The 55,167-nt window shown below is 66.8% G+C and carries 54 protein-coding genes and 1 tRNA gene (2 of these 55 only partly in view); 26 read left to right on the plus strand and 29 right to left on the minus strand.

The genetic code is table 11. The annotated features are described in order from the left end of the window. The 7 genes in view from ygfZ to LJ725_RS06155 are tightly spaced (at most 58 nt apart) and all read left to right on the plus strand, a layout consistent with a single transcriptional unit that may run on beyond the window. Positions 1–382: the 3' end of a CAF17-like 4Fe-4S cluster assembly/insertion protein YgfZ gene (gene ygfZ, locus LJ725_RS06125; RefSeq protein ID WP_230549758.1), read on the plus strand. It extends 491 nt beyond the left edge of the window; the window shows 382 of its 873 coding nt (coding positions 492–873); the start codon falls outside the window, past its left edge; it ends in the stop codon at positions 380–382. A 58-nt stretch (positions 383–440) separates the two neighbouring features. Beyond that, positions 441–2,246: a gamma-glutamyltransferase family protein gene (locus tag LJ725_RS06130; protein ID WP_230549759.1), complete on the plus strand. Its 1,806-nt coding sequence runs from the start codon at positions 441–443 to the stop codon at positions 2,244–2,246. Positions 2,247–2,265: 19 nt separating this feature from the next. Next, a complete protein-coding gene (locus LJ725_RS06135) occupies positions 2,266–3,249 on the plus strand; it encodes an ABC transporter ATP-binding protein (protein ID WP_230549760.1) in 984 nt (327 codons plus the stop codon). Then, a complete protein-coding gene (locus LJ725_RS06140; RefSeq protein ID WP_230549761.1) occupies positions 3,246–4,325 on the plus strand; it encodes an ABC transporter ATP-binding protein in 1,080 nt (359 codons plus the stop codon). Before LJ725_RS06135 ends, LJ725_RS06140 begins: the two co-directional genes overlap by 4 nt. Beyond that, positions 4,322–5,839, plus strand: coding sequence for an ABC transporter substrate-binding protein (locus tag LJ725_RS06145; protein WP_408015723.1), 1,518 nt, complete (start codon positions 4,322–4,324; stop codon positions 5,837–5,839). Before LJ725_RS06140 ends, LJ725_RS06145 begins: the two co-directional genes overlap by 4 nt. A gap of 9 nt (positions 5,840–5,848) precedes the next feature. Beyond that, on the plus strand, positions 5,849–6,790 hold the full coding sequence (locus LJ725_RS06150) for an ABC transporter permease (protein WP_230549762.1): 942 nt from the start codon (positions 5,849–5,851) through the stop codon (positions 6,788–6,790). Positions 6,791–6,795: 5 nt separating this feature from the next. Next, positions 6,796–7,683, plus strand: a complete 888-nt coding sequence (locus LJ725_RS06155; RefSeq protein WP_230549763.1) for an ABC transporter permease — start codon at positions 6,796–6,798, stop codon at positions 7,681–7,683. A 12-nt stretch (positions 7,684–7,695) separates the two neighbouring features. Here LJ725_RS06155 and LJ725_RS06160 read toward each other — a convergent pair whose 3' ends face one another. The 4 genes from LJ725_RS06160 to LJ725_RS06175 form a co-directional block, all read right to left on the minus strand. After that, positions 7,696–7,959, minus strand: coding sequence for a hypothetical protein (locus LJ725_RS06160; protein ID WP_230549764.1), 264 nt, complete (start codon positions 7,957–7,959; stop codon positions 7,696–7,698). Positions 7,960–8,096: 137 nt separating this feature from the next. After that, on the minus strand, positions 8,097–8,660 hold the full coding sequence (locus tag LJ725_RS06165; RefSeq protein WP_230549765.1) for a GNAT family N-acetyltransferase: 564 nt from the start codon (positions 8,658–8,660) through the stop codon (positions 8,097–8,099). A gap of 13 nt (positions 8,661–8,673) precedes the next feature. Next, entirely contained in the window at positions 8,674–9,288 is a 615-nt protein-coding gene (locus LJ725_RS06170; protein ID WP_230549766.1) for a GNAT family N-acetyltransferase, read from the minus strand. A 1-nt stretch (position 9,289) separates the two neighbouring features. Continuing rightward, complete coding sequence (locus LJ725_RS06175; RefSeq protein WP_230549767.1) at positions 9,290–10,585, minus strand: hypothetical protein; 1,296 nt, start codon at positions 10,583–10,585, stop codon at positions 9,290–9,292. Between the two features lie 230 nt (positions 10,586–10,815). Between LJ725_RS06175 and LJ725_RS06180 the strand changes: the two genes are divergently transcribed. Further along, the gene (locus tag LJ725_RS06180) at positions 10,816–11,790 is read left to right on the plus strand and encodes a LysR family transcriptional regulator (RefSeq protein ID WP_230549768.1); all 975 of its coding nucleotides are present in this window, start codon (positions 10,816–10,818) and stop codon (positions 11,788–11,790) included. A 13-nt stretch (positions 11,791–11,803) separates the two neighbouring features. On the opposite strand, the gene LJ725_RS06185 is transcribed toward LJ725_RS06180, so the two are convergent. The 5 genes from LJ725_RS06185 to LJ725_RS06205 are packed head-to-tail and all read right to left on the minus strand — an operon-like array spanning position 11,804 to position 18,797. Then, positions 11,804–12,235, minus strand: a complete 432-nt coding sequence (locus LJ725_RS06185) for an HIT family protein (protein ID WP_230549769.1) — start codon at positions 12,233–12,235, stop codon at positions 11,804–11,806. Then, positions 12,232–13,164 carry an ArgK/MeaB family GTPase gene (locus LJ725_RS06190; RefSeq protein ID WP_230549770.1) on the minus strand — a complete coding sequence of 311 codons (933 nt, stop codon included), beginning with the start codon at positions 13,162–13,164 and terminating at the stop codon, positions 12,232–12,234. The genes LJ725_RS06185 and LJ725_RS06190 overlap by 4 nt, the downstream gene beginning before the upstream one ends. Next, positions 13,161–15,836 (minus strand): pyruvate, phosphate dikinase, encoded by a 2,676-nt coding sequence (gene ppdK / locus LJ725_RS06195; protein ID WP_230549771.1) that lies wholly within the window; start codon positions 15,834–15,836, stop codon positions 13,161–13,163. Before ppdK ends, LJ725_RS06190 begins: the two co-directional genes overlap by 4 nt. A 2-nt stretch (positions 15,837–15,838) precedes the next feature. After that, positions 15,839–17,890, minus strand: a complete 2,052-nt coding sequence (gene glyS / locus LJ725_RS06200; RefSeq protein ID WP_230549772.1) for a glycine--tRNA ligase subunit beta — start codon at positions 17,888–17,890, stop codon at positions 15,839–15,841. Position 17,891: 1 nt separating this feature from the next. Beyond that, on the minus strand, positions 17,892–18,797 hold the full coding sequence (locus LJ725_RS06205) for a glycine--tRNA ligase subunit alpha (protein ID WP_408015728.1): 906 nt from the start codon (positions 18,795–18,797) through the stop codon (positions 17,892–17,894). A gap of 446 nt (positions 18,798–19,243) precedes the next feature. Between LJ725_RS06205 and glpD the strand changes: the two genes are divergently transcribed. Both glpD and LJ725_RS06215 read left to right on the plus strand, forming a co-directional pair. After that, a complete protein-coding gene (gene glpD, locus LJ725_RS06210; RefSeq protein WP_230549774.1) occupies positions 19,244–20,773 on the plus strand; it encodes a glycerol-3-phosphate dehydrogenase in 1,530 nt (509 codons plus the stop codon). Between the two features lie 79 nt (positions 20,774–20,852). Continuing rightward, a complete protein-coding gene (locus tag LJ725_RS06215; protein WP_230549775.1) occupies positions 20,853–21,428 on the plus strand; it encodes a Spy/CpxP family protein refolding chaperone in 576 nt (191 codons plus the stop codon). A gap of 6 nt (positions 21,429–21,434) precedes the next feature. On the opposite strand, the gene LJ725_RS06220 is transcribed toward LJ725_RS06215, so the two are convergent. After that, complete coding sequence (locus LJ725_RS06220) at positions 21,435–22,259, minus strand: aspartate dehydrogenase (protein WP_230549776.1); 825 nt, start codon at positions 22,257–22,259, stop codon at positions 21,435–21,437. Between the two features lie 129 nt (positions 22,260–22,388). Between LJ725_RS06220 and LJ725_RS06225 the strand changes: the two genes are divergently transcribed. Further along, positions 22,389–22,465 (plus strand) — tRNA-Pro (locus LJ725_RS06225). 103 nt (positions 22,466–22,568) lie between these two features. On the opposite strand, the gene LJ725_RS06230 is transcribed toward LJ725_RS06225, so the two are convergent. After that, positions 22,569–23,345: a DUF4394 domain-containing protein gene (locus tag LJ725_RS06230; protein WP_230549777.1), complete on the minus strand. Its 777-nt coding sequence runs from the start codon at positions 23,343–23,345 to the stop codon at positions 22,569–22,571. 218 nt (positions 23,346–23,563) lie between these two features. On the opposite strand from LJ725_RS06230, the gene LJ725_RS06235 reads away from it, so the two are divergent. Continuing rightward, a complete protein-coding gene (locus LJ725_RS06235; RefSeq protein WP_230549778.1) occupies positions 23,564–24,118 on the plus strand; it encodes a sigma-70 family RNA polymerase sigma factor in 555 nt (184 codons plus the stop codon). Further along, entirely contained in the window at positions 24,115–24,840 is a 726-nt protein-coding gene (locus LJ725_RS06240; RefSeq protein ID WP_230549779.1) for an anti-sigma factor, read from the plus strand. The genes LJ725_RS06235 and LJ725_RS06240 overlap by 4 nt, the downstream gene beginning before the upstream one ends. Positions 24,841–24,846: 6 nt before the next feature. Here LJ725_RS06240 and LJ725_RS06245 read toward each other — a convergent pair whose 3' ends face one another. The 9 genes from LJ725_RS06245 to LJ725_RS06285 all read right to left on the minus strand — a co-directional run bounded on the left by LJ725_RS06245 (position 24,847) and on the right by LJ725_RS06285 (position 33,499). Further along, positions 24,847–25,806: an ABC transporter ATP-binding protein gene (locus tag LJ725_RS06245; protein WP_230549780.1), complete on the minus strand. Its 960-nt coding sequence runs from the start codon at positions 25,804–25,806 to the stop codon at positions 24,847–24,849. Then, positions 25,803–26,810: an ABC transporter ATP-binding protein gene (locus LJ725_RS06250; protein ID WP_408015724.1), complete on the minus strand. Its 1,008-nt coding sequence runs from the start codon at positions 26,808–26,810 to the stop codon at positions 25,803–25,805. The genes LJ725_RS06245 and LJ725_RS06250 overlap by 4 nt, the downstream gene beginning before the upstream one ends. Next, positions 26,807–27,670 carry an ABC transporter permease gene (locus LJ725_RS06255; protein WP_230549781.1) on the minus strand — a complete coding sequence of 288 codons (864 nt, stop codon included), beginning with the start codon at positions 27,668–27,670 and terminating at the stop codon, positions 26,807–26,809. The genes LJ725_RS06250 and LJ725_RS06255 overlap by 4 nt, the downstream gene beginning before the upstream one ends. Then, positions 27,651–28,604, minus strand: coding sequence for an ABC transporter permease (locus LJ725_RS06260; RefSeq protein ID WP_230549782.1), 954 nt, complete (start codon positions 28,602–28,604; stop codon positions 27,651–27,653). Before LJ725_RS06260 ends, LJ725_RS06255 begins: the two co-directional genes overlap by 20 nt. Before the next feature lie 37 nt (positions 28,605–28,641). After that, positions 28,642–30,177: an ABC transporter substrate-binding protein gene (locus LJ725_RS06265; RefSeq protein WP_230549783.1), complete on the minus strand. Its 1,536-nt coding sequence runs from the start codon at positions 30,175–30,177 to the stop codon at positions 28,642–28,644. 108 nt (positions 30,178–30,285) lie between these two features. After that, positions 30,286–30,576: a hypothetical protein gene (locus LJ725_RS06270; RefSeq protein ID WP_230549784.1), complete on the minus strand. Its 291-nt coding sequence runs from the start codon at positions 30,574–30,576 to the stop codon at positions 30,286–30,288. A 36-nt stretch (positions 30,577–30,612) separates the two neighbouring features. After that, positions 30,613–31,377, minus strand: a complete 765-nt coding sequence (locus LJ725_RS06275) for a sulfite exporter TauE/SafE family protein (RefSeq protein WP_230549785.1) — start codon at positions 31,375–31,377, stop codon at positions 30,613–30,615. Positions 31,378–31,436: 59 nt separating this feature from the next. Next, positions 31,437–32,213, minus strand: coding sequence for an SDR family oxidoreductase (locus tag LJ725_RS06280; protein WP_230549786.1), 777 nt, complete (start codon positions 32,211–32,213; stop codon positions 31,437–31,439). A gap of 137 nt (positions 32,214–32,350) precedes the next feature. Continuing rightward, positions 32,351–33,499, minus strand: coding sequence for an iron-containing alcohol dehydrogenase (locus LJ725_RS06285; RefSeq protein ID WP_230549787.1), 1,149 nt, complete (start codon positions 33,497–33,499; stop codon positions 32,351–32,353). Positions 33,500–33,546: 47 nt separating this feature from the next. Here LJ725_RS06285 and LJ725_RS06290 point away from each other — a divergent pair, with 47 nt between their 5' ends. Beyond that, positions 33,547–34,026, plus strand: a complete 480-nt coding sequence (locus tag LJ725_RS06290; protein WP_230549788.1) for a GNAT family N-acetyltransferase — start codon at positions 33,547–33,549, stop codon at positions 34,024–34,026. A 4-nt stretch (positions 34,027–34,030) separates the two neighbouring features. Here LJ725_RS06290 and LJ725_RS06295 read toward each other — a convergent pair whose 3' ends face one another. Continuing rightward, positions 34,031–35,164: a hypothetical protein gene (locus tag LJ725_RS06295; protein ID WP_230549789.1), complete on the minus strand. Its 1,134-nt coding sequence runs from the start codon at positions 35,162–35,164 to the stop codon at positions 34,031–34,033. An 83-nt stretch (positions 35,165–35,247) separates the two neighbouring features. Between LJ725_RS06295 and LJ725_RS06300 the strand changes: the two genes are divergently transcribed. The 3 genes from LJ725_RS06300 (at position 35,248) to LJ725_RS06310 (ending at position 37,283) form a co-directional block, all read left to right on the plus strand. Next, entirely contained in the window at positions 35,248–36,321 is a 1,074-nt protein-coding gene (locus LJ725_RS06300) for a TauD/TfdA family dioxygenase (RefSeq protein WP_230549790.1), read from the plus strand. A gap of 113 nt (positions 36,322–36,434) precedes the next feature. After that, positions 36,435–36,881: a MarR family winged helix-turn-helix transcriptional regulator gene (locus LJ725_RS06305; protein ID WP_230549791.1), complete on the plus strand. Its 447-nt coding sequence runs from the start codon at positions 36,435–36,437 to the stop codon at positions 36,879–36,881. A 9-nt stretch (positions 36,882–36,890) separates the two neighbouring features. Next, on the plus strand, positions 36,891–37,283 hold the full coding sequence (locus LJ725_RS06310) for a DUF1398 domain-containing protein (RefSeq protein WP_230549792.1): 393 nt from the start codon (positions 36,891–36,893) through the stop codon (positions 37,281–37,283). Positions 37,284–37,286: 3 nt separating this feature from the next. On the opposite strand, the gene LJ725_RS06315 is transcribed toward LJ725_RS06310, so the two are convergent. The 7 genes from LJ725_RS06315 to LJ725_RS06345 form a co-directional block, all read right to left on the minus strand. Then, positions 37,287–38,342 (minus strand): branched-chain amino acid ABC transporter permease, encoded by a 1,056-nt coding sequence (locus LJ725_RS06315; protein ID WP_230549793.1) that lies wholly within the window; start codon positions 38,340–38,342, stop codon positions 37,287–37,289. 4 nt (positions 38,343–38,346) lie between these two features. Continuing rightward, the gene (locus tag LJ725_RS06320) at positions 38,347–39,321 is read right to left on the minus strand and encodes a branched-chain amino acid ABC transporter permease (RefSeq protein WP_230549794.1); all 975 of its coding nucleotides are present in this window, start codon (positions 39,319–39,321) and stop codon (positions 38,347–38,349) included. Between the two features lie 10 nt (positions 39,322–39,331). Then, positions 39,332–40,057: an ABC transporter ATP-binding protein gene (locus LJ725_RS06325; protein WP_230549795.1), complete on the minus strand. Its 726-nt coding sequence runs from the start codon at positions 40,055–40,057 to the stop codon at positions 39,332–39,334. Next, positions 40,050–40,802, minus strand: coding sequence for an ABC transporter ATP-binding protein (locus LJ725_RS06330; RefSeq protein WP_230549796.1), 753 nt, complete (start codon positions 40,800–40,802; stop codon positions 40,050–40,052). Before LJ725_RS06330 ends, LJ725_RS06325 begins: the two co-directional genes overlap by 8 nt. 101 nt (positions 40,803–40,903) lie before the next feature. Continuing rightward, the gene (locus tag LJ725_RS06335; protein ID WP_230549797.1) at positions 40,904–42,094 is read right to left on the minus strand and encodes a substrate-binding domain-containing protein; all 1,191 of its coding nucleotides are present in this window, start codon (positions 42,092–42,094) and stop codon (positions 40,904–40,906) included. A gap of 26 nt (positions 42,095–42,120) precedes the next feature. Continuing rightward, on the minus strand, positions 42,121–43,398 hold the full coding sequence (locus LJ725_RS06340) for a serine hydrolase domain-containing protein (RefSeq protein WP_230549798.1): 1,278 nt from the start codon (positions 43,396–43,398) through the stop codon (positions 42,121–42,123). Positions 43,399–43,496: 98 nt separating this feature from the next. Then, positions 43,497–44,384 (minus strand): LysR family transcriptional regulator, encoded by an 888-nt coding sequence (locus LJ725_RS06345; RefSeq protein WP_230549799.1) that lies wholly within the window; start codon positions 44,382–44,384, stop codon positions 43,497–43,499. 71 nt (positions 44,385–44,455) lie between these two features. Here LJ725_RS06345 and LJ725_RS06350 point away from each other — a divergent pair, with 71 nt between their 5' ends. The 7 genes from LJ725_RS06350 (at position 44,456) to LJ725_RS06380 (ending at position 52,284) form a co-directional block, all read left to right on the plus strand. Continuing rightward, positions 44,456–48,037, plus strand: a complete 3,582-nt coding sequence (locus tag LJ725_RS06350; protein WP_230549800.1) for an ABC transporter ATP-binding protein — start codon at positions 44,456–44,458, stop codon at positions 48,035–48,037. A 4-nt stretch (positions 48,038–48,041) separates the two neighbouring features. Continuing rightward, on the plus strand, positions 48,042–49,364 hold the full coding sequence (locus tag LJ725_RS06355) for an LLM class flavin-dependent oxidoreductase (RefSeq protein WP_230549801.1): 1,323 nt from the start codon (positions 48,042–48,044) through the stop codon (positions 49,362–49,364). A gap of 32 nt (positions 49,365–49,396) precedes the next feature. Further along, a complete protein-coding gene (locus LJ725_RS06360; RefSeq protein ID WP_230549802.1) occupies positions 49,397–49,780 on the plus strand; it encodes a VOC family protein in 384 nt (127 codons plus the stop codon). 36 nt (positions 49,781–49,816) lie between these two features. Further along, positions 49,817–50,800, plus strand: a complete 984-nt coding sequence (locus LJ725_RS06365; RefSeq protein ID WP_230549803.1) for a tripartite tricarboxylate transporter substrate-binding protein — start codon at positions 49,817–49,819, stop codon at positions 50,798–50,800. A 67-nt stretch (positions 50,801–50,867) separates the two neighbouring features. Further along, positions 50,868–51,572, plus strand: a complete 705-nt coding sequence (locus LJ725_RS06370) for a glutaredoxin domain-containing protein (protein ID WP_268990531.1) — start codon at positions 50,868–50,870, stop codon at positions 51,570–51,572. Between the two features lie 69 nt (positions 51,573–51,641). Next, entirely contained in the window at positions 51,642–51,971 is a 330-nt protein-coding gene (locus LJ725_RS06375; protein WP_230549805.1) for a hypothetical protein, read from the plus strand. Positions 51,972–52,020: 49 nt separating this feature from the next. Continuing rightward, positions 52,021–52,284, plus strand: coding sequence for a hypothetical protein (locus LJ725_RS06380; protein WP_230549806.1), 264 nt, complete (start codon positions 52,021–52,023; stop codon positions 52,282–52,284). On the opposite strand, the gene LJ725_RS06385 is transcribed toward LJ725_RS06380, so the two are convergent. Further along, complete coding sequence (locus LJ725_RS06385; RefSeq protein ID WP_230549807.1) at positions 52,251–53,372, minus strand: AI-2E family transporter; 1,122 nt, start codon at positions 53,370–53,372, stop codon at positions 52,251–52,253. The two genes, LJ725_RS06380 and LJ725_RS06385, sit on opposite strands and share 34 nt — an antisense overlap. Positions 53,373–53,557: 185 nt before the next feature. Here LJ725_RS06385 and LJ725_RS06390 point away from each other — a divergent pair, with 185 nt between their 5' ends. Beyond that, complete coding sequence (locus LJ725_RS06390) at positions 53,558–54,610, plus strand: phosphotransferase (protein WP_230549808.1); 1,053 nt, start codon at positions 53,558–53,560, stop codon at positions 54,608–54,610. A gap of 25 nt (positions 54,611–54,635) precedes the next feature. Beyond that, positions 54,636–55,167: the 5' portion of a Bug family tripartite tricarboxylate transporter substrate binding protein gene (locus LJ725_RS06395; RefSeq protein ID WP_230549809.1), read on the plus strand. The gene runs 461 nt beyond the window's last position; 532 of the gene's 993 nt are visible here — the first part of the coding sequence; its start codon is at positions 54,636–54,638; the stop codon falls past the right edge of the window.

Below are 55,167 nucleotides of genomic sequence, written 5' to 3' on the forward strand. Positions count from 1 at the left end.
GCCGCTGGGCGTGCCCGACGGCAGCCGCGATCTGCAGGTCGAGAAGGCGCTGCTGCTCGAAAACGGCTTCGACGAGTTGAACGGAGTCGACTGGAAGAAGGGCTGCTACATGGGCCAGGAGTTGACGGCCCGCACCAAGTACCGCGCCCTGATCAAGAAGCGACTGTTCCCGGTAAGGGTCGAGGGCACGCTGCCGGAAGCCGGCACACCCGTCCATCAGAACGGCGAAGAAGTGGGTGAGGTTCGGTCCGGCATGGGCGACCGTGCGCTTGCGATGCTGAAGCTGGAAGCCGCCCGCACCGGTCCATTGACGGCCGGCGATGCGCGCATCGTGCCGGAAATCCCCACCTGGATGCGGTTGCCGGAAAACCCGTCCCCCTAGCGGCTAGGGCATACGGGCTCTAAGGTCTCCTCCGCGCCGGTCGCGCGAGGAGATTCCAGTGAACCGTATCAATCCCAATCCCTTCACCACGCGGCCGGAGATTGTAGGCACCTTCGGCGTCGTCACTTCCACGCACTGGATCGCGACCGCCGTCGGCATGGGCATCCTCGAGCGAGGCGGCAACGCCTTCGACGCGGCGGTTGCCACGGCCTTCACCCTGCAGGTCGTCGAGCCTCATCTCTGCGGACCCGGCGGAGACGCGCCGCTGATCCTGCACGACGTCCGCCGCGGCAAGACCGAGGTCGTCTGCGGCCAGGGCCCGATGCCGGCCGGCGCCACGATCGCCCACTACAAGAGCCTGGGCCTCGATCTCATTCCGGGAACCGGCCTCCTGCCGGCCTGCATTCCCGGCACGTTCGACGCCTACATGCTGGTGCTGCGCGACTACGGCACGATGCGACTTGCCGACGTGCTGTCGCCGGCCATCGGCTACTGGCTCAACGGTCATGCGCTCGTCGAGCGCGCGAGTGCCACCATCGCCACCGTCGCCGAGCAGTTCCGCACCCATTGGAAGACTTCGGCCGCCGTCTTCCTGCCGGGCGGGGACGTTCCCAAGCCCGAGTCCCTCTTTCGCAACGTCACGCTCGGCAATACCTATGCCCGCATCCTCAAAGAGGCGGAGGCCGGCGGCGGCGGTCGCGAGGCCGAGATCGAGCGCGCGCGGCGGGCCTGGAGCCAGGGCTTCGTCGCCGAGGCGATCGACAGTTTCTGCCGCACGCAGGACGTCATGGACGTGTCGGGCAAGGCCAACAGGGGCGTGCTGACCGGCCAGGACATGGCGAAATGGCAGGCCACGGTGGAGGCACCGCTCACCTACGACTACGGCCGGTACACGGTTTGCAAGGCGCACACCTGGACGCAGGGCCCGGTGGTCCTGCAGCAACTCGCCCTGCTCAAGGGCTTCGACCTCGACGGCATGGATCCGACCAGCCCCGACTTCATCCACCTGCAGGTCGAATGCCTGAAGCTCGCCTATGCCGATCGCGAGGCCTTCTATGGCGATCCGGCTTTCGTCGACGTGCCGATGCAGACCCTGCTGTCCGATGCCTACAACGACGACCGTCGCAACCTGATCGATCCCGCCTCGGCATCGCTGGAGCAGCGGCCGGGCAAGGTCGACGGCTATGGCGGCGTCGTGAAGCTGCGGCGCGCCGACGGCGTGCGCCTGGGCGTGGCGTCGAGCGGCGCCGGGGAGCCCACGGTCGGACGCGTCGGCCAGACCAACGGCGACACGGTGCATTTCGACATCATCGACAAGGACGGCAACATGATCTCGGCCACGCCCTCGGGCGGCTGGCTGCAGAGCTCGCCGGTCATTCCCGAACTGGGCTTTCCGCTGGGCACGCGCGGCCAGATGTTCTGGCTGGAAGAGGGCCTGCCGGGGTCGCTGGCGCCGGGCAAGCGGCCGCGCAGCACGCTTACGCCGACCTTGGCCCATCGTGACGGCAAGCCGTACATGGTCTGGGGCTCGCCCGGTGGCGACCAGCAGGACCAGTGGATCACCCAGCACTTCCTGCGCCACGTCCATTGCGACATGAACCTGCAGGAAGCGATCGACGCGCCGGCCTGGCACAGCGAGCACTTCCCCTCCTCCTTCTGGCCGCGCACCGCCCGACCGGGCGTGCTGGTGCTCGAAGGCCGCATTCCCAAGGACACCGTCGCCGAACTGAAGAAGCGCGGCCACGAGGTCGAGGTGAACGACGCGTGGTCCGAAGGCCGCCTCACCGCCGCGACACGCGACGATCCGTGGCGCAAGGCAGCCGCCAATCCGCGCGGCATGCAAGGCTACGCGGCGGGCCGTTGATGCAGCTCTCTTGTCGCCCATGACCGAAGCGCTGCTGGAGCTGCGCGGGCTGACGGTCGATTTCGCGACGGACGACGGTGTCGTCCATGCGGTCGACGGGCTCGATCTGGCGCTGGGGCGCGGCCGGACGCTCGGCCTCGTGGGCGAGTCGGGTTGCGGCAAGAGCGTGACGTCGCTCGCCATCATGGGCCTGCTGCCGCCGGAAAACTCCATGGTCGGCGGTCAGGTGATGTTCGAGGGACGCGACCTGCTCTCCCTGGATGCGCACCTGATCCGCGATCTGCGCGGCGCGCGGCTGGCGATGATCTTCCAGGAGCCGATGACCTCGCTCAATCCGGCCTACACGATCGGCGACCAGATCATCGAGGCGATCCAGCGCCATCAGGGGCTCGACAATGCGGCGGCGCGGGCGCGCGCCATCGAGGTGCTGAAACTGGTGCGCATCTCGGTGCCCGAGAAGCGTGTCGACGACTATCCGCACAAACTCTCCGGCGGCATGCGCCAGCGCGCCATGATCGCCATGGCGCTGGCCTGCGGGCCGCAGTTGCTGATCGCCGACGAGCCGACGACGGCCCTCGACGTCACCATCCAGGCGCAAATCCTCGATCTGATGCGCGCCCTGCGGCGCGACACCGGCACTGCCATCATCCTGATCACCCACGATCTCGGCGTGGTGGCGGAGATGGCCGACGACGTGGCCGTCATGTACGCCGGCCAGATCGTCGAACGCGCGGCGGTACGCGATCTCTTCGCCCGGCCGGAGCATCCCTACACGGTGGGCCTGCTGGGCTCGATCCCCCGGCTCGACGAAAGGCGCGAGCGGCTGCCCTCGATCGAGGGCCGCGTGCCCGATATGACCCGGCCGCCGGCGGGCTGCCGCTTCGCCGCGCGGTGTCCCTTCGTCGAACCGGAGTGCCGGGCCGCCCCGCCGCAGCTGATCGAAGTCGCGCCCGGCCATCTCAGCCGGTGCCGCCGCGCGCCGCTCTCGCAGGTCGCGGCATGAGCGGACCGCTGCTCGAGGTGCAGGGTCTCGCCAAGCACTTTCCGGTCAGGCAGGGCGCCTTCGGGCGCCTGTCGGGCCATGTCCGCGCCGTCGACGGTGTCGACTTCCATCTCAATGCCGGCGAGACACTTGCCATCGTGGGCGAATCGGGCTGCGGCAAGTCGACGGTCGGACGACTGGTCCTGCGTCTCCTCGAACCGACCGGCGGCAGCGTGCGCTTCGAAGGGCAGGACCTGCTCGCCCTGCCCGACTCGCAGATGCGCGCCCAGCGGCGGCGCATGCAGATCATCTTTCAGGACCCCTACGCCTCGCTCAACCCACGCATGACGGTGGGTGCCATGCTGAGCGAACCGCTGATGCTGCACCGGCTCGCCCCCTCGGACGCGGCGCGCCGCACCCGTGTCGGCGAGCTGCTCGAATTGGTGGGCCTGCGGCCCGAACACGCGCGCCGCTATCCGCACGAATTCTCCGGCGGCCAGCGCCAGCGCCTGGCCATCGCGCGCGCCCTCGCGGTCGAGCCGCAGCTCATCGTGGCCGACGAGCCGGTCTCCGCGCTCGACGTCTCGATCCAGGCGCAGGTCATCAACCTGATGCGGTCCCTCCAGGCGCGTTTCGGGCTCGCCTACGTCTTCATCAGCCACGATCTCGCCGTGGTGAAGCACATCGCCGACCGGATCGCCGTCATGTACCTCGGCAAGATCGTGGAGACGGCCGCGACGGACGAGCTCTTCCGCAATCCGCGCCATCCCTACACCCGCGCGCTGCTGTCGGCGGTGCCGCTCCCGGATCCCACGGTCGTGCGGGAGCGGGCGCTGCTCGAAGGCGACATCCCGAGCGCCATGAACCCGCCGCCGGGCTGCCGCTTCCACACGCGCTGCCGCTTCGCTCGCGAATCCTGCCGGGTCGACGCGCCGCTGCTCGCCGACGACGGCACGGGACATTCGACCGCCTGTCCCTGGTGGCCGGAACTTCCGCCCGCGCCTTCGCTCGTCGAGGACAGGGCCGACGACCAGGACCGCATCCGGCTCGCCCGCCTTCAGGCGGCATTCGTCACTTCACAAATGGAGGCAACATGAAGAAGACGCTCCATCGGCTGGCGCTCGCCGCCACATTCATGGGCTTCGCCCTCGGCGGCGCGGCCGCCCAGAGCAATCTTCGGATCGGCCTGGCCGAGGATCCCGACGTTCTCGATCCGACGCTCGCCCGCACCTATGTCGGACGCATCGTCTTTGCGTCGATTTGCGACAAGCTGTTCGACATCGACGAAAAGCTCAATGTCGTGCCGCAGCTTGCCACCGCGCACGAGACCTCGGCCGACGGAAAGACCGTCACGCTCAAGCTGCGATCGGGCGTGAAGTTCCATGACGGCGAGCCATTCGACGCGGCGGCGGCGAAGTACAGTCTCGAACGCCATCTCAACATGAAGGGCTCGTTCCGCAGGCCCGAGCTCGCTTCCATCGAGTCGATCGACGTCGTCGATCCGGCCACCATCAAGCTGAACCTGAAGGAGCCCTTCTCGCCGCTGCTGGCGCAGCTCACCGACCGTGCCGGCATGATGGTCTCGCCCAAGGCCGCCGAGGCTGCCGGCGACAAGTTCGGCCTGAAGCCCGTCTGCGCCGGCCCCTACAGATTCGTGGAGCGCGTCCAGCAGGACCGCATCGTCGTCGAGAAGTTCGCCGACTACTGGAACAAGGACCAGGTGTTCATCGACAGGATCACCTACCTGCCGATCACCGATTCGACCGTGCGCCTGGCCAATTTGCGCTCCGGCAGCCTCGACATGATCGAGCGCGTGCTGGCGACCGACATCAAGACGGTGCGTGACAATCCGAAGCTCAGGCTCGTGACGGCCGTGGAGCTGGGCTACCAGGGCCTCACCATCAACCTGTCCAACGGGCCGAAGGCCGACACGCCGCTCGCCAAGGACGCCCGCGTCCGCCAGGCCTTCGAGCTGTCGATCGATCGCGAGGCCCTGAACCAGGTCGTCTTCAACGGCGAGTTCGTGGTCGGCAACCAGTGGATCAACCCGACCAACCCCTATTATCAGCAGGCATTCCCGGTTCCGAAGCGCGACGTCGCCAAGGCCAAGGCACTGCTCAAGGAGGCCGGCGTCACCGGCCGCATGTCGCTCGACTTCATGGTGCCGAACAATCCCGAGACCCGGCAGGTCGCGGAGGTTCTGCAGTCGATGGTCGCGGAGACCGGCTTCGACCTCAAGATCCGGGTGACGGAGTTCGCGACCTCGCTCAAGCAGTCGGAGAGCGGCGAGTACCAGCTTTATCTCATCGGCTGGTCCGGCCGCAGCGATCCCGACGGTAATTCCTACATCTTCCAGGTCTGCGGGCAGCCGCAGAACAACTCGGGCTATTGCGACAAGGAAGTCGATGCCTGGCACAACGAAGCGCGCATCAAGAGCGACCCCGCGGAACGCAAGAAGATCTACGAGAAGATCACGGCGCGCTACCTGCCACAGGGCTCGATCAAGTACCTCTACCACCGGCGGGTGCTGGTCGCGCTGTCCGACAAGGTCGACGGCTACAAGCAGATGCCCGACGGCCTGATCCGCGTCGTCGGCGTCAAGCTCAAGTAAGATCGAGCCTTGCTGACCTTCCTTTCCCAGCGGCTGCTGCAGATCATCCCGACGCTGATCCTGGTGTCGATGCTGATCTTCGGCCTGCAGCAGCTCCTGCCGGGCGATCCGGCGCTGATCATGGCGGGCGAGGAACGCGACCCGAAGGTGCTCGAGGAGATCCGCGAGCAGTACCGGCTGAACGAGCCGATTCCCGTCCAGTACTTCTACTGGATCAAGGGCGTACTCTCCGGAAACCTGGGCGAGTCGATGCGCCTCAAGGCCTCGGTCTCCTCGCTGGTGGCCGAGAAGCTGCCGGTGACCCTGCAACTCGCCGCCATGGCGCTGGTCGTGGCGCTGGGCATCGGCATCCCGGCCGGCATCATCTCGGCGGTGAAGAAGGACACCGGCTGGGACTATGGCGCCAACGTCTTCGCCCTGTGGGGCCTCAGCACGCCCAATTTCTGGCTGGGCATCCTGATGATCTTCCTGTTCTCCGTCACGCTCGGCTGGTTGCCGGCCTCGGGCTACGTCCGGCTGGGCGAGGATTGGCGCGCCAGCCTCGCGACCACCGTGATGCCGGCCTTCGTGCTGGGCAATGCGATCGCCGCCGTCCTGATGCGTCACACCCGCAGCGCCATGCTGCAGGCGATGGGGGCCGACTATGTTCGGACCGCCCGCGCCAAGGGCCTTTACGAACGGCGGGTCGTGCTGAAGCACGCGCTGCGCAATGCGATGACGCCGGTCATCACCCTCGGCGCTCTCGAATTCGGCACGCTGCTTTCCGGCGCCGTGCTGACCGAGCAGATCTTCACCATTCCGGGATTCGGCAAACTGATCGTCGATTCGGTGTTCAATCGCGACTATGCCGTGGTGCAGGGCGTCGTCCTGGTCACGGCGACGACCTACATCGTGTTGAACCTGCTGGCCGACGTGGCCTACGTGCTCGTCAATCCGCGGCTGCGAGGCTGACCGACATGACCGCCGCCGCCGTCACCCCGACAGTCCCGACAACCGACGCCCGCGAGGAGAATCCCTGGGCGCGTGCCTGGCGGCGCCTCAAGCGTCGCAAGGGTGCGATGTTCGGCCTGGTGGTCGTCGTGCTGTTCGTGCTGGTCGCGATCCTGGCGCCGTTGATCTCGCCCTACGATCCCATTGCCACCAGCTTCACCCAGGTGCGCAAGCCGCCGTCCTGGGCGCACTGGCTCGGCACCGATGAGGTCGGCCGCGACGTGCTGGCCCGCATCATCTGGGGCGCCCGGGCCTCGCTCAGCGCGGGAGTCGTCTCGGTCGGAATCGCGCTCGGCATCGGTGTTCCGCTCGGCCTGCTGGCGGGCTATGCCGGCGGCTGGATCGACGCCGTTCTGTCGCGCGTCGTCGACGCGATGCTGGCCATCCCGTTCCTGATCCTGGCGATCGCCCTGGCGGCCTTCCTGGGACCCAGCCTGACCAATGCGATGATCGCGATCGGCGTCACGGCGACGCCCGTGTTCATCCGCCTGACGCGCGGCCAGACCCTCGCCGCCAAGGTCGAGGACTATGTCGAGGCCGCGCGCGCCGTCGGAAATCCGCACTGGCGCATCGCGCTGCGCCACGTCCTGCCCAACATCGTGCCACCGCTGCTGGTGCAGGCCTCGCTCGCTATCGCCGGCGCGATCATCGCCGAGGCGGCGCTGTCTTTCCTGGGACTGGGCCAGCAGCCGCCGGCACCTTCGTGGGGCAGCATGCTGAACTCCGCGCAGCGCTTCATCGCGCAAGCGCCATGGATGGCCTTCTGGCCGGGCTTCGCGATCTTCTTCGCGGTCCTGTCGTTCAACCTGCTGGGCGACGGACTGCGCGACGCTCTGGACCCTCGCCACAAGTAAGCGGCGAAGGGCTCAGTTCGGCAACGACGTATCCACCGAGGCGAAGGCCGGAACGCCGCTGGTGAGCATCGTCACACGCTCCTCGACGAGCAACTGCGACACGGCCAGGAAATGCACGAGCTCACCGTCGCCGAGGCTCTGGGCCTCGTCGATCATCTCGCGCACCGCATGCCACACCCTGAACAGGGCCGCCGCCCGTTTCTTTTCCGAAAGCGGGGCGCGACCGCGCCGCCGCCTGATGTTCGGTTCGATGATGATTTCGAAGACGTCCGCCATCTCTACCCGCCTGCCGCTTGCAACGCTTCCCCTGGTCCGGCTGTCGCCGGTTACACAAGCCTACCGCAAAAGCGATGCCAGGCGAGGGCAATCCGACGGGCCGTGTCCTGGATCGACGGCCGGTCCGGAAGCGAGCGTCAGCCGCGGCTGCTGCCGAGAGGCAGGCCGTTGGCGTCGAGTTGGGGCTCGTTGCGCACCGTCACGGAGTCGGGGGCATCGGCATCCGCCAGCGGCTTGCCCGGATCGACCGGCATGGTCATCGCAACCAGGCGCTTCGGCCCCTTGCCGGTATCGCCGGCTTCGACGCGCCGCCAGCCCTGCTTTTCCAGGTACTTGATGTCCCGCGGAAGGGCCTGCGTGTAGAGCATCCGCGCTCCACGGCTTTCCGCCAGCTTGCGGCAGCGCTCGATGAGGAGCTCGCCGATGTTGTTGCCGCGGAAGCGCTGCATGACGGCCAGCCGCTCCGGCATCGCGAAGGACTGGAACCAGCGCAGGCGAACCGCGCCTACCGGCTCCTCGCCGAGATAGGCGATGATGTGGGTGGCGCCGAAATCGTGTCCGTCGAATTCCTCGGAGTACGGGATGTCCTGTTCTCCGATGAAGCAGGCGGCGCGCACGGCGAAAGCCTGGAGGGAATCCTCCATCTTCATCGCAAGCTTGATGGTGACGGGCTGGCCGCCGATCGAACGGGTGGTGTCCATGTGTCCTGCTCCCTCAGCCGCGGCGCTCGGTCCATTCCGCATGCGGATTGGACGCCCCGCGCTCCATCGACTGCTCGAGGATGCCCGGCATGTCGAGCTGGTCCTCGGGACGGTTCAAGACCATCGGGTCGGTCGTGACCGTCGGGGCGTTCTCGCCGACGTCGAGGTCGCAGGCGAAGGCGCCGTATTCATGGTCGGAGAAGTGGAAGACCTTGTCGTCGACCTTGCGGAATCCGTCCTTCTCGAAGATCGGCCAAAGGCGCTTCTGGCCGTGCAGGTAGGCCTTGGGATAGCCCTTCTTGCGGCAGAATTCCTTGGCCCAGTTCACGAACGGCAGGAACAGGCCGTACGAGCGGTAGCGCTTCAGGATGATGGCGCGTTCGAGCTTGGCGAAGCCCGAGAACCAGCGCACGCGGATCGAGGCGGCGGGCTCGCCATCGACGTACAGGATCAGATGGCTGGCCGTGTAGTCGTTGCCGTCATACTCCTCCCAGTAGGGGCACTGCTGCTCCCCCATGAAGACGGCAGCGCGCAGCATGAAGCACTGCATCATCTCGTCGGAGGTCGATGCCAGCTTGATCGTGATCTCGGGCCGGTTGCTCTGGTCGGCGGTCGGTTGGTCGGTCATGTCACTTCCCCTCGGTCAGTACGCCATTGTCATTCCGAAAGTGTCGGCCACCGGCCGTTACTGTCGGAAGATTCTGTGAAATCTGCGCGAGCACATCGGTGACGACAGGGGGCGTCATGCCCTTCGCACCGCGCCGTATGGCGGTGGCCGAAACCTTGTCGCGGCGCAGGATGCACCAGGGGTAGATCCAGCCGCATTCGTCGGCGATCTGCCGAACCAGCATGCCGCCGAAGTCCGTGCCATGGATGATGTGTAGTCGGACACCGGGATGCCGCCGCTTGATCTCGGCGATCACGCCCTGGAAGCCGCGCGCGTAATAGACGTCGGAATAGACCGCGACCTCGACCTTGTCGGCGAGGCCGGCCTCCGCCAGCGAAAGCTCGATCAGGGCGACCCGGGTTTCCGGAGGCAGGAACACGTTCCCGGTCGGGAAGTAGTCGACGTTGGAGTCGGCCTTGTCCGTCTTCTCGTAGATCTGGAAGCCATCCTTGAGCTGACCGACCCGGATCTCGCCCTTGCGGAAGGCGTCCACGTGCAGCTTCGGGATCAGCACCGGATGGATGATGACCTTGTCGAGGCCCCGCTGGTCGATGGCCGCCCGTAGCAGCGCGATGTGGCTGTTGTGGAAGGGATTGAAGGTGCCGAAGAACAGCCCGATGCCGCCCTTCGGGGCTATCACCGACCGAAGGTCCGAGAGCAGCCCGACCAGGAAGAGCGTCCCGCCCAGCCCAAAGCCCAGCAGCAGGAACCCCTCCCGGGCGCCCGGCACGCCGGCCGTGCCGAGGGCCGCCAGGGTGACGTTGACCAGAATGCCGACGAGGGTGTTGCGGTTCGCATCCCCGATCCCCCGCGCGACGAGATAGCCGCCCAGGTACTGGGTTCCTTGCGAGGCCAACGTGGTGACCACCGCGGCGCCGGCAAAGCCGCCCACGGACGCAATTCCCGCTTGGTTGAGCGCACCCCCCCATAACATCAGCCAGAACATCACCAGGTTGAACGCCAATTGCGGGACGAACCGGCCGAACCGGCCGCCCGTGACGAAGCCGAACTGGTTGTTTGCCCAAAGTTCGGCCTTGTTACTGAGCTTGGCGTAGCTCGGAAGGAATACCCCAACGAAGATTGACACGCCGATCAGCGTGGGGTTAGCCCAACTGCCGTGCGCATACGCATAGCTCAAGTATGTTAAAAGTCCGCCCAGGGCGGCCATGCGCGTCGAGGGACTGCGCAGATAGCGGCTGATTTTGCCGGTACGGGCGGCTGCCGGGGCGGCATTTCCGTCTGACCTGGTGGGGGCCACGGGCGTCTCCTGGTCTCAATGCGGGCGTCGATCCGGATATATACAACCGGCAGATCGACTGACGAATAACTGGGCCGGGGTTGTCGCCGAGCCCGAAATGGCCCCGAAAACCGCCTAAACTGCCAATTTTGAGACAGAAAACGACATTCCGCGGATAGTGGTGTAGGATAAACTACGACCGTCTCGTCCGTTAAGGATGGGGCCACACCCATATTGTATCGATTGTTGCCATGGTCACGACTCCTCCGCGCAAGACCAAAATTCCCAACATCCTTGGCGATTGGGACGACGTGCGTTTTTTCCTTGCGGTTGCAAAGACTGGAAGTTTCAGCGCCGCCGCCACCCAGTTGAACACCAAACAGACGACGGTCGGCCGCCGGATCCAGGCGCTGGAGCGGCGCCTAGGGGCCAAGCTATTCGACCGCCACCGCCACGGTATGGAGGTGACCCCGGCCGCCCGCGGCGTGCTGGTGCAGGCCGAATCGATGATGTCCAACGCCACGGCGATCGAGCGGCATCTGGCCGGTCTCGACCGCGAGATGGCGGGCATCGTCCGCATCGCCGCAACCGAGGGCATTGCCGCCCACTGGCTGGTGCCGCGCCTCGGCGTTCTGCGCCGCACCCATCCCGACATCATCGTCCAGGTGATCGCGGGCGATCAGGTGCTCGACCTGGCTACCCGGCAGGCCGATCTCGCCATCCGCTTTTTCCGGCCCACGTCGAACCAGCTGGTGGCGGCGCGCGTCGGCCAGGTGAACATGTCGATCTTCGCGGCCCCGTCCTACATCGAGCAGTACGGCCTGCCGCAGAAGCTCGACGACATGCGCGAGCATCATGTCGTCGACCACACGACCCTCCACAGCCTCCCGGCCATGAAGCCGTGGAGCGAGGTGGTCGAGCGCAGCACGTCCGTGGTGCTGCGCACGAACTCCTCCTACGCGGCGATGGAGGCCGTGCAGACCGGCTACGGCATCTCGGTGTTCCCCGACTACATCGCCAAGTCCTCTAACCTGGTCGCCGCCCCGATCGACCTCAAGATCGTGCGCGATATCTGGCTGGTCAGCCATGAGGAGACCAACAAAGGCGCGCGTATCCGCACCGTCATCGACTATGTGCGCGAGCAGTTCCGCAAGGATGAGCGGGAATGGTTCTCGACCACGCCGCGCAGCAGAAGCGCCGCGACCGGTTCGATCGCTGCGGCCTGAGGCCGCCTCACTTCTATTCGAGGGCGGCCTTCAGCTTCGAGCAGATCGCCTCGATCTCTTTCTTGTCGCCCGGCTGGTAGACCCAGTTCAGCCGGACCTTGTCGTCGGGATAGCGCGGCAGGATGTGGACATGGAGATGGGGCACGCTCTGCCCCGCTCCCGGGCCATTGGATTGCAGGAGATTCACGCCGGTCGGCTTCAGCACGGCGAGCGCCGCCTTCGCCACGCGCTGAGCGGTCCTCGCGACATCGCCGAGTATCTCCGGCGGGATGACGTCGACCGTCGGCCAATGGCCCTTCGCCACGGCGAGCGCATGGCCCGGATTGACGGGATTGATGTCCATGAAGGCGATGGTCGTCTCGTCCTCCATCAGCTTGAAGCAGGGCAGTTGCCCGGCCACGATCCTGCAGAAGATGCAGCCGTCATCGGTCGGATGGCTCGTCATGGTCTCTCCAGCGCTCGGCCCAGTTCTCGCAGCCTCTGAAAAGGTTGTGCGCCCGGTGCCAGGGTCAGGTCCAGGTGCATGCGCCCCAGCCGCGCAAGCCCGTCGCGGCCGAAACGATCGCGCAACGACTCGCCCACCCAGCCCTGGCTCTGGCGATGACGGGCCACCGCCAACCGACCGTCGGCCGACAGGTGGTCCCGGTGATCCTCGAGCGCCTTCACCAGGCCTTCCATCCCGGCCCCGGTTCGCGACGACACGGCCAGCGTCCGGACGGGCCAGTCGCCGGCATCGCCCGCCGTCGAGAGTGACAAGGCCCCCGCGACGTCGGCGCGGGCGCGCTCGGCCGCAGCGCCCATGTCGGCTTTGGTGACGACCACCAGATGCGGGATCTCGACGATTCCCGCCTTCATGAACTGGAGGGAATCGCCCGAACCGGGCTGGACGCAGAAGACGACCGTATCGGCCACCCCTGCCACGTCCGTTTCGGACTGCCCTACCCCCACCGTCTCGATGAGCACGCGATCGAACAGCGCCCGCATCAGGACCATGGCTGCCAGAGTCTGATCCGCCAGGCCGCCCAGCCGGTCGCGAGCCGCCATCGAGCGCACGAAGCAGCCCGGGTCGGAGCCGTCATGGACGATGCGCACCCGGTCGCCGAGCAGGGCGCCGCCGCTGGTCCGCGACGAGGGATCGACGGCGATGACGCCGACGGTCTTGCCGCCCGCGCGCCAGGCCGCGACCAGCGCGGCGCACAGGGAGGATTTGCCGACACCCGGCGGTCCCGTGACACCCACGACATGGGCCCGCGGCTCGCGCCACGCCGCGTCGAGCAGGTCCTGCGCCGTCTCGCTCTCGGGATCACGCTCCAGGCCGGCAAGCGCCGCGGCCAGCGCCCGCTTGCCGTCCCTGCGAAGCGCAGCCAGCGTCATTCGGTCTTGAGCGGGCCGCCCAGCGCCGCCTGCGCCGCCGCCAGCCGCGCGATCGGCACGCGATAGGGCGAGCAGGAAACGTAGTCGAGGCCGGCCTTGTGGCAGAAGAAGACCGAGGCCGGATCGCCGCCGTGCTCGCCGCAGATGCCGAGCTTCAGGCTGTTGCGCACCTTGCGGCCGCGCTCGGTCGCGATCTCGATCAGCTCACCCACGCCCTCGATGTCGAGTGAGGCGAAGGGATCGTGCTCGAAGATGCCGCGCTGCTGGTACTTCTCCAGGAACGAGGCCGAGTCGTCGCGGCTGAGGCCGAAGGTGGTCTGGGTCAGGTCATTGGTGCCAAACGAGAAGAACTCGGCGGTTTCGGCGATATCTCCGGCGCGAAGCGCCGCGCGCGGCAGCTCGATCATGGTGCCGACCAGGTATTCGAGCTTCTGGCTCGACGAGCTGCTGACCTCCTCGGCGACCCGGTCGATCACCACCTTCATGAGGTCGAGCTCCTTCTTCGTCGCCACCAGCGGGATCATGATCTCGGGGATCACCGTCTTGCCGGCCTTCTTCTGAACTTCGGCTACGGCCTCAAAGATGGCGCGGGCCTGCATCTCGTAGATCTCCGGATAGGAGATGCCGAGGCGCACGCCGCGATGGCCGAGCATGGGATTGAACTCGTGCAGCTTGTTGGCGCGCTCCTCGATCTCCTTCAGGTCGACACCGAGGTCCCGGGCGACGACTTCCATCTCGGCCGGTGTCTTGGGCAGGAATTCGTGCAACGGCGGATCGAGCAGGCGGATCGTCACGGGCAGGCCGGCCATGATCTCGAACAGCTCGACGAAATCCTGACGCTGCATCGGCTGGATCTTGGCCAGTGCGGTGCGACGGCTCTTCTCGTCGTCGGCCAGGATCATCTCGCGGACCGCCACGATACGGTCGCCTTCGAAGAACATGTGCTCGGTGCGGCAGAGACCGATGCCCTCGGCGCCGAACTTGCGGGCCTGGGCGGCATCGGCCGGCGTCTCCGCGTTGGTGCGGATACCGAGTTTGCGGAACTCGTCGGCCCATTCCATCAGTTGGGAGAAGTCGCCGCTGAGTTCAGGCTGCACGGTCGGAACGATGCCGAGAATGATCTCGCCGGTGCTGCCGTCGAGCGTGATGGTCTCGCCCGTCTTCACGACGGTGCCCCGCACGGAGAGCGTGCCGGCCTTGCCGTCGATGCGCACGTCGCCGGCGCCCGCGACGCAGGGCTTGCCCATGCCGCGCGCGACCACGGCGGCGTGGCTGGTCATGCCGCCGGTCGAGGTCAGGATGCCCTCCGCGGCATGCATGCCATGGATGTCCTCGGGACTCGTCTCGCGGCGCACCAGGATGACCTTCTCGCCGCTGCGCGCCTGCTTCTCCGCATCGTCGGCGGAGAACACGACCTTGCCGGAGGCGGCGCCCGGCGAGGCCGGCAGGCCCTTCGCGATCACCTTGCGGGTCGCCTTGGGATCGAGCGTGGGATGCAGGAGCTGGTCGAGCGACGCCGGTACGATGCGGGCAACGGCCTCCTTCTTGTCGATCAGCCCCTCGTTCACCATGTCGACCGCGATCTTGAGCGCCGCCTTCGCCGTGCGCTTGCCGTTGCGGGTCTGCAGCATATAGAGCTTGCCGCGCTGCACGGTGAACTCGATGTCCTGCATGTCGCTGTAGTGCTTCTCGAGCCGCTGGCGCACGTCGGCCAGCTGCCTGAACACTTCCGGCATGACCTCTTCCATGGCCGGCGCGTCGGACTTCTGTGCGAGCTTGCCCTGCACGGTGAGGTGCTGCGGCGTGCGGATGCCGGCGACGACGTCCTCGCCCTGCGCGTTCACCAGATACTCGCCGTAGAACAGGTTGGTGCCGGTCGACGGGTCACGCGTGAAGGCGACGCCGGTGGCGCAGTCCTCGCCCATGTTGCCGAACACCATGGCCTGGACGTTGACGGCGGTGCCCCAGCTCTCGGGGATCGAATGCAGGCGGCGGTAGGTGATCGCGCGCTGGTTCATCCACGATTCGAACACGGCGCCGACAGCGCCCCAGAGCTGCTCGCGCGGCTCCTGCGGGAACGGCTTGCCAGTGCGCTTCTCGACCAGTTTCTTGTACTCAGCCACGACCGACTTCCAGTCGTCGGCCTTGAGGTCGGTGTCCATCTGGACGCCGAGATCCTCCTTCTTGATCTCGAGCGCCTCCTCGAAATAGTGATGGCCGACGTCGAGCACGACGTTGGAATACATCTGGATGAAGCGGCGATAGCTGTCCCAGGCAAAGCGCTCGTCGCCCGACGACTTGGCGAGGCCGAGCACGGTCTTGTCGTTGAGGCCAAGGTTCAGCACCGTATCCATCATGCCCGGCATCGAGGCGCGCGCACCCGAGCGAACCGAAACCAGCAGTGGATTGGCGGCGTCGCCGAAAGCGGTGCCGACGATCTTCTCGACCGAAACCAGGGCCTTCTCGACCTCGTCCTTCAGTTCAGGCGGGTAGGTGCGCTCGTTGTCGTAGAAGTAGGTGCAGACTTCGGTGGTGATGGTGAAGCCCGGCGGGACGGGCAGGCCGAGGCTCGACATCTCCGCCAGGTTGGCACCCTTGCCGCCCAGCAGGTTGCGCATGTCGGCGCGGCCTTCGGCCTTGCCGTCCCCAAAACTGTAGACCCACTTGGCCATGCTTAGCCCTCGATCTTTGAAAAGTCGGCTACCGTGTCCATGGTAGCGCGAATCCGGTTAAGCAGCTTCAGCCTGTTGAGGCGGATCTCGGGCCTGTCCGTCACGTTGACCGTGACCTTGTCGAACAGGGCATCGATCGGCCCGCGCAAGCCCGCAAACGCCTCCATGGCGCCCGCGAAATTCTCGGCGTCCAGCGCCGGCTTCACACGGCGCGCAACCTCATCCAAGGCGGAAGCAACGGATTTCTCCTCGGCTTGTTCCAGAAGCGCGACATCGGGCGCGCCGGCGATCTTCGCCGCCAAGCCCTTGTCCTTCTTCTCCTCGGCGCGAACGATGTTGGCCGCGCGGCCATAGGCGGTCAGCAGGTTCTTGCCCGCTTCCGTGCCCAGGAATGCCTGCAGCGCCTCGACACGGGCCAGCAGGCGCACGAGATCGTCCTCGCCGCCCAGCGACACGACCGCGTCGACCACATCGTGACGCACGCCCTTCTCTCGCATCTGCACCTTGAGACGCTCGGCGAAGAAGGCCAGCAGGTCGTCGTCCTTGAGGAAGGGCCGCAGCGACAGGCGCAGCCTGTTCTCGACCACGATCCGGATCACGCCGAGCGCCGCGCGACGCAGCGCGAAGGGATCGCGCGAGCCCGTCGGCTTCTCGCCGATCGACCAGAAAGAGGTAAGCGCATCGAGCTTGTCGGCCAGCGCGATCGCGATCGAAACCGGCGCCGTGGGGCAGCGGTCGTTGGGTCCGGCCGGCGCGTAATGGTCGCCGATCGCGTCGGCGACGGCGGCCGGCAGCTTCTCGCCCAGCGCATAGTAGCGCCCCATCACGCCCTGCAGTTCGGGGAACTCGCCCACCATGCCGGTGACGAGATCGGCCTTGCACAGGCGCGCGGCCTGCGCGACCGCCGCGGCATCGGCACCGTCAATCGACTTCGCAATCTCGGCGGCCAGCGCCACGATGCGGTCGACCCGCTGGGCCTGGGTGCCGAGATTGGCATGGAAGACGATCTTCTCCAGCCCCGGCACGCGGCTCTCCAGCGTGATCTTGCGATCCTGGTCCCAGAAGAACTTTGCATCGGCGAGGCGGCCGCGCAGCACGCGCTCGTTGCCGGCGACGATCGTCTTGCCGCCGTCGCGCGCAACGTTGTTGGCGACCAAGACGAAGCGGTTGGCGAGCTTGCCGTCGGCGCCCGACGTCGTGAAGAAGCGCAGGTGCACCTTCATCGACACGATCAGCACTTCCGGCGGCACGTCCATGAACTGCGCGTCGATGGCGCCCAGCATCGGCACCGGCCATTCGGTCAGGCCGGCCACTTCATCAAGCAGCCCCTCGTCCTCGTTCAGCGTGACCTGTGCATCCGCACACAGCTTGCGTGCGCCATCGAGAATGATGTTCTTGCGCTCGCCGGCGTCGAGTACGACGTGCGCGGCGCGCAGCTTCTCCTGGTAGTCGGCAAAGTTCGAGACCTCGAACGTCCCCTTGGAGAGGAAGCGATGGCCGCGCGTCGTGGCGCCGAAGGCGATCGGCGCCATCTTCCCGCCCGGCGAGACCTCTCCCTTCAGCACCTTGCCGTCGAACAGCGCGACGATGGACTGGAGCGGTCGCACCCACTGCAGGGTGCTGCTGCCCCACTTCATGGACTTGGGCCACGGCAACGCCTTCAGCGCACCGTCGATGACCACCGGGAGCGCGTCGGCCGTCGGGCCGCCCTTCTTCGTGATGACGGCGAACCAGAACTCGCCCTTGCCGGTATCGCGTTTCTCCGCCTGGTCGAGCGAGGCGAGGCCGGCGCCCTTCAGGAAGCCCTGAATCGCCGGGTCGGGCGCGCCGACGCGCGGACCGCGCTTCTCCTCGCTTACGTCGTCGCGCACAGCCGGAATGCCATCGACCACGAGCGCGAGGCGGCGCGGCGTCACGAACGCCCGTGCCGTCTCGAATCCAATGCCGGCGCCCTTGAGCCCTTCACAGATCAATCGCTTGAGGTCTTCGGCCGCGCGCGCCTGCATGCGCGCGGGGATCTCCTCGGAGAGGAGTTCGAGAAGGAGCTCGGCCATCTCAGGCGGCCTCTTTCTGAGTGGCCAGCCAGGTCTCGCAGCAGGCTTTGGCAAGGTCGCGGACGCGCAGGATGTAGCTCTGCCGCTCGGCGACGCTGATTACGCCGCGCGCGTCCAGCAGGTTGAAGGCGTGGCTCGCCTTGATGCACTGCTCATAGGCCGGCAGCGGCAGCTTCTTCTCGACCAGCCGGCCGCATTCCTTTTCGGCATCGTCGAAGTGGCGAAACAACATCCCGGTATCGGCATGCTCGAAATTGTAGGCCGACTGCTCACGCTCGTTCTGCAGGAACACGTCGCCATAGGTCAGGGGCACGTCGGAATCGGCGCGGTTGAACGGCAGGTCGTAGACCGACTTCTTGTCGAAAAGGTACATCGCCAGCCGCTCGAGGCCGTAGGTGATCTCGCCGGCCACGAGGTCGACCTCGATGCCACCCACCTGCTGGAAGTAGGTGAACTGCGTGATCTCCATGCCGTCGCACCAGACTTCCCAGCCCAGGCCCCAGGCCCCGAGCGTCGGGCTCTCCCAGTCGTCCTCGACGAACCGGATGTCGTGCAGGCTCGTGTCGATGCCGATCGCCTGCAGCGAACCGAGATAGCGTTCGAGGATGTCGGGCGGCGACGGCTTCAGGATCGCCTGGAACTGGTAGTAGTGCTGCAGCCGCATCGGGTTCTCGCCGTAGCGGCCGTCACCGGGACGACGAGAGGGCTGCACATAGGCCGCGTACCAGGGCTTCGGACCGAGCGCGCGCAGGGTCGTCGCGGTGTGGAAGGTACCGGCGCCCATCTCCATGTCGAACGGCTGGAGGATCAGGCAGCCCTGTGCCGCCCAATAGTCCTGCAGGGTGAGGATGAGTTCCTGGAAGCACGTGGGCTTGCCGCGCGCTGCTGAGGGGTTCGACAACGGTATTCCCCGAAGCTCTAAAGGCCTTTTATTTCCGCAACTTATGGCCGTTTTTGCGGTGCGGCAAAATAGGTTCGCCCCCCAAGCCGGTCAAGGCTGGTGGCAGAGTGCGGCCTTATGGCCGCGGGCGGCCGCAATGGCCGCATTTTTCGGCAGAGGTCGATATGTAGGCACCGCAACCGGTGCACTGGACCGTATCCTCCACAACGGCGGGCTTGCGGGACGCTACGACGGGAGGCGGTTCGGGACGCGGAGCCGGTTGGGTGGGCGCCGGCGGCCGCTGCGGCGGGCTTGCATTGCCCGTGAACCGGTCAAACAGACCCTTCCAGTGCCGGAAGGTCTTGTACGCCCCGTACACGGCGACGCCGAACAGGATGATTTTCAGCAGCATGCGGCCATTTGAGGTTCCTGCGAAACCGGGTCAAGCGGGCTATATGGGTGGCATGAACGGAATGAAGAGTGAGCCGCTCGACCTTTTCGTGGTCGGCGGCGGCATAAATGGCGCGGGCATCGCCTGCGACGCAGCGGGCCGGGCCCTCACGGTTGGGCTGTGCGAAATGAACGACTTCGCCAGCGCGACCTCATCCAAGGCGAGCAAGCTGATCCACGGCGGCCTGCGCTACCTCGAAACCTACGAGTTCCGCCTGGTACGCGAGGCCCTGCAGGAACGTGAAGTCCTGCTGGCCAAGGCGCCGCACCTGTCCTGGCCGATGCGTTTCGTACTGCCACACGAGCCCCACCTGCGGCCGCGCTGGATGCTGCGGCTCGGCCTTTTCCTGTACGACCATCTCGACTGGCGCATGACCCTGCCGAAGTCGATCGCGGTGGACCTTCCTTCCTCGAAGTTCGGCGCCGGCCTCAAACCCGGTTTCAAGAAGGGGTTCGTCTATTCCGACGGCTGGGTCGACGATGCCCGGCTGGTGATTTCAAACCTCAAGTCGGCGCGCGAGATGGGCGCGAAGATCTACGCCCGTCACCGCTGCGTCTCCGCCCGCCGCAGCGAGGACGGCAAACTCTGGAACATCGAACTGGCCGGCCCCGGTGGCGTTCCGATCCAGTTGCAGGCACGCGGCCTGGTGAACGCCGCCGGCCCCTGGGTAAAGCGCTTCCTCGACGAGGAGACCCAGATCAAGACGCCCAAGCGGGTGCGACTGGTCAAGGGCAGTCACATCGTGGTGCCGCGACTGTATGAGGGCGACCATGCCTTCATCCTGCAGAACAGCGACAACCGCATCGTCTTCGTGATCCCCTACGAGCGCGAATTCTCCCTGATCGGCACCACCGACATCGCCGTGGAGGAAGGCGAGCATCCGGTTTGCTCGCCCGAGGAAGTCACCTACCTCTGTGACCTCGTCAGCCATTACATGGAAAAGCCGGTGCGTCCGGAGGACGTGGTCTGGACATTCTCCGGCGTCCGGCCGCTGTTCGACGACGGCGACGACAATCCCTCGAAGGTGACCCGCGACTACCATCTCGAGGTCGACGGCACGCCCCGGACCCGGGCGCCGATCCTCTCGGTTTTCGGCGGCAAGATCACGACCTACCGCCGGCTGGCGGAACACGCTTTGCGGGACCTCCAGCCCTATTTCCCGCGCATGGGCGGCCCCTGGACGGACAGCCGTGCCGTCTACGACGGCGAGATGGCCGACGCCCCGACCTTCGAGCAGGCGTTCGACAACTTCGTCGACGGTGCCGCCGCCAGCAAGCCTGCCCTGCCCAAGGAACTCGTCCGCATCCTGGCCCGCCGCCACGGTTCGGGCCTCGAGGACATGCTGGAAAACGTGAAGACGGTGGCCGATCTCGGTCGCCATTTCGGCGGATCCCTCTACGAGGTCGAGGTGCGCCACCTGATCCGGGACGAATGGGCGGTCGATGCCGAGGACATACTGTGGCGCCGAACCAAGGAAGGCCTCCACATGTCTCCCGGCGAGCGCGAAGCATTTGCTCTCTGGCTCGAAGAGCAGCGGCCCAACTTTACATAAGTTAACGTTCGGCGACGGGCACGCCGCAACGCGTGCGTCCGTATCTCAGGAACAGCACGATCAACGGTGAGGTTCCTCGATGTCGTTTCGCCCCCTCCTCCTGCCTTCCGCCCTCGTCCTGGCGGCCGGCTTCGCCTTTGCAACGCCGGCATTCGCCTTCGATCTTTTCGCCGACGAGTACGGGATCGAACTGGCGCAAGCCCCCCCGCCCGCGCCCGCCCCCGCCGGTCCGCGCGCCGAGCGCGCCAAGGCGGGCGAGCGCGCAGAACGCAACTTCTCTCCCAAGGCGGCCTGCATCGACATGGTCGCGCGACGCATCGGCGACCGCGCCTACGTCAAGGCCAGGCTCGAACTCAAACCCGAGCAGATGACGGCCTGGAACGCCTTCGAGAAGGCGGCCGACGAGGCCAGCGCCAAGTCGATGGCGCGCTGCCAGACGCTGCCGATCGAGATGAAGGAGCGCCCGGGCTACCTCGAGCGCCTGACGATGGAAGAGGATCTCATGAAGGCCCGCATCGCCACCATCGAGGCGGTCAAGCCGTCGCTGACCGCCCTTGTGGCCGTCCTGACGGCCGACCAGAAGGCCGTCCTCGACCGTCCGCGCATGGGTCCCGGCCACATGGCGCACGCCATGGGCCGGCCCGCCCCGCGCTGACGGGTGTTACCAGTCGCTGTGGCGGACGATCTTCAGCAGGTCGTCCGCCATGGTGAGCGCGGTGAGCACGCCGGTCTTGGGATTGTCCGGCATGGCGCGGCCCAGCCGCTCGAGCTTCAGCTCGCCTGAATCGGCCACGACCTCGAGCTTGCTGGCATTGGTGCCCGGCGGCAGGGTCGGATCGGCGACCAGTTCGATCTCGGTATTGTCGAGCCCCGCACCGCACAGTGCGACCGTCACGGCCAGATTGGCATTCTTCGGATAGAGACGGCCTGCGTCCGCCGGTTTGCCGCGGAAGATCACCGTCGGCTCCTTTATCGACGGCAGGTCGAACTCGGTCTCGGCCGGCGTTCCGGTCCAGGCATGCGGCGGCTTGATTGAGATGTATTTCACCTTCTCCAGCTTGCCGAGCCGCATGGCGAGCAGCCCGTCGAGGCCGGCGATGGCGCCGGATGGCAGGCGCAGGCGCGCGCCGCCCTTTTCCGCCGCCTTGAGGTGCTTCTTCCACAGGACCGGATCGCCATAGGCGCCGGTCGCGATCACCATGAAGTCGAAGCCCTTCTTCAGGATCGTCTCGCCCCACTCGCGCACCGCCTGCTGGCTGGCCGCCTCGACCACGACATCGGGCTTCAGCTTCAGCAACGCCTTGAGCGTGTCGACCACCGCGACCTTCTTGCCGACCTTCTTCTGCGTCTCCGCGACGCGGCCCTTGCGCACGAGGACGCCCACGATGTCGATGGGCGGCTTTTTCTCGCGGAACACGTCGAACAGCATCTGGCTGATCGCTCCGTAGCCGATCAGTGCGATTTTCAGCCGTTTTTCCTTAGCCATGGGTACCCCGCGAGACGGATTTCGGTCGACCGGACGGGCCGACTATAGCGGGCAGGCGCGGCCCTTGCGACCGAAGGGGGGCGCGGCTATAACCCCGGCCTCGTCGCGGGCCGGAGTCCGTACACCTGACGGAGCGTAGCTCAGCCTGGTAGAGCACTAGCTTCGGGAGCTAGGGGCCGGAGGTTCGAATCCTCTCGCTCCGACCAATCGACGAGACCAACGGCGGACCTTCGGGTCCGCCGTTTTTCCTTGGCCCTGGGGCGTCTGCGCACCCGGCAACCCGGAACGCGCAAACGCCGGCTTTCAGTCCTACATCTTCGGCAGGATCGCGATGTCCCGGACGGCACCGCCGAGTCCCTCGATCTTCGCCACCGGCGAGGCCTTGCCAGTCGCCAGGTCGATCGACCACAGCTGATCGCCGGTCATGGCCCAGCCTTCGTTTTTCGTGCCGTCCGACCAGATGTCGAAGGCGACCACGTCGACCTTGGGGCCGAGCGCGCCCACGGTGTTGAGGATGCCATCGTTCGGTGGTGCCTGCTTCACCAGCGCACCGGTCGTGGTGTCGATGTTGAGGAGCGTGGTTTCCTTCGTCCCCTTGACCGAGTTGGTATAGGCGCCTGCCATGACCTTCGGCGCCTTGCCCTTGTTGGCATCGCCGTCGGCATATTTCAGGCTGCCGTCCTTGATGACCTTGCCGTCGTCTACATTGACGCGGAGGCTGGTGCCGTCGCTGCCGATGACCCGCAGCCGATCGGCGACCGGGTTGAAGTCCACCGTCGCGGAGGCGCCCGCCGGCAGCATCGTCTCGAGCTTCGACTTCTTCGTGGCCTTGCCGTCCATCGCGATCGTGTACAGCGTTCCGTCCGCCGCCAGCGCATAGAGCAGGCCGTCGGCCGGCCGCACGTCGATGCCGACCAACGGGCCTTCGACGCCCGCGACCTTCATGCTCTTCGTCGCTTTCTTCGCGGACGTATCGACGATGGCGATCGTGTCGTTGCCGATCAGGGCCGCCACGTCGGCTGCATGGGCGGTACCCGCCAGCGTCACGAGGGCGGTCGAGGCGGCCAGGAATGCCTTAACAGTCATTGGGGTCTCTCCAGCTTGTTGCAGGCCCATGAGCGGGTCCTGCAGCGGGTACCCGCGGGAGCGTCCAAACGGATGCAGCCCCGGAAAGGAAATCGAAAATAGCCTGCCACTGCATCCAATTGCCCCCTGTGCGCGGTACTGTTACGGAGGGCACGCGCAAGCGCAGCCGACGGATGCCGCAGGGCATGGAACGAACTCTCGAGGGAGAGCACACACCGATGGCGGCCGAACCGTCCTCCGACCCTTCGGCGCTTGAACCGCAGGTTTCCGCGGCGATCGTGCGCTGCGCGGCCGGAGAGAAGGCGGCGTTGCGTCTGATCTACGATCTGGAGGCGGCCCGCATGGTGGGCGTGGCAATCCGCATCCTGCGCCGCCGCGATCTTGCGGAGGAAGCGACCCATGACGCCTTCATGCGCGTCTGGCGGAGCGCGCGCAGCTACGATCCCTCGCGCGGTTCCGCGCGCGCCTGGCTTTATGCGATCGTCCGGAATCGCGCGTTGACGATCCTGCGCGACGAACGGCGCTTCGATCCCGAACAACAGGCGGACACCGATTTGCCGCAGCCGGATCAGGCGCTGCAGCGCCTGCCGGACTCCAGCGCGCTGCGTCAATGCCTGCAACAGCTCGAAGCCGGTCGGCGCAACGCCATCGTCCTCGCCTACGTCCACGGCTTCAGCCACGGCGAACTGGCCGGCCGGCTCGGCATGCCGCTCGGGACCATCAAGAGCTGGATCCGCCGCGGTCTCGCTTCCCTGCAGGAGTGCATGGGATGACGCCCGACCGCGACGATCGCCTCCTCGCTGCCGAATTCGTGCTGGGCCTTCTGGACGCCGAGACGCGGGCGGCTGCGGAGCGTCGCCTCGCCTCCGACGCAGCCTTCGCGCGCGATGTCGCGGCATGGCAGAAGCATTTTGCCGCCTTCGACGATACCGCCGATGCGGTCGTTCCGGCCGATGACCTGTGGCGCAGGATCGAAGCGGGAATGGCTGCCGCGGCTCCCGCCGCCCTGGTCACCCCGCCCGGCCTGCTGCGCCGGCTGTGGAACAGCCTGGGCGCGCTGCGCATCGCCGCCCTTTCCGGCACGGCGGCCGCCGTGGCCTTTGCGCTCGTCGCCGTGGTCAGTTTGCGGCACGCGGACGAGGTCGCCGCCCGCAAGCCGGTCTATGTCGCCATCCTGGTCGACGATGCGACACGACAGGCCGGCGCGATCGTGAACGCCTTCGCCGACGGCAGGGTCGAGATGATCCCGCTCGTCGACATGACGGTGCCCGCCGGACGCACGCTGCAGGTGTGGACGCTCTGGAACCGCGAGGTCGGTCCGCGATCGGTCGGCCTGCTCGACCGGGCCCGCGCGACGCCGCTCGATCTCCAGCGGCTGCCGACCACGGCCGCCGACCAGCTCTTCGAAATCACGCTGGAGCCCGCCGGCGGCTCGCCGACAGGGCGCCCGACCGGCCCGATCCTCTACAAGGGCACGACGGCCCGGACGCTGTAGGAGCCGTCAACCGACCAGCGGGAAGTGGCAGGCAACCTCGCGGCCCGGCGCGATCTGGCGCAGCGGCGGCACCTCGTCGGTGCAACGCGGCTGGGCATGCGGGCAGCGTGTGCGGAAACGGCAGCCAGAGGGCGGATCGAGCGGCGACGGCGGGTCTCCGGGCTTCAGCTTGGTGTCGCCCAGGGGGACATCGGGGTCCGGCTCGGGGATCGCCGCCATCAGCGCCGCCGTGTAGGGATGCGCCGGCGTCGTGAACAGCGACTCCGAATCGGCAACCTCGCACAGTCGCCCGAGATACATCACCGCGACCCGGTCCGACACGGACTTCACCACCGCGAGATCGTGCGCAATGAAGAGAAGTGTGAGGCCGAAGCGGGCCTTCATGTCCTCCAGCAGGTTGATGATCTGCGCCCGGATCGACACGTCGAGCGCCGAGACCGGCTCGTCGCACACGATCAGGCTGGGCTCCAGCACGAGGGCGCGGGCGATGGCGATGCGCTGGCACTGACCGCCGGAGAATTCGTGCGGCCTGCGGTTCCAGACGAGATCGGGATCGAGGCCGACCGCCTCCATGACGGCGCGCACGCGCCGGGTGCGCTCGGCGGCATCGGACACGCCCGAGACGATCAGCGGCTCTGCGATGATCTCCGCCACCTTGCGCCGCGGGTTGAGCGAGGCGATGGGGTCCTGGAAGATCATCTGCAGGCGCGGCCGGACCGCGCGCAGGGCCTTGCCGCCCAGTTTCGTGAGATCCTGGCCCTCGAACAGCACGGCGCCGCCCTTGGGGGGCGGCAGTTGCAGCAGCGCGCGGGCCAGCGAGGATTTGCCCGAACCCGATTCGCCGACCAGGCCCAGCGTCTCGCCCTGCTTCACCGACAGGGTGACGTCGCTCACCGCGTGGACGTGACGGCCGCCGCCTACCGGATACTCGACCGTGAGGTTCTGGATGGCGAGAAGATCGCTCACTCGGCAGCTCCCCCACTCCCGCCCACGTCCACGCCGCGCGGATGGAAGCAGGCGTAGCCGCGCGCACCTTCCCAGGTCTGCATCGGCTGCTCCTCGTCGCAACGATCCGTGCGATAGCGGCAGCGCGGCGCAAAGGCACAGCCGCCGCTGCGCCGCGCCAGATCGGGCGGCCGGCCGGGAATGGCGCTGAGCCGCGTATGCGTCGGATCGGTCAGCCGCGGCAGCGAACGCAGGAGCGCTTCGGTATAGGGCATGCGCGGCGACCGGAAGAGCTCGCGCGTCTTCGCCGTCTCGACCGCCCGGCCCGCATACATGACCATGATGTCGTCCGCCCGCCCCGCGGCGACGCCGAGATCGTGCGTGATCAGGATCATCGCCATGCCACGCTCGCGCTGCTCGCGCTGCAGCAGGTCGAGGATCTGCCGCTGCACCGTGACATCGAGCGCGGTCGTGGGCTCGTCCGCGATCAGCAACTTGGGCGCGCAGGCGATCGCGATGGCGATGGCCACGCGCTGCCGCATGCCGCCCGACAGTTCGTGCGGGTACTGCCCTGCCCGCCGTTCCGCCTCGGGAATGCCGACCTCCGTCAGCAGTTCGACGGCACGCGCGGCCGCCGCCCTGGCATCCAGCCCGCGGTTGAGGCGCAATCCCTCGCCGATCTGGTGGCCGATCTTCATCACGGGATTGAGCGAGGTCATCGGATCCTGGAAGACGACCCCGATGTCGCGGCCCAGCACGCCGCGGAATTCGCGGGCCGGAAGCGCGCGAAGGTCGCGGCCCTCGAACAGGACCTGGCCTCCCACCTCGGCGCCCGAGCTTTCGCCCACGAGGCCGATCAGCGAGCGCACCAGCACCGACTTGCCGGAGCCGGACTCGCCCACGATACCCAGCGTCTGGCCCTTCTCGAGATCGAACGACACGCCGTCGACGGCGCGCAGCGGACCGCGCGCGGTGAAGAAGCCGACACGCGCCTCGCGCACCGACAGGAGAGGTGCGCCGCTCACAGCGCGGACCTGCGCGGATCGACCATGTTGCGCACCATGTCGCCCACGAAGTTGAGGGACAGCACGGTGGCGAACATCACCGCCGCCGGGATCAGCGCCGTGTAGGGCGCGACGTCCAGCGCCTCGCGCCCGTCGGCGATCATGCCGCCCCAGCTCGGTTGCGGTGCCGGGATGCCCAGCCCCAGGAACGAGAGAGCGCCCTCGGCCACGATGATCACGCTGATCGCCACCAGCCAGAAGGCGAACATCGGCGGCAGGAGATTCGGCAGGATCTCGCGCGTGATGATGCGCCAGTTGCTGGCGCCGATGGTGCGCGCCGCCAGCACGAAGTCGCGATTGGCCCAGGCGAGCGTGTTGGCGCGCGACACCCGCGCCGCGGCCGGAATCGACAGGATGCCGAGCGCCAGCGTCACGTTGAACAGGCTTTGTCCCAGGTAGGCCGTGAAGGTGAGCGCCAGCACCAGCGACGGGAAGGCCAGGAGAATGTCGATGAAACCCACCGCCAGCATGTCGATCTTGCCGCGGAAGTAACCCGCGCTCATGCCGATGGCCCCGCCGACCAGGAAGCCGAGGAACGGTGCACAGATGCCGACGATCAGCGAGGTGCGTGCGCCGTAGATGATGCGCGAGAGCATATCGCGACCGAGATTGTCGGTCCCCAGCAGATACTCGGCGGACGGCGGCTTGCGACGCAGGATGAGTTCCTGCGCCGAGGGATCGGGCAGGCCGATCCAGTCGGCAGTGATGGCCAGGAAGACGACGAGCATCAACCAGCCCAGCGGCAGGGCGAGCGCCCAGTGCCAGCGGCGGCGCGGCCGCGTGGCCGCGACGACCGCGCCCTTAGCTGCGGAAGCGGACATGGCGCACCCGGGGGTCGAGCACGGCGTAGAGCATGTCGACCAGGAAGTTGATGACGACGAACCCCACGGCAATGAACGCCACAGTGCCCTGCACGAGAATGAGGTCCCTGTTGAAGATGCCGCCCAGCAGCAGCCGGCCGACGCCGGGCAGCGCGAAGATCTGCTCGACGATCACCGCGCCGCCGATCAGGCCGCCGATATTGAGGCCGAGAATGGTGATCAGCGTGAACGACGAGGGCCGGAGCGCATGCCGCAGCAGCACCCGCCACGGCGACAGACCCTTGACCCGGGCCAGAAGGATGAAGTCCTCCTTGAGCGTGGTCAGCAGGTCGGAGCGCAGCACGCGCATCAGGACCGTCCACTCGATGAGGCCGAGCGTCAGCGACGGCAGGATCATCGATTCGAAATTGTCCCACAGCCCCTCCGACATCGGCGTGAAGCCGGTGGCGGGCAGCAGGTCGAAGGACACGGAGAACAGGTAGATCAGCACGATGCCCAGCATGAAGTTGGGCATCGCGAGGAAGCCGAAGGCCGCCGAGGCCGAGATGCGGTCGAAGATGCCGCCGGGCTTGCGCACCGACAGCAGCGCGACCGGAATCGCGATGCCCAGCGCGATGACCTGCGCCATCACCATCAGCTGCAGCGACACCGGCAGCCGGTCGATAATCGCCTGTGCGACCGGCTCGCCGTTGCGGTAGGAGCGGCCGAGGTCGCCCGAGAGAGCGGACCCCAGCCAGTCGAAGTAGCGTACGAGCATCGGCCGATCGAGACCCAGATCGGCGCGCAGGCCGGCAATGTCCTGCGGCGTGGCGAGGTTGCCCAGGATCACGATCGCCACATCCCCCGGCAGGATGTTGACGATCATGTAGGTGAGCAACGTCACGCAGAACAGCACGACGACGAGCCGCACCAGCTGGCGAACGATCCACGGCACTGGAGACGCCCTACGCTACCCGAGGTGACTCCCGTCCCTACTTCGCGAGCCAGGCGCCTTCGACCTGCACGGCACCGCCGCGCAGCGCGGGAATGCCCCTCACGTTGGCGCGCGTGATCGCGAAGTCGATATTGCTGCCGCTCCACAGCCACACCGCGTCGTCGTTCAGGATCTTGATCAGATCGCAATAGGCGGCCTTGCGCTTGTTCTCGTCGAGGCTGGTGCGGCCGACCAGCAGCAGGCGGTCCACTTCCGCATTGTTGTAGCCCGAGAAGTTGATCGGGCTCTTGGAATGGAAGTTGGCGAACATCTGCGGATCGACGTCGGCCAGGTCGATGATGCGCCAGCCGGTGACCTGGAAGTCGCGCGACAGCGCTTCCTTCACGAGCTGGGTCTGGTCGACCGGCTTGATCTCGACGTCGATGCCGGCCTTCTTCATGTCCGCCTGGAAGACCTGTGCGCCCTCACGACCGCGCGGCGTGGCGGTGACCGTCATGGTGAGCTTCACGGGCTTGCCGTAATCGGCGATCAGCTTGCGCGCGGCCTCGGGATCGTACTTCAGCGCGCCGGTGTCCTTGCATTCGATGCCGGAACTCGGTCCATAGGGATCGTCGTGGACGGGACGCAGCCCCTGGGTCAGCACCGCGGCATTGCCCTTGCGGTTCAGGGCCATCGAGACGGCCTGGCGAACGCGCTTGTCGTTCAGCGGCTCACGCTGGGTGTTAAGCGGAATGACCAGCGCTCCGCTGCCCACCCAGCTCAGGACCCGCAAATTCTTGTCCTTCTTGGCCTTGACGATGTTCTCGGCACGATCCTCCCAGATCACCTGCACGTCGCCCTTCACGAGGCTGGCGTAGCGGGCGTCGGAATCCGGCAGGGGCCGCACGGTCACGCGGTCGAGATAGGGCTTGTCCTTGTCCCAGTAGTCGGGATTGCGCTCGGCGACGAGACGGTCGGCCGCGCGCCACTCCTTGAAGACGAAGGGGCCGGTGCCAACCGGATTGCGGTTGTAGTCGGCGCCCTTTTCCTGGGCGATCTTGACCGGAATGATCAGCGTCACGACCGTGGGCTGTGCCAGGGTACGCGGCAGCGCCGCATTGGGACCGCGCATCTTGAAGACGGCGGTCAGGTCGTCCGGCGCCTCGACCTTATCGATGGCGAGATAGGCACGACCGGCGAAGCGGTTGGCCGGGTCCAGCAGGCGGTTGAAATGGTCGGCGACGGCCTGCGCGGTGAACGGCGAGCCATCGTGCCACTTCACGTTGGGCCGGATCTTGGCCGTCCAGACGCTGCCGTCCTCGTTGGGCGTCATCGACAGAGCGAGCGCCGGCAGCAAATTGCCCTGGTCGTCGAGGCGCATCAGCGTCTCGTAGAACAGCGAAGCCGCCGTCACCGTCGAATTGGAATAGACGCCCGCCCGGATCGGATCGAAGCCCTCGAAATCGCTCTCGACGCCGATCGTCAGCGCGCCGCCGCGAACGGGCGCCGGTGCCGGCGCCTGCGCGAAGGCCGGCGCCGCGACGGCAGCCGCGATTGCCGCCACCAGACCAAATCTACGTGAAAACAGTGCCATAAGGCCCTCCCATGGATCGCGCCGTTGACCGGCATCAAATCTATGGTCGGGAAGATAACGCGGCCTTCGCCGCCAGCCTAGAGGATTGCGGAGTCGTTTAACCCAAGATTACATGCAGTAGGCCTGCGCGGCGACGACGGCGTTCAAGCCCTGCATTTCCTGCGGCGACAGGTTCGAGGGATTGAGCAGGTTGCCGCTCACGCTCACCGACTGGTTCGACTTGCGCAACCCCAGGATGGCGTTCGAGCGCTGGTCGGCCGGGATGCGGGCGATGATGCACTGGCACATCTTTTCCGAGCTGGTGACCATGCACTCCTTCAGCAGTTCGTCGGCGCGTGAGGCGGACGAGAAGCCCAGGGTCAGGACGAGAGCGGAAAGTCCGGCGGCGAGGATACGCATGCAAATCTCCATGGATGGCCCATCCTACACCGTCTCTCAGGCCACCAGCCAGTTCCTCAGAAGCCCGAACAGGCCCGTCAGGAAGAGGATGGTGAGGGCGACGTTGCGGTAGAGCCGCTCGCTCGCCAGCCCATGGAACAGCCGGCCGCCGGCCCACGCGCCCAGCACCATCACCGGGAACAGCACGACGGCGCGGACCAGGGCGTCGACGCCCGCCACGCCGGTCGCCAGAACGATCACGATCAGCAGGAACTGCGTGAGGAAATAGTAGGTGACGATGTTGGCCCGGTTGACCTGCGGCGGGTCGTTTCCCGACAGGAGATAGAGCAGCACCGGCGGGCCGCCGACACTCGTGGTCGCCATCATCGCCCCCGATACCGCGCCGACCAGAACCGTCGCGGCGGTCGAGCGCCGGCCGGTGTATTTCCAGCCGGTCCACATCAGCATCACGAAAGCCACGATCACCGCCGACACCGAGGTCACGATCGTGTTCTTGTCGACGCTGGCCAACAGCCACACCCCGGCCGGCATGGCGAGGCAGGCCGCGATGCTCATGGGCGTCAGCACCTTCCAGTCGGCATGCCGCCGGACCTGCGGGAAGAGCTGCAGCGATACGACGAGTTCGATGGCGACCACCGTCACCACCATCTCGGCCGAGCCGAACAGGATGGCGAAGACCGGCGCCATCAGCATGGCCGACCCGAAGCCCGCGAAACCGCGCATCAGGCCCGCGACCAGGGTGACGCCCAGCGCAGTCCAAAGGCCGGTCTCGGCGAACAGAGATTGGATGTAGGGGATCATGACCACTGCCCATCTGTTTCACCTCCCCCGTCCGACGGAGGAGGTGAAACAGATTGAGTTCAGCGCCTGCCCTGCCCCTCGCCCGTCTTGTCGCGCAGGCGGCGCATGCCGCGCAGCCAGCGGTCGCGGTCGAGCTTGCGGGCCATGTATTCCTTCACCTCAGGGTGCGGCAGGATCAGGAAGCGCTCCTCGTCCATCGCCTCGATCACCGTGTCGGCCACCGCATCGGTGTTGATCACGCCGTCGACCGACGCCGCGGTCGCACCGGCCATGCGCAGCATGTTGGTATCGACCGCCTGCGGACAGAGCACCGAGACGCGGATGCCGCGGTCGCCATACTGGATCGACAGATGCTCGGCGAGCGCCACGCCTGCATGCTTGGTGACGCCGTACGGCGCGGAGCCCATCGAGGCGAGCAGGCCGGCCGCGCTCGCGGTGTTGAGCAGGTAGCCTTCGCCCCGCTTCAGCATCTGCGGGACCAGCGCCCGCGCGGCGTAGACATGCGCCATGACGTGGATCGCCCAGGAATCGGCCCAGTCCTTGTCGGTCGCATCCTCGTGACCGCCGCGGCCGATACCGGCGTTGGAGAAGAAGATGTCGATCTCGCCGTACTTCTTTTCAGCTTCCGCGATCAGCCGCTTGACCTCGGACTCCTGGCCGATGTCGCCTGCCACGGCGAGCGCACCGATATCTTTCGCGACCTTGTCGAGCCGGCCGCCGTCCATGTCGGCTACGACCAGCCCACGCGCGCCCTCCTTCGCAAATCGCCTCGCGATCGCCTCGCCGATTCCGCCCGCCGCACCGGTGACGACGCAGACCTTGCCTTTGACCTTCATGTCTTATTCCTTTCCTCCACGGGCTCGGCCCCGAGGACGCCGCGCAGGCGGCCGCCGGGGGTTGACCAGTCACGTTGTTCCCCATCCTTCGAGACGGCGCCGCACTTCCTCGGGACGACGATGTCTTCTGGTTTCTGCTACCCCCAGCTCTGTTCGATTAGTTCGATGTACTGCGCCTTGGTCGGCTGGCGCGGCGTCGACAGGTGGCAATGGTCGCCCATCGCGCCCTCGGCGATCTTCTCGATCGTGTCCTGTGCAAGCCCTGCCGCGCCCAGTCCCTTCGGGATGCCCAGCCGCTCGTTGAGCGCCGCCACCGCATTGGCCACGCCCGCGGCACTGGCCTCGCTCTCGGGCAGCCCCATGACCTGCGCCACGCGCTTGAACTTGTCCCCGACCGCGGGCTCGTTGAAGCGCAGCACCGCCGGCAGGTAGATCGCGTTCAGCGTCCCGTGGTGAAGGCGATAGCCTTTCAGGCCACCGGTGGGATGGGAAAGCGCGTGCACCGCGCCCAGTCCCTTCTGGAAGACCATGGCGCCCTCCATGGCTGCAACCGCCATGTTGTAGCGCGCCTCGCGATCCTGTCCGTCCTTCGTGGCACGCTCGACATACTTCCAGGCCTTCTCCAGCCCATCGAGCGCGATCGAGTCGGCCGGCGGGTTGAAGACGTTGGCGAGGTAGCATTCGATATTGTGCGTCAAGGCGTCCATGCCGGTGCCGGCGGTGAGATGCGGCGGCAGGCTCATCGTCAGTTCCGGATCGATCAGTGCCAGGCGCGGGATCAGGTAGGGACTGCCGATCGCGAGCTTGCGCCCCGAATCCATGATGATGACGCCGCCGCGGCTCACTTCGCTTCCGGTGCCCGAGGTGGTCGGGATCGCCACCATGGGCGCCACCGCCGCGGTGATCTTGCCCGCACCGCCTTCGACGAACGAATAGGCCTGCAGCGACGGACCCGGATGCGTCGCCATCAGGGCGACCGCCTTGGCGAGGTCCATCGGCGAGCCGCCGCCGATGGCGATGATGCCGTCGCAGCCCTCGTCCCTATAGATCTTGAGCGCGTCGCGCATGGCAGCTTCCGTCGGGTTCTCGGGCGTGCCGTCATAGAGCGTGATCGGCATGTTGCCGGGAAGCTGCTCCTTCACCTTGGCCCACAGGCCCGCCGATATGACGCCCTTGTCGGTGACGATCAGGGGCCGGCGCATGCCCATGAGCTGCAATTCGGATTCCAGCAGCTTCAGGGCACCGAAGTCGAACTGGATCCGGGTGAGATATGTGATCAGGGCCATTGGTTTTTCCTCTCGATTTTGCGCGGAGCCTACGCGAGAAAAAGCTCATGAGCGACACTTCCGTCCTGCGCATCGCCACCGCGCTCGATGCGCCCGCCCTTGCGGCCACTATCGCGGCTTCCTTTGCGCAGTATCGCGGCAAGCTCGTGCCGGAATCGGGTGCGTTCCGCGAAACCGCCGAGGGGATTGCCGCCGAACTCGCACGCGGCGCGGGCGCCATCGTCGCGGAACGGAACGGAGAGATGCTGGGCTGCGTGCTGGTCGAGGAGACAGAGGGCGATCTCTATTTCGGCCGGCTCTCGGTACTGCCGTCGGCGCGCGGCCAGGGTCTGGCGCGCCGACTGATCGAGGCGGTCGAGGGCGAGGCCCGCCGCCGCGGCCTGGCCGGCGTCCGGCTGGGCGTGCGCATCGTCCTCACCGAGAACCAGCGCCTGTTCGCATCGCTGGGCTATCGCGAGACGTCGCGGGAGGCCCATCCCGGTTTCGATCGGCCGACGTCGATCAACATGCGCAAACCGCTCGGCTGATCCCTCACGCGGCCGCTGCCGGACGCGACCAGGCCTGTCCGGCATAGAGGATGATCAGGCCAATTCCGAAGAGATGCGGGATGTAGAACCGGATCTCGGACGACGGGTAGAGCAGGAACCGCACGCCCGCGGCGACCAGCAACGCTCCCAGCAGCAGACTGGCCCAGCGGCCGCTGGCGGGCCGGCCGAGCAGCAGGATCGCCGTCAGCACCGCCGCGACGGCGGCATGCACCCACGGCAGGTGGGAGACCGTGCCGATCTGCGTCAGCAGGATCCTGACGTAGAGGCCAGGATCGAAGGCCGGATCGAAATCCGTCAGGACGTTCTGCGGCCCGACGAAGTTGAAATGGAACTGTGCCCACCAGCCGATGTGCCTGCCCGCATAGTAGGCGAAGGCAGCGGCGGCAACCGAGCCCAGCAAGAGCACCAGGGCGGCGCGGTTCTCGCGGCGCGCCGCCAGGACGATGCTCAGGACGACGTTCAGGATGAGGCCGTCCGGTCGCAGCAGTACTGCCACGAGAAAGCACAGAACCGCCAACCGCACCCGCTCCGCAAGCAGCGCGGCGATACCCGCCACGCAGGCGAAGGTGAAGATCGTGTCCGGCGACACCATGCTGGCGAAGCTGCCGAGACCGAACAGCAGGACGATCGGAAGCCAGGCCAGGGTCGCGATGCCGTCGAGACGCCAGGCGCCGTGGACGAGCAGCGCCAGGATCCCGAGGGCGCCGACAAGGCTGACCAGCACGATCGCCCGTACCGGCTCCAGCGCCAGCGTGATCGACCTCAGAACGATGACGTAGCCGTACTTGATCTCGTAGAGCGGCAGCTGGCTGATCAGGGCGCTCGGGTTGAGATGCTGCGCTTCGGAATAGCTGGAACCGGTGGTGAGGTAGGCCAGCGCGGCGGGCGAGAAGTGAGGCTTCACCGCGCTCCAGCTTCGCTCGTGCAGGGCAACCACGTCGATCGAGCCGTCGGCCGAGATCGCGGCGGGCTTGAGCACGGCCATCGTGTAGCCGACGACATCCCAGTCGAGCGCCGGGCGGGTCACCGCGAAGAAGACGAAATAGAAACCGACGAGAACGGCCAGGACGGCGGAGACGAAGCGCCAGCCCTTCCATTCGGCGAACGCGGTCATCATGAATTTTTCTCTCCCCTGCACGCACTATGCGCGGCGGATTGACCGTTGAGCAACAGGGGGAGCCCTCTGCTATTGTATCATTCATGAGCAATCGCACCCCTCTGACCGGTCCGTCCGTCTGGCACGGCAAGGACATCAAGAATTCCTCACGCTGGATTCGCGAACTGACTCCCGATGGCGTCGATGAACTCGACGCGGCTCTCAAGGGTCTCGGCGGCATGCCGTGGCAGGAGATCACACGGGAAGACTTCTACCTGCCCTCGCTCGACGAACTGTTCGACGACATCGCCGACGAACTCGAGAACGGTAGCGGCATCGTCAAGCTGCGCGGCATTCCGGTCGATCGCTATTCGGAAGATGACCTGCGCCGCCTCTACTTCGCGATCGGCACGCATATCGGGACGCCGGTCTTCCAGAATCGCAGCGGCGAGCTGATGCGCGCGATCCGCGACGAGGGCGCCCATGTCGGCCGCACCTACGGCGAGACCAAGGACGAGAAGGGTTCGACCTTCCTCTCCTCCTATGCCCGCACGCTGACCAATGGCGGGCTGCGATTCCATACCGACCGCACCGACGTGGTCGGCCTTCTGTGCGTTCGCCAGGCGCGCGCCGGCGGCGTCAGCAAGCTCGCCTCCACGCCGGCCATCCATAACGCCATTCTCGAGCGGCGGCCCGACCTCCTCGAGCTGCTGTTCCAGGACTACTGGCGCAGCCGCTTCGGCGAGGAAGGCACCAAGAAGGACGGCGAGGCGACGACGCGCGAGACCGCCTACCCGCTGCCGATCTTCGGCCTGCGCGACGGCAAGTTCACCTCGCACTATTCGCTGACCTTCATCGAGGCGGCGCAGATGGCACCCGGGGTGCCGAAGCTCACCGACGCCCAGCGCGAGGCGATCGACGTGCTGATGCAGACCGCGGAGGAACTGTGCTTCGAGATGACGCTCGAGCCGGGCGACCTGCAGCTCATCAATAGCCACGTCACCTATCACGGGCGCACGCCGTTCGAGGACGATGCGTCGTCGGGCCACGACCGGCTGCTGCTTCGCCTCTGGCTGACCATGCGCAACAACCGCCCCCTGCCCCAGGGCCACGAGATCCTCTGGCAGGAAATCGAGGCCGGGCGGCCGCGCGGCGGCATCCGCCAGATCGAACTGTAATCATTGCCGGGCGCGCGCCACTGCGCGCGGGGTAACCCCCGCGCTGAAGTGGCGCGGTGCCGATCTATTTGGTTGACTAGGAAACCATATTTCATTAGTTTCCTAGTCAACCAATGGCATCCGATCTCGAATTCCATCTCGGCTACTGGCTGCGCTTCGTGTCCAACCACGTCTCGCATGCCTTCAGCCTCAAGCTGCAGGCCCGCGACGTGACCGTGGCCGAATGGGTCGTGTTGCGCGACCTGTTCGATGGCGACGGTGTAGCGCCCAGCCTGTTGGCCGACCGGCTGGGCATGACCCGTGGCGCGATCTCCAAACTTGCCGATCGTCTGATCGCCAAGGAGCTCATCGAGCGCACCGCAGCGATGGAGGACCGGCGGCAGCAGACGCTGTCGTTGACGGCGGCCGGACGAAAGCTCGTGCCGGCCCTGTCGGCGCTGGCCGACCGTAACGACGCGGAGTTCTTCGGCCATCTGAAACCTGCCGAGCGCGCGGCGCTCGAAAAGATGCTGCGCGACATCGTGCGCCGGCACGATCTCAAGACCATCCCCACCGAATAGGACAGAAGCATGGATGTCGCTGTCATCGAGGAATGCGCCCTCGCCTCCCACGAGGAACGCATCAGCTTCGGCGAGGTCGTGGAACGGCTGATCGGCGCCGGCGTCGAGCGCTATCACGTCGACCTCGTCCGTGGCGAATCGACCTACTTCATGCCCGACGGCCAGTCCCATCGCGTAACGTACCGACCGGTCGACACACGACCGGCTGATTCCTTCTCGGCCGAGAGCGTCCTGGCGGCCGTGCGGTCGATACAGGCGGGCCGGACGAAGTACCTGACCTTCTGTCGTCAGATCATGGAAGCCGGCTGTGTCGGCTATCTGGTCTCGATGCAGGGCCGGCGCGCCGTTTATTGCGGTCGCAGCGGCGAGACCTACGTCGAGCCGTTTCCCGCCAACCGCTGAGGTTCAGCGCTTCTGGCGCAGGCGGCCGACGATGCCCGCCGGAAAGAAATAGACGCAGAGGATGAAGGCCACGCCCAGCCACAGCAGCCAGCGGTCGGGATGGAACAGGTTGGCGAGCAGCGGCACGCCCAGCAGCGCCTTGTTGGCGACGGCCAGCAGGTCCTGCAGGTAGTTCTGGGCGAACACCAGCAGCACCGCGCCGATCACGGCACCGTACATCGTGCCCATGCCGCCGATCACGACCATCAGCAGGATGTCGACCATGATGTCGAAGCTGAGCGTCGTGTCGGGATTGGTCTGGCTGGACCATAGGGCGAGCAGCGCCCCGGCCAGCGCTGCCGTCGCGGCGGCGATGCAGCTCGCGATGGTGCGATAGACCACGGTGCGGTAGCCGATCGCCTCGGCGCGGAACGGATTCTCGCGGATCGCCATCAGCACGCTGCCGAATGGCGAGTTCACGATGCGCAGCAGGACCAGGATCAGGGCCAGCGACGCGGTGTAGACGAGATAGTAGTCGAGAAGGCGGCCGTTCAGCCTCACGCCGAACAACGTGTCGCCGAAGGAGAACGACGCGCGCAGCGCCGCCGGGAGCCGGTAGTTCAGCCCGTCCTCGCCGCCGGTGAGATCGGAAAGTTGAGACGCCAGGATCGCGAAGGCGCTGGCGACCGCCAGGGTGATCATGGCGAAGAAGATCGTGCGCACGCGCAGGCTGAACAGGCCGATCACGGTCGCGAGCACGATGGCGAGCAGCAGGCCGGCCACCGTACCCACCGCGACCGCGTCCCACCCCGCCCCCATGCGCGTGAGCGAGATGGCGACACCATAGGCGCCGATGCCGAAGAACATGGTGTGGGCGAAGGAAACGATGCCGGTATAGCCCAGGAGCAGGTCGAACGATGCGGCCAGCACGATGAAAACGCAGATCTTGGCCGCGACGTTCAGCGACTTGGCACCGGGGAACAGAAACGGCGCGACCGCCAGCCCCACCAGGATCGCGACCAGCGCCAGCGCCAGCCAGCGGCTCCTCGGCAGGTCGTCGGACAGGATCGAGCGCAGCATCGTCCTACCTCTTCGCCACGGGATAGAGGCCCTGCGGCCGCCACAGCAGGACCAGCGCCATCAGCAGGATGTTGGAACCCAGCGCCACCTTGGGCGCGAGGAAGCCGATATAGTTGGCCGTCAGTCCCACCAGCAGCGCGCCGACGAAGCAGCCGCCGACGGAGCCAAGCCCGCCGATGATGATGACGATGAACACCAGCACGGCGACCTGGGCGCCGATCGCCGCCGTCACGGTCTCCTGATAGAGGCCCCACATGGCGCCGCCCAGGCCCGCCAGCGCCGAGCCGACCACGAACACGCCGACGAACAGGCGGCGGATGCGGTAGCCCAGCGCCTCGACCATCTCGCCGTTCTCGACGCCGGCCCGGATCAGCAGCCCCAGCCGCGTGCGGTTGAGCGTCAGCGCCAGCGCGGCGAACACGACAAGACCCACGACGACGGCCAGCACGCGATACTTCTCGATCGCGATATCGCCGAACAGGAACGCCCCACGCAGCGCCGTCGGCCGGCTGAGCGTGATCTGGTCCGGTCCCCAGATCACCTTCAGGAGCTGCTCGGCCACGATCAGGCCGCCGGTGGTCACCAGGATCTGCTTCAGGTGCTGGCCATAGACCGGTCGCACGATCACCCGCTCGAAGCCCAGCCCCAGCACGCCGCTCACCACCATCGCCGCCAGCACCGCCGGGCCGATGGCCGCGAGATTGAGCCAGATCGAGTCCGCCGTCATCCACGGCGCGAGCGCCAGCATGACGCTCGCCGCCACGAAAGCGCCCACCGCGATGAAGGCGCCATGGCCGAAGTTGAGTACGTCCATCAGGCCGAAGGTAAGCGTGAGCCCCGAGGCCATGATGAAGATCATCAAGCCCATCGCGAGCCCCGCGACGGTGAGCGTCACCCAGCTCGCCGGCGAGCCGATCAGCGGCAGGGCGCCGATCATCAGGGCCGGGATGAGCAGCAGCGGGAGCCAATCACGTTTCATGGGGCGCGTTTCATTGGTGCGTGTCCATGCCGAGGCCCAGCAGGTGCTGCTGCAGCGCGGAGTCGGCGGCAAAGGCCGCCATTCCGCCCTGGTGCGCCACCCTGCCGTCGTCCATCACCGCGACGGAATCACCGAGCTGGCGGGCAAAGGCGAAGTTCTGCTCGACCACGAGCAAGGTCGACTCGCCGTCCTTCAGCTCACGGAACGCGTCGATCATGTTGGCGATGATGGCGGGCGCCAGCCCCTTGGTCGGCTCGTCGATCAGCAGCAGGCGGCGCGGCTCGATGATGGCGCGCGCCACCGCCAGCATCTGCTTCTGGCCGCCCGACAGGAGCCCCGCCGGCAGCATCCAGAACCGCTTCAGCGCCTCGAAGCGCCCGAAGATCCAGTCCAGCCGCTTCTGGTCCATCGGCCCCGAACGCGCCGCCAGGACAAGATTCTCCTGCACCGTGAGGTCGGCAAAGATCGCCATGCTCTCGGGCACGTAGGCGATCCCCAGCCGCGCGATGTCGGGCGTGGGCATGTTCGTGATGTCGCGTCCATCGAAGCGGATCTCGCCGGCGGCCGCGCGCCACATGCCCATGATGGTGCGCAGGGTCGTGGTCTTCCCCGCCCCGTTGCGTCCGAGCAGCATGGTGAGCCCGCCCTCGGCCACGTCGAACTCGACGCCGTGCAGGATGTGGTAGTGGCCGATATGCGTCTGCACGCCGCGCAGAGAGAGGAGAGGTTCAGCCATGGTCTGCCGTCGAGCCAAGGTACGCTTCGCGCACGATGTCGGAGTTGATGACCTCGGCGGGCTTGCCGTCGGCGACCAGCTTGCCCTGGTGCAGCACCACGATGCGGTCGGAGAGCGAGCGCACCACGTCCATCTTGTGCTCGACCAGCAGGATGGTCTTGTCGCCGCGCTGCTTGATGGCGGCGATGATGTCGAGGATCGTCGGTACCTCGTCGATGCTCATGCCGGCCGTCGGCTCGTCGAACATGAACACGTCCGGTTCCAGCGCCAGCAGGATCGCGACCTCGAGCTTGCGCTGGTCGCCGTGCGGCAGGGTCGCGGCAATCGCCTGGGCGCGGTCGGCCAGCGATACGGCAGCGAGATGCGCCATCGCCTGGTCGATCAGCTCGCGATGCGTGAGCGTGCGGCTGAACAGGTCGTAGCCCTTGCCGCTCTTCACCTGCACCGCCAGGCGCACGTTCTCGAGCGTGCTGAGATTGGGAAAGAGATTGGTGAGCTGGAAGGCACGGCCGAGACCGAGCCGCGTCCGGCGCGGCGCGGCGAGGCTCGTGATGTCCTCGCCGTTCAGGGTGACGCGGCCTGAGGTGGCCGGGAGCTGCCCGGAGATGAGGTTGAAGTAGGTTGTCTTGCCCGCACCGTTCGGTCCGACGATCGAGGTGAGCGTACCCTTCTCGAAGGCGCACGACACCCCGTCGACGGCCGCATGTCCGCCGAAGCGGATAGTGAGGTCCTTGGTTTCGAGCATTCGTCGATGCAAAGCAAAGTTGTCATCCCGAGGCCACAGGCCGAGGGACCTTTACTGTCCAGCAAAGGTCCCTCGCTACGCTCGGGATGACAGTCTTCGCGTCAGCGCTTGTTCTTGATCGGCAGCGTCATCTCCGACGCCGGGATCACGCGCACCAGTTCGAGCAGGTCGACATTGTCCGGCGCGTCCTTCTTCATGCGCCAGTGGTACATCTCCTGCAGGGCCTGGTGGTCTTCCTTGCGGAAGGTCATCGTGCCCTTGGGCGTGTCGAAGCTCATGCCCTCCATGGCGGCGATCAGCTTTTCGCTGTCGGTAGACTTGGCCTTCTTGACGGCCTCGACCAGCGCGATGGCCGCGCTCATGCCACCGGCGACGAAGAAGTCCGGCGGCACGCCGTTGTTCTTCTTCTTGTATTCGGTAACCAGCCAGTCGTTCACCGGGTTCTTCGGGAAGCCCCAGTAGTAGTAGATCGCGCCTTCGAGGCCGGGAAATTGCTTCCAGCCGGCCATCACCGGCAGCAGGTTGCCGCCCGGTGCCATCTCGATGCCGAAGCGCTCGGGCTTCAGGTCCATCAGCTTCGGCAGCGGGTGGGCGCCGGCCCACACCACGACCACGACCTTGCGGCCGGGCTTGTCCTTCAGCGCGTCGAAGATGCGCTGCGCGGAGGCGGTGAAGTCGGTCGTGGCCTGCGGTGCATACTCCTCGTGGACCACCTTGGCCTTGGAACCGACGGCCGCAAGGGCCGCCTTCACCGCGGCGACGCCGTCCTTGCCGAAGGCATAGTCCTGCGCGAGCGTGGCGATGCTGATGTTCTCGTCCTTCAGGGTCGCGGCGGAAGCCAGGGCGTCCTGCGTGGAGTTGCGCCCGGTGCGGAAGATGTAGCGGTTCCACTTCTCGCCGGTGATCTGGTCGGCCACGGCCGGCTCGACGATCAGCAGCTTCTTGTATTCCTCGGCCACCGGCAGCATGGCGAGCGCGCCCGCCGAGCCCGTGGTGCCGACGGCGATGTCGACCTTGTCGTCGCCATAGGCCTGTTCGAGGGCGGCCTTGGCGAGGTCCGGCTTGAACTGGTCGTCCTTCAGGATGACCTGGATCTTGCGGCCGTCGACTTCCATCGTGCCCTTGGTCGCGTATTCCAGGCCCAGCATGAAGCCGGCCTCGGTCTGCCGCGCATAGGCTTCGAGCGGACCGGTCTTGCTGTAGATCAGCGCGACCTTGAGCGGCGGCTGCTGGGCGGCGACCGGCCCGGCCAGAAGCAGGCCCGACAGCGCCAGGAACGAACGACGGATCATGAAGAACCTCCTTAGAAGAGGCCCTTCTAGTCGATGATCGCGGCTTGCACCATGCTGCGGAATTGATTGCGCAGCGCAATCCGGTCCGGATCGCTCACCTGCACCATGTAAATTGCAGTCAAGTCGTTCTTCGGATCGATCCAGAACAGCGTTCCGGCGTTGCCGGCCCAGCCATACTCGCCGACCGAGCCCGGCAGCGCCGCCTCGCCCGTCATGGTCCTGACTTCGAAGCCCAGACCGAAGCCCAGTCCCGGCGGCCGGCCCGGCCGCGTCGGCCCGGTGTGGTCCGCCGTCATGAAGGCCAGCGTCTGCTTGCCGATCAGGCGCCTGCCGTCCAGTTCGCCGCCGTTGCCGAGCATGGCGGCAAAGCGCAGGTAGTCGGCCATCGTCGAGGTAAGCCCGCCGCCGCCGGATTCATACTTCGCGCCATCGTCGACCTTGAAGCGCGGCGTCATCGGCTGGCCACCGGGACGCGGTCCCGGCTGCGCGGCCCGCGCCAGCTTGGCGGCCGGCACCTGGAACTGCGTATCGACCATGCCCAGCGGCTTGAAGATGCGTTCCGAGAGCGATTCCCCCAGGGTCTTGCCGTCGACCACCTCGATCAGCCGGCCCAGCACGTCGGTCGATACGCCGTATTCCCAGCGTGCACCGGGTGAAAAGCGCAGCGGCAGGGTCGAGAGCTTGCTGACAAACTCCTGGTTGCTCATCGAGCGGTCGCCGATCTTGGCGGCGACATAGGCCTGGTTCACCAGCGACGTGCCGCGGCCACCGTAGATCAGGCCCGACGTGTGGCGCAGCAGGTCCTGCACCGTCATCGGCCGCTCCGGGTCCGACAGCAGCAGCGAGTGGGTCCCGTCGGCGGCGGTCTTCTCCTGCGCGACCTTCATCTTGCCGATCTCGGGCAGGAACCTGGATACCGGATCGCTGACCTGCAGCCGTCCTTCCTCCACCATCTGCATGACTGCCAGGCTCACGATCGGCTTGGTCATGGAATAGATGCGGAAGATCGCGTCGGGCTTCATCGGATCGGGCGAGGCCGCCGGGTCGCGCTTGCCCAGCGTCGAGACCCACGCGACCTTGCCGCGCCGTGCCACCAGCATGACAGCGCCCGGTACCAGCCCGTCGTCGACATGCTTCTGCGTCGCCGCCTCGATGCGCTTCAACTGCGCCGACGACAGTCCGACGTCCTCCGGCTTCGCCGCCATCGGCAGCACCCAGTTCTGGGCCTGGGCCGGCGGCGCCAGCATCGATCCGACGAAAGCCAGCGACGCAAGTCCGACGGTCGCGAAAGCAAGTCTCGTCATGGTGTCTCTCCCCCGATGTTTTGTGGGAGCATACGCCCGACAAGGATGCTCGTCAGGTGTTGTAGCTCAGAGCCTCCGGAGTGGCTCACCTACCTGCCTCAGGACCGCCCCTCGAGCAGCGGGCGCTCGCGCTGGAAGAGCGCGATGACGGCGTCCATGACGGCGCGCACACGCGGCAGCGCGCGCAGGTCGCGATGGACCAGCAGCCACTGGTCGGCGAAGACGTCGGGGATCACGCCGCCGACACGACGCAGCATCGGATCGGGATCTGCGAGGTGGCACGGCAGCACCGCGAGCCCGGCACCGGTGCGCGCCGCCTCGTGCAGGACCAGCCAGTTGTTGCCGCGGATTTCCGGCCGGCGTCCGCCCCGGAACTCCAGCAGCCAGCTCTGCCCCTGCATGCGGAGATGATCGTCGTCGAAGCCGACCCAGGGCAGCGCGGCCAGCGCCGCCGGGGTGGTCTTCTTCACTGGAAGACTTCGCGCGGCATAGATCGCATAGGCGAGCCGCCCGAGCTTGCGCGCGACGATCCCGTGCAACTCCGGCACCTGCTCGCGAATCAGCAGATCGGCCTCGCGGCGCGAGAGGTTGGCCAGCGTATGGCTCGACACGACTTCGAACTCGATCTGCTGGAGCTTGCTCCGGAGCTCGGCGGAATAGCGGGCGATCAGCGCGGCGGTCGCTTCTTCCGCCGACAGGCGCACCGTTCCACTCACCGTGTCGCTGAGGCCGGCACTGCGGCGGTGGATGGATTGCGCCGCCTTCTCCATCGCCTCGGTGTCCGCCAGCAGCTCCTCACCCGCACTGGTCGGCACGAACCGGTCGGGCAACCGGTCGAATAGACGGGCGCCGATCTGCTTTTCCAGCACCTGTACCCGGCGCGACACCGTGGGATGGCTGACTCCCAGGGCCTTCGCCGCCGTCGTCAGCGTGCCGCCCCGCGCCAAAGCGAGGAAGATGCGGAGATCGTCCCAGTTCTTGTCCATGTTCAGAATTGTACAGCGGGCTTTCCGAATTGTGGACTGACGAATACTGATGTTCGCCGTAGCATTGCCGCATGCACATCGAACCCCGCCTTCTCGTCTTCACCAAGGGCGTGCGCACCCGTATCGCCGCCACCGTCGCCATCGGCCTTCTGGGCGTGGCCTGCGGCATCGCGCGGCTCGGCCTGCTAGGATGGCTGATCGGCCAGATCTTCGTCGGGCGCCCGCTGCAGGAACTCGTGCTGCCGATCCTGCTGATCGCAGGCGTGATGGTGCTGCGCGGCATCGCCGAGCATTGGCGCGCGGTGATGGCGCACGAGACGGCGGCGCGCGTGCAGAAGGTCCTGCGCCGCACGCTCTACGACAAGGTGGCGTCGCTCGGGCCCGCAACCGTGGGAAGGCAGCGTTCCGGTGGCCTGACCCTCTCGATGATTGACGGCGTCGAGCAGCTCGAGACCTATTTCGGTCAGTTCCTGCCTCAGTTCCTGATCGCCCTGCTGACGCCCGTGCTGATCTTCGCCGTCATCTCGTTCATCGACCTGCCGGTGGCGCTGGTCATGCTGGGCTTCGCGCTGGTCGCCCTGTTCGCGCCCGCCCTCTGGCACAAGTGGGACGTGCGTGCCTCGATCGCCCGGATGACCGCCTACAAGTCCTTTGCCGCGGAATTCCTCGATTCGATCCAGGGCCTGGCGACGCTGAAGGCGTTCGGCCAGGGCAAGGCGCGCGCCGACAAGCTCGAAGTGGAAGCGCGCGATCTGTTCCGCCGCACCATGTGGGTGCTGGGCACCAATTCGCTGGCGCGCGGCATCACCGACACCTCGATCGCGGGTGGTGCGGCGGCGGCGCTGATCTACGGCGCGTCGCGGGTCGAAGCGGGCTCGATGACGCTCACCGCGCTGCTGGTCATCCTGATGCTCGGCATCGAGATCTTCCGTCCGATGCGCGAGCTGCGCTCGGTGCTGCACCAGGGCATGGTCGGCCTCTCGGCGGCGCAGGGCATCTACCGCATCCTCGACGACACCCCGTCCGTGGTCGATCCGGCGCCGGCCCGGCTCGACGGCCTGCTGGCGCCCACCATCGCCTTCGAAGACGTACGCTTCGCCTATCCCGGCACGCGCCGCACCGTGCACGAACAACTGAACTTCACGGCCGCGGCCGGTGAGCGCCTCGGGCTCGTGGGCTCGTCGGGCGGCGGCAAATCGTCGATCGTGCGCCTGCTGCTGCGATTCTACGATCCCGACCAGGGCCGCATCCTGCTGGGCGGCCACGACCTGCGCACGCTTTCCTTTGCCCAGATCCGCTCGCTGATCTCGGTGGTGAACCAGGACACATTCCTGTTCCACGGCACGGTCGAGGAGAACATCCGCCTCGGCCGTCCCGGCGCCTCCGCGCAGGAGCTCGAGGATGCCGCGCGTGCCGCCAACATCCACGACTTCATCCTGAGCCTGCCGCAGGGCTATGCGACGATCATCGGCGAGAAGGGCATCAAACTCTCGGGCGGTCAGCGCCAGCGCGTCGCCATCGCCCGCGCCCTGCTGCGCGACACGCCGATCCTCGTGCTCGACGAGGCGCTCTCCGCCGTCGATGCCGAGAACGAGGCGGTGATCCAGGAAGCGCTCGACCGGCTGATGCAGGGCCGCACCACGCTCATCCTGGCGCATCGTCTCTCCAGCGTGATCGACTGCGACCGCATCCTCGTGCTCGACCGCGGCCATGTCGCGGAGGAAGGCAAGCATGCGGCGCTGATGGGCCGGGGCGGCGTCTATGCGCAGCTCATGGCCGAACAGGCCCGCGAGCAGCAGGCCGGCGTGACGCTCGACATGCTCGATGCGCCCCAGCGCGCGGAGACGATCGCCAGCACGTCGGGCGGCGCGGTCAAACCCGTCACCGAAGGCATCATCAAGGCCGAAGGCCTCACCTGGTACCAGGTCGTCGTCGCCCTGATGAAGGTCATCATGCCCTGGAAGGGCAAGCTCACCGCCACCTTCCTGCTGGGCGTGGCGCGCGTGGTCTCCTTCATCGGCATCGGCGTGCTCTCGGCGCTGATCGTGCTGGCGCTCAAGAACCACCAACCCTATGGCGGCCTGGCCATCGCACTGGCGATCCTCGCCCCCGTTTCGGGAATCCTGCACTGGTTCGAGTCCTGGCTGGCGCACGACATGGCGTTCCGCCTGCTGGCCGAGATGCGCATCGACGCCTTCCGCAAGCTCGACGCGCTGGCGCCGGCCTATCTCACGCGCCGCCGCACCGGCGATCTGATGGCGCTGGCGACGCACGACATCGAACTGGTCGAATATTTCTTCGCGCACACCGTGGCGCCGGCCTTCGTCGCCATCCTGATCCCCGCCGCCGTGGTGATCGCCCTTGCCACGACCAGCGGCTGGCTGGCGATCACGCTGGTGCCGTTCCTGCTGGCCGTCGGCCTCAGCCCGTTCCTGATGCGCAAGCGCGTCGACCGGCTGGGCAGCCAGGCGCGCGAGGCAGCGGGAGAACTCGGCGCTTTCGCCGTCGATTCCGTGCAGGGCCTTGGCGAGATCGTGGCGAACCAGCAGGAGCGCGCGCGCGGCGAGCGGCTCGACGAGCTGTCGCAGCGGCACATCGCGCTGCGCCTGCCGTTCTTCAGCGAGCTCACGATGCAGCACGCCATCCTCGAAGTGCTGACAGGGCTGGGCGGCCTCGCCATCGTCGTGGTCGGCGCGATCCTCGCCTCGCGCGGCGCGCTCGATCCCGGCCTGCTGCCCCTGATGACGATCCTCGCGATGTCGGCCTTCCTGCCGGTCTCCGAAATCGCGCAGATCGGGCGGCAACTCGCCGACACGCTGGGTGCCACGCGCCGGGTCTATGCACTCGCCAACGAGCCGATCCCGGTGCGCGACGGTCCGGGCGTTGCGGCGGCGCGCGGCGCCGCGGCGCTGGCCCTCGAAAAGGTGAACTTCACCTATCCCGGCCAGACACGGCGCGCTCTTTCGGATGTCAGCTTCGAGATTCCCGCCGGCAAGACCGTGGCACTGGTCGGCACCTCGGGCGCGGGCAAGACCACGACGGCTCAGCTGCTGATGCGCTTCTGGGATCCGGATACGGGCCGCATCACGCTGAACGGCGCGGACCTGCGCGATTACAAGCTCGACGAACTGCGCGGACTCGTGGCGCTCGTGGCGCAGGACACCTACCTGTTCAACGACACGCTGCGCGCCAACATCCTGATCGCGCGGCCCGAGGCCACGGAGGCCGAGCTGCTCGCCGCCATCGAGCATGCCTCGCTGGGCGAACTGGTCGCGACCCTGCCACAGGGTCTCGACTCAGCCGTCGGCGAGCGCGGCACCAGCCTGAGCGGCGGCCAGCGCCAGCGCGTGGCCATCGCGCGCGCTTTCCTGAAGGATGCCCCCATCCTGATCCTCGACGAGGCGACGTCGCATCTCGACGCGGTGAACGAACAGGCGGTGCGCCGCGCGCTCGACGTGCTGAAGGCCGATCGCACGACCATCGTGATCGCGCATCGTCTGTCGACGGTACGCGATGCCGACCTGATCGTGGTGCTCGACGAAGGCCGCGTTGCGGAAAGTGGAACACACGCCACCCTGGTTTCGCGCGGCGGTCTCTATGCGCGACTGGTGTCGCGCCAGCTTGCATCGGTCTACGCGCCGGCTGCACAGTGAGAGGATGAAGCGACAGCTCCACCTCAACCTCTTCATCCAGAGTCGGGGCCATCACGAAGCGTCGTGGCGGCACCCCGACTCCTCAGCCCTCGCGCTGACCGACATCGAGTATTTCCGCGACCTCGCGCGGCGCGCCGAGACCGGCCTCTTCGATTCGATCTTCCTGGCCGATCAGCTGGCGCTGGCCGACACCGTGGCGCACGCCGCCAGCACCTGGCTGGAGCCGATCACGGCGCTGGCCGCCATCGCCGGCTCGACCCAGCGCATCGGGCTGATCGCCACGGCCTCGACCACCTATTCGGAACCGTTCAACCTCGCGCGGCAATTCGGCTCACTGGACCATATCAGCGGCGGCCGTGTCGGCTGGAACATCGTGACTTCCTGGCTCGCGCCGGCTGCGCGCAACTTCGGCGGCGCGGGTCTGGTGAGCCACGACGAACGCTACGAGCGCGGCGAGGAGTTCGTGCAGGTCGCGAAGGCCCTATGGGATAGCTGGGCCGACGATGCCGTGCTCGACGACCGCGCCAGCGGGCACTACGCGCGCGCCGATCGCATCCGGCCGATCAACCACGAGGGCAAGTTCTATCGCGTCGCCGGACCGCTCAACATGCCGCGCGGCCCTCAGGGGCGACCGGTCTTCGTCCAGGCAGGCTCATCCGAGACCGGTCGTCGCTTCGCCGCGCGCCATGCCGAGGCCGTGTTCACTGCTCAAATGGAGAAGAGCACCGCGCAGGAATTCTATGCCGACCTGAAGAAGCTGGCGGCGGCCGAAGGGCGGCCGTCCGAGCATGTGTTGATCCTGCCCGGCCTCAGCCCGGTGATCGCGTCGACCGAAACCGAGGCCCGGCGACTGGCACAGGATCTCAACGAGCTCACCGATCCCGAGGTCGGCCGCAAGCGCCTGAGCGGGCGGTTCGGCGGTCACGACTTCTCGCACCTTCCTCTCGACCAGCCGCTGACGCCCGAGGACTTTCCCGATCCCGGCACCGTGCAGGCCGCGCGCAGCCGCACGGAAGTCATCGTGGGACTCGTTCGCCGCGAGCAATTCACCCTGCGCCAATTACTGGCCTATCTCGCGGGCGCTCGCGGTCACTACACCACCGCCGGCACTCCGGAACAGATCGCCGACCTGATCGAGGAATGGTTCGAGGATGGCGCCGCCGACGGCTTCAACCTCATGCCGCCGCTGCTGCCCTCGATGCTCGACATGTTCGTGGCCGAAGTCGTGCCGATCCTCCAGAAGCGCGGACTTTTCCGCACCGAGTATGAAGGCACCACGCTGCGCGATCATTTCGGCTTGCCGCGCCCGGGCACTTCGTCATCCTGACGGTAACTGGCCGGTCAGGGAGAAGTCGTGCGATGTTCAGCCATGTGACGATCGGAAGCAACGATGTTGGCCGGGCCAAGGCCTTCTACGATGCGCTGCTGCAGCCACTCGGTCTGGTGCGGCACATGGACTACCCCCACGCGGTGGGTTACGGACCGGCCGGCGGCCGCCCGCAGCTGTGGGTGCTCAGTCCGCTCGACAAGAGGGCAGCCTCGGTAGGCAACGGGATCACCATCGGTCTGGAGGCGCCCGATCGCGGCGCCGTCGACGCGGCTTACAAGGCGGCCCTCGCGGCCGGCGGCACGGACGAAGGAGCTCCCGGCCTCCGCGCGCACTATCACCCGAACTATTATGGCGGGTATCTGCGTGACCTTGACGGCAACAAGATCTGTGTTGTCTGTCATCACAAGCCCTAGCCGATCCGGTAAGCGTCGAATTGCGTAGTTCAGGACATGGCCCCCTTTTCCCGCCGCGCCCTGTTGGCGTCCGCCAGCGCGGCCCTTCTGCCGCATTCGGCCATCGCGCAATCCGCACTGCCGGAGCGCGCCATCCGGATCTGGGTCGGATTTGCAGCGGGTGGCGGCTCCGATGTCGTGGCGCGCGCCATCGCGCCCTCCATCCAGCAGCGCCTGACACGGCCCGTCACCGTCGAGAACCGTCCCGGCGCCGGCGGCGCCGCGATGGGCGATGCCTTGAAGAAGGCTGCGCCCGACGGGGCCACGGTCGGCTTGCTGCCGAGCACCACGCTGATCGGCCGCCTGACATCGCCCGCAACCTTTCCGTTCGATCCGCTGCGCGATCTCGCCCCCCTCGGGATCGTCGGGACTTTCGAGACGGCGTTCGTCGTGTCGCAGTCGATCGACGTGCGGACCATGGCCGAGTATGCGCAATGGGTGAAGAACGGGCCGCCGGAACGGCGTCGCTTCGGGACGGCCGCGCCCGACACTTTCTCTCAGTACTTCGCACAACTGCTCGCGCAGCAATACGGCGTCACCCTCGAACCCGTGCCCTTCCGCGGCACCGGCCCGATGTCCTCGGATCTCGGTCAGGGCCGCATTCCGGCGGGTTGCGGCGGGCTCGCCTCCTTCGTTCACCATCATCGCAGCGGCAAGCTGAGGGTGCTGACGACGTCGGGCGCGGCTCGCAATCCCGTGCTCCCCGACGTGCCGACGGTCGTCGAGCTGGGATTCCCGCGGCTTCAATTCGTCGACTGGTATGGATTCTTCGCGCCCGGCGGCCTGCCCCCGCAACTCGTCGAGGCCTGGGATCGCGCACTGACCAATGCCGTCGATGTGCCGGAAACGAGGGAACAGCTCAGGCAATACGGCGTTGTCGTCAACGTGACCGGGGCGGATGAATGCGCAAGACGCCTCGCCGCGGACTTCGAGCGTTGGCGCACGCTGCTTGACACGCTGGGCATACGGGTCGCCAATTGAGGGCGTTCGGGAGAGAATCATGACAGAGCCGCTGAAGGTGTTCTGGCAGCCCGGTTGAACCAGCTGCCTGAGACTCAAAGAGTTTCTATCGGTCCGTGGGATCGACTTCGTTTCCATCAATGTCCTTGCCGATCCCGCCGGTCTGGCCGAACTGCAGGCCCTGGGCGCGCGTTCCGTACCGGTGCTGTCGCGTGGCCAGGACTTCATCTTCGGACAGAGCACGCGCGAGATCGTGGCCTTCCTCGGCCTGCAGGAAAAATCCTGCCCCGACCTGTCACCGCCTGAACTCTACGCACGGCTCGACCGGTTCATGACCGCGGCCATCGGACTCCTGCCGCTGATGCCGGACGATAAACTTCACGTTCACGTGCCCGGCCGCCCGCGCAGCTACCGGGCCCTCGCCTTCCATCTCTTCCGGGTGGTCGCCGCTTTCCTCGATGCCCAGCAAGGGACGACCCTCGTGCAGGCGGCATTCCGCGAGGAGCCTGCGGCCGATGCCGGCATGGCGGAGATCGCCGCCTACGGTGCCGGCGTTCAGGCGCGTTTCCGCGACTGGTGGGCCCACGGCGACACGGACCCGGCCCGCCTGCTCCCGACCTATTACGGCGACCAGAGCCTGCACGAACTGCTGGAGCGCACCACGTGGCATTCCGGACAGCATGTCCGCCAGTGGATGATGCTGCTGGAACGGGAAGGGGTTGCCCACGACCATCCTCTCGGCGAGGCCGATTTTGCACGCCTGCCGATGCCCGCGAACGTCTGGGACGGCTGATTCGCAACTTCCGGGAGGGACAGGCGTTTGGTTTGCCAGACGACCAACCAGCCAGTCCGGAGGACAGACATGCGCACCAGCTACGCCAACGGCAAGGATCTCGCGAAGGAGATCTCGCTTCTCAAGGCCCAGCTCGAGGAACTCACGGAATCGATGGGTGGCGCAGGCCAGTCGGTGGTCGCCCGCGGCGAGGAAGCCGTCGAGGAGACCCTGAAGTCGGCCCGCGAACTGATCGCCAAGTACGGCGACACCGCCAAGGCCATCGCCAAGGACACGATCGATCTCAAGAACAAGGCCGCTGACAAGATCGTCGAGCATGCCGAGGCCCGTCCGATCACGACCCTCGCCGCGGTCGTCGGTATCGGCTTCCTCGCAGGCTGGCTTTGTCGTCGGCAGTAGCCCGCCGACGACCCGTATCGTACGGCCCGCAAAGGAAGCGAAACCGTCCATGATCGGCCCCCTGCTCCGGGTCGCGGCAAGCGCTGCCGCGGCCCGTTCGCTGCGCTCCGCGGCCCAGGACGCGCTCAACCGCGCGCTCCTGACGGTCGGAGCAGCACTCGCGATCGGCGTCAGCGCCGTGTGCCTTTCCTTCTCCGCCTATGCGCTCCTCGAGCGCCAGCTCGATCCGGCCAGCGCCTCGGCGATCGTTGGTGCTTTCTGGGGCCTGCTGGGACTGGGTTATTTCGCGACCACGCGGCGGCGCCGCAACTGAAGCGGCGGCACCGAGGCGACGGGCGGCTTGACGGCCAGCCGTTCGCTGACCGGGCGATCTTCCGACAAGAGCACCGAGAGCCAGCGCAGCGACGGGAGATGTGCCGCAACAGTGCTCACGAGGATGAGCAGCGGGACCGCGACGATCGCCCCCACAGCTCCCCACATCCAGCCAAGAAATGCCACTCCGGCAAACACCGCCACGGTATTGAGAGCGCACCGGCGGCTGACGAATACAGGCGTGATCAGCTGTGATTCCACAAAGTGGATCGCGGCCAGGATGAGCGGCGCCGCGAGCATGTGCATCAAGTCGTCGTACGTGATCAGGGCGATCAGGGCGACGAGTCCGATGGCGACCGGCGGGCCCACGAAGGGCACGAAGGAGGCCAGTCCCATCAGCACTCCCCACAGCAGCGGATTTGGAAACCCCAGCAGGGCGAGCACGATGGTCGACGCCAGCGCCACCAGCGAATAGATCACCACGAGGGCGAAGAGATAGCTGCCGACCCGGTCGTTTATGTCGCGCATCACACGGGCCAAGCGGACACGAACGTGGAAACTGATCGGAACCCGCAGGATCTGCCGCTTGTGGTCGTTCCGGTGTGCCAGGAGCATGAACGCGAGGACGCCCGCGTAGCCCATCTGCAGCAGCAGCGCCGGCGTCGTACTCATCAGTTCCGATAGCAGGCTCTTGTCGCGTACGACAACTTTTTCCGGCGGTGCCTTCTCGGTCGCCGTCGCCGACGGCTGGGCCTGCGTCGCCTGTTCCACGCGATCCGTAACCTGCTTCACGATCGCCAGCGACTTGCGCAGGCCCTCGAGCTTGCGCTCCAGCGTGTACGTGAGATAGGGCGCCTGCTCCGCCCAACTTGTGAGCGCGGGCGTGGCGACGACGAGCAGCCCGGCCACGACGACTGCCAGCAAGGACACGGAGGCGGCGGCGGCCGCGGTCGGCCGCAGGTGCAGGCGCTCCAGCCTCTTGGCGACGGGCGTGAGGATGAGCGCCAGGACGATGGCCGCCGCGGTGGGGATCAGGAAGTCCCTCGCCAGATAGGCAATGACACCGACGGCGCAGATCGCGAGCACCATCAGGGGACGCCGGATGGCCGAGCCGCCTTGTACATGGACAGTCGGCACGCGCAGGACTTGATTTTCGGCCACGGAACCTCGCTGACCCGCAGTAACGCCGTCGGCGAGAAGTCGTTCCGGGCGTTCCTCCCTGCGGGATACACCGTTTGCGCAACAGCGCGGGCGGACCCTAGGCTGAACGCCGCATGCCGACTTACGCTGACACCGTCCCCGTGATGGAGCGCCACCGTTTCGACGTGGACTCCCTCGACCGCTACTTCCGCGAGAAGCTGACAGGCTATCGTGGCGGGCTGGAAGTAAGGCAGTTCGATTCCGGCCATTCCAACCCGACCTTCTTCGTGGCCGCCGACATGGACGAGGGCCGTCGCGACTTCGTCCTCCGCAAGAAGCCGCCGGGCAAGCTGGTCCCCTCGGCGCATCAGGTCGACCGGGAGTTCCGCGTGATCTCCGCCCTCGCCTCGACCGACGTGCCGGTCGCTCCGGCACGGCTGCTCTGCGACGACGATTCCGTGATCGGCCAGATGTTCTACGTCATGGAGGCCGTGCCCGGCCGCATCCTCGTGAACCCGGCGATGCCGGACCAGACGCCGGCCGAGCGCACTGCGATCTTCGATTCGATGAATGACGTGCTGGCCCGTCTGCACCGGGTCGATCCGGCGAAGGTCGGTCTCGGCGACTATGGCCGCAGGGGCCAGTACATCGCCCGCCAGATCTCGCGCTGGAGCCGGCAATATGCCGAACTCAAGACCGAGGAGATTCCGGCGATGGACAGGCTCTCCGCCTGGCTGCCGGAAAACATTCCTGACGACGGCGACCCGACGACCATCGTTCACGGCGACTATCGCCTCGGCAACCTGATCGTCCATCCGACCGAGCCGCGCGTGGTGGCGGTACTCGACTGGGAACTGTCGACGCTCGGCCATCCTTTGTGCGACATCGCCTACAATTGCCTCGGCTATCACCTGACGGAGCCGCCGCACGGCTTCGCCACGGTCGACTTCGCGGCGCTCGGCCTGCCAACCGAGCAGGACTATGTCGCCGCCTATTGCCGGCGCACCGGACGCGCGTCCATTCCGAACTGGAATTACTACGTCGCCTTCTCCCTGTTCCGTCTCGCCGCGATTGCGCAAGGCGTCTATCGCCGCGGCCTGCAGGGCAACTCGTCCAACCCCGAATCGATCAAGATGAGCAAGTCCGCACGAGAACGGGCCGAACTCGCATGGAGTCTGGTGTCCTAAGAAAAGCGTCCAGGAGGAAGCACGAATGACGAAGAAGATCGGCCGCCGCACATCGATCCTGATGACCGGGGCGGCGCTTGCCACGCCGCTCGTACCCAGCGTCCGCGCCCAGCAGACCGGCCTGCCCGACAAGCCGCTGAAGATCCTGGTCGGCTTCCCGGCCGGCGGCGGCACCGACGTGATGGCGCGCCTGATCGCCGAACCGCTGAAGCAGCGCACCGGCCGCAACGTCATCATCGACAACAAGGCGGGCGCATCCGGCACCATTGCCGTCGGAGACCTGAAGAATGCCGGCAGCGACGGCACGACCATCGCCTATGTGCCGTCGGCCACGATCGTGCAGAGGCTCACCATGCCCTCCGTGCCGTTCGATCCGATGGTCGACATCGCACCCATCACGCTGGCGGGAACGGTGCAGACCGCTTTCTGCGTATCGCCGACCATCGGGGTGAACGATCTCAAGGAATATGTCGAGTGGCTGAAGAAGAACCCGACTCGCGCCTCCTTCGGCACGACGGCGCTGGGCTCCTTCACGCATTTCTTCGGCGTCATGGCAG

Source organism: Reyranella aquatilis, from assembly GCF_020880995.1.
GTDB lineage: Bacteria > Pseudomonadota > Alphaproteobacteria > Reyranellales > Reyranellaceae > Reyranella > Reyranella aquatilis.

Coding starts and splice junctions, on each gene's coding strand:
- LJ725_RS06135 (WP_230549760.1), top strand. CDS start 2,266: ATGACCGAAGCGCTGCTGGAGCTGCGCGGGCTGACGGTCGATTTCGCG.
- LJ725_RS06140 (WP_230549761.1), top strand. CDS start 3,246: ATGAGCGGACCGCTGCTCGAGGTGCAGGGTCTCGCCAAGCACTTTCCG.
- LJ725_RS06145 (WP_408015723.1), top strand. CDS start 4,322: ATGAAGAAGACGCTCCATCGGCTGGCGCTCGCCGCCACATTCATGGGC.
- LJ725_RS06155 (WP_230549763.1), top strand. CDS start 6,796: ATGACCGCCGCCGCCGTCACCCCGACAGTCCCGACAACCGACGCCCGC.
- LJ725_RS06160 (WP_230549764.1), bottom strand. CDS start 7,959: ATGGCGGACGTCTTCGAAATCATCATCGAACCGAACATCAGGCGGCGG.
- LJ725_RS06165 (WP_230549765.1), bottom strand. CDS start 8,660: ATGGACACCACCCGTTCGATCGGCGGCCAGCCCGTCACCATCAAGCTT.
- LJ725_RS06170 (WP_230549766.1), bottom strand. CDS start 9,288: ATGACCGACCAACCGACCGCCGACCAGAGCAACCGGCCCGAGATCACG.
- LJ725_RS06180 (WP_230549768.1), top strand. CDS start 10,816: ATGGTCACGACTCCTCCGCGCAAGACCAAAATTCCCAACATCCTTGGC.
- LJ725_RS06185 (WP_230549769.1), bottom strand. CDS start 12,235: ATGACGAGCCATCCGACCGATGACGGCTGCATCTTCTGCAGGATCGTG.
- LJ725_RS06190 (WP_230549770.1), bottom strand. CDS start 13,164: ATGACGCTGGCTGCGCTTCGCAGGGACGGCAAGCGGGCGCTGGCCGCG.
- ppdK (WP_230549771.1), bottom strand. CDS start 15,836: ATGGCCAAGTGGGTCTACAGTTTTGGGGACGGCAAGGCCGAAGGCCGC.
- glyS (WP_230549772.1), bottom strand. CDS start 17,890: ATGGCCGAGCTCCTTCTCGAACTCCTCTCCGAGGAGATCCCCGCGCGC.
- glpD (WP_230549774.1), top strand. CDS start 19,244: ATGAAGAGTGAGCCGCTCGACCTTTTCGTGGTCGGCGGCGGCATAAAT.
- LJ725_RS06215 (WP_230549775.1), top strand. CDS start 20,853: ATGTCGTTTCGCCCCCTCCTCCTGCCTTCCGCCCTCGTCCTGGCGGCC.
- LJ725_RS06220 (WP_230549776.1), bottom strand. CDS start 22,259: ATGGCTAAGGAAAAACGGCTGAAAATCGCACTGATCGGCTACGGAGCG.
- LJ725_RS06230 (WP_230549777.1), bottom strand. CDS start 23,345: ATGACTGTTAAGGCATTCCTGGCCGCCTCGACCGCCCTCGTGACGCTG.
- LJ725_RS06235 (WP_230549778.1), top strand. CDS start 23,564: ATGGCGGCCGAACCGTCCTCCGACCCTTCGGCGCTTGAACCGCAGGTT.
- LJ725_RS06240 (WP_230549779.1), top strand. CDS start 24,115: ATGACGCCCGACCGCGACGATCGCCTCCTCGCTGCCGAATTCGTGCTG.
- LJ725_RS06255 (WP_230549781.1), bottom strand. CDS start 27,670: ATGTCCGCTTCCGCAGCTAAGGGCGCGGTCGTCGCGGCCACGCGGCCG.
- LJ725_RS06265 (WP_230549783.1), bottom strand. CDS start 30,177: ATGGCACTGTTTTCACGTAGATTTGGTCTGGTGGCGGCAATCGCGGCT.
- LJ725_RS06270 (WP_230549784.1), bottom strand. CDS start 30,576: ATGCGTATCCTCGCCGCCGGACTTTCCGCTCTCGTCCTGACCCTGGGC.
- LJ725_RS06275 (WP_230549785.1), bottom strand. CDS start 31,377: ATGATCCCCTACATCCAATCTCTGTTCGCCGAGACCGGCCTTTGGACT.
- LJ725_RS06280 (WP_230549786.1), bottom strand. CDS start 32,213: ATGAAGGTCAAAGGCAAGGTCTGCGTCGTCACCGGTGCGGCGGGCGGA.
- LJ725_RS06285 (WP_230549787.1), bottom strand. CDS start 33,499: ATGGCCCTGATCACATATCTCACCCGGATCCAGTTCGACTTCGGTGCC.
- LJ725_RS06290 (WP_230549788.1), top strand. CDS start 33,547: ATGAGCGACACTTCCGTCCTGCGCATCGCCACCGCGCTCGATGCGCCC.
- LJ725_RS06295 (WP_230549789.1), bottom strand. CDS start 35,164: ATGATGACCGCGTTCGCCGAATGGAAGGGCTGGCGCTTCGTCTCCGCC.
- LJ725_RS06300 (WP_230549790.1), top strand. CDS start 35,248: ATGAGCAATCGCACCCCTCTGACCGGTCCGTCCGTCTGGCACGGCAAG.
- LJ725_RS06305 (WP_230549791.1), top strand. CDS start 36,435: ATGGCATCCGATCTCGAATTCCATCTCGGCTACTGGCTGCGCTTCGTG.
- LJ725_RS06310 (WP_230549792.1), top strand. CDS start 36,891: ATGGATGTCGCTGTCATCGAGGAATGCGCCCTCGCCTCCCACGAGGAA.
- LJ725_RS06315 (WP_230549793.1), bottom strand. CDS start 38,342: ATGCTGCGCTCGATCCTGTCCGACGACCTGCCGAGGAGCCGCTGGCTG.
- LJ725_RS06320 (WP_230549794.1), bottom strand. CDS start 39,321: ATGAAACGTGATTGGCTCCCGCTGCTGCTCATCCCGGCCCTGATGATC.
- LJ725_RS06325 (WP_230549795.1), bottom strand. CDS start 40,057: ATGGCTGAACCTCTCCTCTCTCTGCGCGGCGTGCAGACGCATATCGGC.
- LJ725_RS06330 (WP_230549796.1), bottom strand. CDS start 40,802: ATGCTCGAAACCAAGGACCTCACTATCCGCTTCGGCGGACATGCGGCC.
- LJ725_RS06335 (WP_230549797.1), bottom strand. CDS start 42,094: ATGATCCGTCGTTCGTTCCTGGCGCTGTCGGGCCTGCTTCTGGCCGGG.
- LJ725_RS06340 (WP_230549798.1), bottom strand. CDS start 43,398: ATGACGAGACTTGCTTTCGCGACCGTCGGACTTGCGTCGCTGGCTTTC.
- LJ725_RS06345 (WP_230549799.1), bottom strand. CDS start 44,384: ATGGACAAGAACTGGGACGATCTCCGCATCTTCCTCGCTTTGGCGCGG.
- LJ725_RS06350 (WP_230549800.1), top strand. CDS start 44,456: ATGCACATCGAACCCCGCCTTCTCGTCTTCACCAAGGGCGTGCGCACC.
- LJ725_RS06355 (WP_230549801.1), top strand. CDS start 48,042: ATGAAGCGACAGCTCCACCTCAACCTCTTCATCCAGAGTCGGGGCCAT.
- LJ725_RS06360 (WP_230549802.1), top strand. CDS start 49,397: ATGTTCAGCCATGTGACGATCGGAAGCAACGATGTTGGCCGGGCCAAG.
- LJ725_RS06365 (WP_230549803.1), top strand. CDS start 49,817: ATGGCCCCCTTTTCCCGCCGCGCCCTGTTGGCGTCCGCCAGCGCGGCC.
- LJ725_RS06375 (WP_230549805.1), top strand. CDS start 51,642: ATGCGCACCAGCTACGCCAACGGCAAGGATCTCGCGAAGGAGATCTCG.
- LJ725_RS06380 (WP_230549806.1), top strand. CDS start 52,021: ATGATCGGCCCCCTGCTCCGGGTCGCGGCAAGCGCTGCCGCGGCCCGT.
- LJ725_RS06385 (WP_230549807.1), bottom strand. CDS start 53,372: ATGGTGCTCGCGATCTGCGCCGTCGGTGTCATTGCCTATCTGGCGAGG.
- LJ725_RS06390 (WP_230549808.1), top strand. CDS start 53,558: ATGCCGACTTACGCTGACACCGTCCCCGTGATGGAGCGCCACCGTTTC.